Here is a 57,337-nt window from a genome sequence, read left to right on the forward strand (position 1 = left end):
GCAAGCTAGAGACGTTAATTACCAAGATAAATTCAACTGCCTTTACCATTAATAAGCTAACCTATGAAGATAGTGTCACTTCACAAAATCCACCGTCACTCACAATAAAACTTGAGACAAATGACTTTCATAAGAGTCAATTTGCCTGTTATGTGTCAAGCGTTGGTCAAGCTAATTTAAATTGGTTAGACGATAATACAGTTGAGGTAACATCGCCAAAACAGCTTAATAAAGGCCGGTCTCGCTTTAACTGCACGGCTCCATCAATAAAACAAACCGGCAGTTATTATTGGTTTTCACAGCCTTGGGTGATCAACTAAGTTTTACTTTTTATTACTTGATTTAATAACCGCTGGGTCATTTTCTCCAGCGGTACGACTTCATTTGCTGCCCCCATATCAATAGCAGCTTTGGGCATACCCCATACCACAGACGAATACTCATCTTGCGCAAGTGTGTATGCACCTTGTTGCTTTAATGCGAGCAATCCTTTTGCACCATCACTTCCCATACCGGTTAATAGTGTGGCAACAATATGCTTTGCACCTATTTCCAGTAATGAGTTAAATAAAACATCCACCGCGGGTTTATGTCTATTAACCGTCTCTCCATCATAAAGCTGACAATATAAAGCACTACCTTGTTTACAAATTCGTAAATGAAGTCCACCCGGAGCTATATAAGCGCAACCTGCGACCAGTTTATCGCCTTGCTGAGCTTCCTTTACGTTAATAGTACAAGTACGCTGCATCCGCTCTGCAAATGAGGTGCTAAATACGGGAGGGATATGCTGCGTTATTACAATAGGAGGGCAATTTTTGGGCATACGTATAAGCACTTCTTTTATCGCCTCGGTTCCCCCTGTTGATGCACCGATTGCAATCACTTTATTTACTAAAAATTCGGCATTGGTGGGTATAGGCTCTGCTACAGTACTAGTTTTTTTGTAGCCTCGAACCCGTGCACTAGCCGCTACCCTGACTTTTTGCTGAACAATATCAGCATATTGACTCATTTGTTGTTTAACGTTGACCGTAGGTTTTGCAATAAAATCAACCGCCCCCAGTTCAAGCGCTTCTAGAGTTATAGGTGAGCCTTTTTGAGTAAGAGTGGAAATCATTACTACGGGCATAGGGCGTAAGCGCATTAAGTTTTTTAAAAAGCTAATGCCGTCCATTCTTGGCATTTCAACATCTAGTGTTAGTACATCCGGATTATGCTTTTTGATCATCTCTCTGGCTTCGTATGGGTCTTGTGCACAGCCCACTACCACAATATCTTTTGCCTGTTGCAGTATCTCTGTCAGTAATTGCCTGATCAGTGCCGAATCATCAATTATTAATACTCTAATCATAGCCATCCTTAAAACAGTTCTATGTCAGTGGCTTTCGTTTGCTGTTCAAGATTATGCAAGTAACGCACTTCACGTTTTTCAATAGTGTTATTGTGTAAGTTTCTTAGCTTTTTAACCTGTACTTTTCCATTATGAGGATTAAAAAATATTTTACGCGGCCAGGGTCCGCCCATATCATGCGCCACTAAGTTTAGCGCTTCTTCTGCTATATATGCATTGGCAAAACTGATATTGCCAATACCAATATCTGTCATTGCGCTAATTATTTTGCCTCCCCCAAACAGTTTTACTTTTAAGTTTGCCCGGGAAGCGCCATTTTTAAGCACTTCATTAATTAAATATTCCATAGCCCAGTTACCATAACGACAACTTAAACTATGCGCTTGGTCAATTCGCTCACCTTTTTGAATAGGTAGCATAAAGTGATTAATCCCGCCAATACCTAGCTTATCGTCGTAAACACAAGCAGCAATGCACGACCCGAGCACTGTGGTGATCAGCTCATCGTTTTTAGAAACATAAAATTCACCTGGCAATACCTTAGCGACCACACGCTCTCGCGTGGCATCCCAATAGCGTTTAATATGCTCAAATCCCGCTAATACCGGCTTAAATTGTGTTTGCATGAGCTACTTTCTGATACATGGTTTTCCCTAAGTTTTTAAATAAGACATGCTCTTTTCCCATGGTTTCTGAATGCCCTAAAAATAAATAACCTTGGTTATTTAAAATATCGGCATAACGGTTAAAAAGCTGATCCTTTGTCTCTTTATCAAAGTAAATCACTACATTCCTACACAAGATCAAATCAAATGGGCCTTTCATCGGCCAATCTTGGAGTAAGTTTAAACGCTTAAATGAAATACATTGCTGTAGCTTAGGTTTCACCTTATAACTTTGCCCGTCTTTGCTGGTTAAAAACCAGCGCTTGAGCAATGCATCATCCAGTCCATTCACATTTGCCGCAGTATAAATACCGCTCTGGGCTTTAGCTAGTACATTAGAATCAAGATCAGTTGCTAAAATTTTCACATCCCAATCACTTGGAAAAGCCCCTTGTAAGGTCATAGCTAAACTGTAGGGCTCTTCGCCGGTAGAGCAACCTGCAGACCAAATACGAACGCGTTTATTATGCTTATTTGCTTTTAGCATCGCAGGAATAAACTGCTCTTTTATAAACTCAAAGTGATGGATTTCACGAAAAAAAGAGGTTAAATTGGTAGTAATGGCGTTAATAAATGCATCAAACTCCTGGTCCTTATGATTTTTTAAGTAATCAAGGTAACTAGAGAAGTTTGTTAATTTACGCTCACGAATTCGCCTTGCTAATCGTGAGTAAACCATTTCGCGCTTATGCTCCCCAAGCACAATACCACAGGCGTTATACACTAAATGAGCCACTTCCTTAAAATCGCTATCCGTTAATAAAAACTCTTTCATTATGTACTCTCAAATAAATATAAAGATAGATTCACACTACTTCTGTGTGAACCATCTAAAACAGGGTTAAAACTCCTCCCACTCTTCAGCTGAGTCTACAAAGTTTTCACCTTTGCTCTTATTATTAACGAAGCTATTTTGTTGCTTATGCGTTATTTCAGGGGTGCGAATAGTGGGCGATACCACCGCCATATCTTGCTGCCCTAGAGAAAAGAAGTGCAGTAAACGGCGCATTTCATTAGCCTGCTCTGCCATAGACTCACCTGCAGCCGATGCCTCTTCAACTAATGCCGCATTTTGCTGGGTCATTTCATCCATTTGCGATACAGCTTTATTTACTTGCTCAATTCCTGCGCTTTGCTCTTCAGAGGCCTGAGTTATATCAGCTATCATTTGTGTCACACGTTTCACCGATACCACAATCTCTTGTAACGTCACACCTGATTCATTTACAAGAGCGCTACCATCAGCAACTTTACCAACACTATCTCTAATTAACTCTTTAATTTCTTTAGCTGCACCAGCTGAGCGCTGAGCTAAGTTACGCACTTCACCTGCAACAACCGCAAAACCTCGACCTTGCTCACCTGCTCTTGCAGCTTCTACAGCAGCATTGAGCGCTAATAGGTTTGTTTGGAATGCTATTTCGTCTATAACACCAATAATGTCAGCAATTTTTTTACTCGATTCGTTAATAGCCGACATACTGGTTACGGCCTTATTAACAACCTCACCACCTTGAATTGCTTTATCACAGGTTTCTTCAGCTAAGTCATTAGCTACCTTGGCATTATCAGCATTTTGACGTACCGTACTGGTCATCTCTTCCATACTAGAAGCTGTTTCTTCTAATGATGATGCCTGCTCTTCTGTACGCTGGCTTAAATCAGCATTACCTTGTGAAATTTCTTCAGCTCCACTAGCCACCAAAGTGGCTGATGAGTTAATTCGATTAATAACCTCGGTTAGTTTATCTGCTGTTGCATTTGCATCTGTTTTCAGTTTTTCAAACGAGCCTTGGTATTCCTTTTCAATCCGTTTAGATAAATCACCAGTAGCCATGGCATCGAGCATATTGCCAGTATCAGTTACCGCATCGTCAACCACTTTAACTAAACTATTAAGACCCTGAGCTAAACGTAGGAAAAAGCCATCTTTTCCTTGCTCAACCAAACGGCTATTTAGCTCCCCTTTACTTGCGGCACTGACCAGCTGAGCAACCTCTTTTTCTATAGCTACTTCTGCTGTTCTGTCTTCCCATTCAACTACAGTTCCAATTCGCTCATCGTCTGGCGTAATAATTGGGTTAGCAACTAAGCCAAAGGTTCTGCCACCCACTTTAATTTCAGTGCTGTAGGTATCCGTTAACTTAGCCAACATATTTTGCTGATGGGCTGGATTTTTATGAAATATATCAATATTTTGATTCAGTAGATTTTTGCTATCAAAGTTAGGTAAATCAATGCGTATATCATTTTGAGCATTGCTCATCATATTTTTCACCGCGTCATTCATATAAACAATCACATTCGATGCATCTGCAATCATAGTGTTTGTTGCTACAGTGTCTAACGCTCGGCGAACACGTAAGTTCTCCTGTGCTCTGGCACGCTCTGCATCGGCCTTAAATACTTCATCAGTAATATCTTGCCACTCAACAATTGTTCCCAAGCGTTCTCCTTCTTCGTTAAACCATGGCGAAGCAATTAAATCAAAAATAAGACCAGCTAATTTAAGTGTCGCTTTATGGGGCGCATCTAATTTTTTTAATAGTTCGCGCTGATGCGCCGGATGTTGATGAAAATCATCAACACATGTGCCGATTAAGTCACTTACAGCAAAGTTAGGTAATACCGATTGCAAATCTCTTTCGCGTGCTTTTAGCATTTGCTTAACTTGTTCGTTGGCAAAAATAATGTTTAAGTCATTATCAGCCATCATCACATTGGCTTGGCATACTTTTAGGGCGTTGGCTAAGTCGGCAGTTTTTTTAGAAGTTCGTTCTAGCTCTTTCTGCTCAGTTATATCTGTGGCATATTTAATAATTTTTAATATTCGGCCATCCATATCATAAATAGGGTTATAAGAAGCACTAATCCAAATTTCTCTGCCTTGTTTATCGAAGCGTAAATACTCTCCTCGGTCGTATTCACCCCGCCCAAGTTTGGCCCAAAAAGTTTGATAATCCGGACTATTTGCATATTCAGGTGCAACAAATAAGCGATGATGCTTACCTTGTATTTCATTAAGTTGGTAGCCAAACGTGGCTAAAAAGTTATCGTTGGCATTAATCACTGTGCCATCTAAGTCAAACTCGATTACTGCTTGCGATTTATTTATAGCCGCAACTTGTCCAGCTGCTTCGGCTGCCTTTAATTTTTGCATTGTGATCTCTGTGGCAAATTTAACCACTTTAATCACTTGCCCCTGAGAGTCTAAAACTGGATTATAGGTGGCTTGTATCCATACTTCTTTACCATTTTTTCCAAACCGCTTAAATTCATCTGAAATAAACTCACCCGCGTTCAATCGCTGCCAAAACTGACGATATTCATCACTTTTCGCTTCGCTAGAGCTAATAAATAAAGAGTGGTGCTGACCTTGTATTTCAGCCAGAGAGTAGTCCATTACACGCAGGAAATTAACATTGGCAGTAATGATTCTTCCATTCGGCTCAAATTCAATTATTGCTAATGATTTATGCAATGCATTCATTATCAAATCATTGCTTGATTCAGACTGTTTTGAATTACTAAACCATCCCATGCTTATCACCACCTTTAAGTTATTTACTTTATTTAGTTACTGTTACCGCTAAATATCCATGGTTGCAGGCAAATCAATTAAGGCGACCATTTTTTCGCCTACATTGACTAACCCTGCTACATATTCACTTTCATTGGTCTGGGTTAAACTCGGCACAGCTTTAGCATCTTGCTCTGCAATACTATAAACATCTGCCACTGCATCTACCGTAATACCCATTACTTTACTTTCTTGTTCAAACTCTATTTTTACAATAATCACTACTGTTAACGGCCCATAGGCAATTGTGGGTAAACCAAAACGTAACCTCAAATCAATAATGGGTACTATCGTGCCGCGTAGATTAATAACGCCTTTTACGTACTCAGGGGCATTTGGCAGTGCGGTTATGTCTTCCCAGCTACGGATTTCTTGCACCGTTAATATATCTACTCCGTATTCTTCTTCAGCCATAATAAAGGTAAGAAACTGCTTAATACCCTCTTTGCGCTGTAGCTCAATATTGCTATTTAATGCTATTGATTCAGAGAACATGAATCCTCCAGAGTCGCTGATGGCTCAATACTCAATGCTTGGCTGCCAGGTTTTTTTAATCCTGAAAGCTTAATCAAACCGCTAATATCTAAAATTAACGAGACACGACCATCACCTAAAATAGTTGCCCCAGAGACTCCGTCCACTTTGTGGTAATTAGCCTCCAAGCTTTTTATAACCACCTGTTGCTGTGAAAGTAAATCGTCAACGAGCACCCCGACTTTTTGGTTATCGTTCTCCACCACAACCAATAAGGTCTTATCTAATGATTCAATCGCACCTTGATGGTTAAAAATCTCGTATAAGCGCAGAATAGGAATGTATTCATCACGTAACCTGAGTACATCTAGGTCTTTACCAACACGGCTTACTTTTGCAATATCAATTTGTAATGACTCTACAATTGAGATCAGTGGAATAATGTAAGTATGCTTGGCCACTTTTACCAATTGCCCATCTAAAATAGCTAAGGTGAGCGGTAGCCGAATAGTAAAGGTAGAACCAATTCCGGCAGCAGATGTCACCTCTACCGAGCCATTTAATGATTGGATATTGCGTTTAACCACGTCCATACCCACACCCCGGCCAGATAAGTCACTTACTTCATCAGCAGTAGAAAACCCTGGCATGAATATAAGTTCGTTAATTTCATCATCTGTTAACTCGCTATCGCCAGCAATTAGCTCGTTAGTAATCGCTTTTTCTTTAATCTTTTGAGTGTTAAGGCCTTGACCATCGTCCATGATTTCAATGACGATATTTCCTCCCTGATGAAAAGCATTTAATGTAACTTTGCCCACAGGATCTTTACCTGCCGCAATACGCTTTTCTACAGTTTCAATACCATGATCCAGTGAGTTTCTTACTAAATGCACCATAGGATCAGATATTTTTTCCATCACAGTTTTATCTAACTCGGTTTGCTCTCCGATCAGCTTTAACTCCACCTCTTTATTAAGCTTTTGAGCAATATCACGCACCAGACGTGGAAAACGACTAAATACAAAATTAATTGGCAGCATACGAATACGCATCACGTTTTCTTGTAAGTCTCGGGTATTATGCGCTAGTTGCGCCAATCCCTCTTGAAGCGAGGTTACCGCAGTGGCTGTCATTTCCTGTTCGCTAAGCTGATTTAACATTGCTTGGGTAATAACCAACTCACCCACCATATTAATCAATGAATCAACCTTATCTATACCAACCCGAATAGAGGTAGATTCTGGCGCGGCTTTTGCGCTGGGCGCATTGGCAGCTGCCTTTGCTTTATTTGCTTTGGGTTGCTCAGCAGTTTTGGGAGCTTCCTCCACAACAGCCGGTTCGTTAATTACTTCCTCTGATCCAGCTTTAGCATCATTAAATAAGCCACCGCATAGCTCGACTTTAATATCTGCATCATCTTCAACCCATTCAAAAATCTCTTTAATGGCTTGCTCATCGCGCTCAGTGTTTAAGAAAAACCGCCAATATAAAAAGCACTCATCGCTGGTTAATTCTTTAATATCAGGTATGGCATCGGTGAATGCCTGTACTTCTAACTCACCAAGCTCGGCTAACTCGCTGATCATAAACAAAGGTTCATTACCGGTTTTAAAAAGATGAAAATGTGGCTTAAAATCAATCTGATAAGTATTAACTATAACCTGCTCATGATGTGTTTCTTCCCCTTGCTCCTCACCAGCTGGCATACCTAGTAATTTTTCGAACTGCTCACGTAAAGTATCTGCTTGGGCTAAATCTGGTTCTTCCTGTACTTTTAGCGAACTTAACAAAGCCCTTAAGCAATCCACTGATTTAAGTAATAAATTAATATGCTCGCTAGTTATATTGCGCTCACCTTCACGAATTTGATCCAATAATGTTTCTAATACATGGGTAAAATTTGCAATTGAGTTAAATCCAAAAGTAGCACTGCCCCCTTTTATTGAATGAGCAGCTCTAAATATAGTATTAATGGTTTCTAAGTCTTCTTCGCCTGGCACTAAGTTGAGTAATTCAGTCTCCATGATATCGAGGCCTTCAAAACTCTCTTCAAAGAACACTTCAAAAAACTGGCTTAAATCAATACTCACAGTGCACTCCTAAGTTAACGGATTACTTTTTTTAGCACGGCTAATAGCTGATCTGGGTTAAAAGGTTTTACAATCCATCCTGTTGCCCCAGCAGCTTTACCTTCTACTTTTTTATCCATCCCCGACTCCGTAGTAAGCATAAGCAGCGGTGTAAACTTGTAATCTGGTAGCCCTCTTAGCTCTCTAATAAGTGTGATCCCATCCATAATTGGCATGTTTACATCAGAAATAACTGCATCAAAACCTTGTTGCTTGGCAATGGCTAATGCCTCGCTGCCATCTTTGGCTTCGGTAACATCAAACCCTGCTGTTTTTAACGTAAAGCTCACCATTTGGCGCATTGATGCAGAATCATCGACAGCTAAAATTCTTTTCATATAAACCTCTAGTTAGTACTTTCTGAAGCTAAATATTCACTTAAACCGAGTTGTTCAATGGCATTTTTTAATGCGTCACTGCTGCCAACCCAGGCAATTTTTTGATTGATAGTAAGAAGGTGTTTTTGTAGGGCACAAAGGAGTTGAACCGAGGCGGTATCAGCAGACATGACATCGCTAATATCCAGACAAATATCTCGGCTATTATTAAGCTCGCTTAATAAATCTTGATGTAAAACGTCAACCTGAACAATTGAAAGCTCATTTGGTAGTTTAAGCATTTTTAAGCTTTTCCTTATCAACTCAATCCATAACAAAAGCTTAGACCGAGATAAAGAAAACGCCATAAAAACGACTAAAAAATAACTAATTAATTAAAAACAGCTGTTAAAAAACGTAAAAAGGGGCACAAATCCCCTTTAAAATTGTTAAACCATTAAAAACTAGTTTTTGTAGTAATCTGCTATTTCAATAAATTCCGCTGTTAATTTTGTAGTATTCACCAAAGGCACATCTCCTTGTTTAAATTCGGGCTTAAAAATAGCTCTCAGGGCGCCACTACCATCAACAAGTGCAACCGATGCACTATGATCCACCGCATAGTCAGATTCATCACTATCACTAATTGCATAAATTAATCCCAGCTCTCGTACAAATGGAAATAAGTCTTTATGCTCCCCAGATACAGCTAAAAATTTAGGGTTAAAATAATCTATGTACTCTTTACGCTTTTGAGCAATATCTCGTTTAGGATCAACAGATATAAACCACACCTGCAGTGGATAGTCAGCTTGTAAGTTTTTATAGACATTGTTGAGCTTAGCAAGCGTCATTGGACAAATGTCAGGGCAGCTTGTGTAGCCTAAAAACACTAAGTTCCATTGATCTAAAAACTGCTTTTTGGTTACTAACTCCCCCTGTTGATCATTCAGCGCGAAATCGGATAACGGTTTTGCAGTTTCGTACACTAATGCATCAAGATCTTGTAAACTTTTTTTATCATCACATGCCGATAAAAAAAGCACCGAAAAAACAATTAACCCACACCATAACTGCTTCATATAACTAGCCATTTATCTATAAATAAGATAACAAAGAGTATCATTAAATGAACAATCGAAAAACGAAATAAATCCATTGCGGTGTCTTCTTTGGCGGCAAATTTTAAGTTAATTGCTTTGTATATAAAGAGTATATTGAGGATACAGGCCCCACTTAAATAAATAAGTCCCGACATACCTATCAAATAGGGTAATACACACACAATGGCTAATAGCACTGAGTACGCGAGCACACAGGTTTTACAAAAGTCGATTCCATGGGTGACAGGTAACATAGGGATTTTAGCGCGTTCGTAATCACTTTTACGCGCGATTGCTAACGCCCAGAAGTGCGGAGGAGTCCATGTGAATATAATCATAACCAACAACCAAGGAGCGGCTGCCATTTGATTGGTTTCAGACACCCAACCAAGTAAAGGTGGCATGGCGCCAGCCAAACCACCAATCACTATATTTTGTGGCGTGGCGCGTTTTAAAAACGACGTATAAATAAATGCGTAACCAACAAGTGCAAATAATGTAAGTATGGCAGTGAGTGTATTTGCCCACAACATCAACATAATAAACCCTGCCACGCCAATAACAGCAGCAAAACTCAATGCGTGTAATTTACTTAAGCGCCCTTTGGCGACTGGGCGGTGGCGTGTACGTGCCATTTTACTATCAATTTCACTATCAACCACATGATTGATAACGGCAGCTGCCGCAGAGAGTAAACCAATCCCTAATAAACTTATGAACTGAACCCCAATGCCTCTACCAACGTCAGGGGCGAGAGCCAAGCCCACCCATGCCGTTAACACCAACATAGCCACCACTTTAAATTTACTGATTGCTAAATAATCTTGGATTAAATGATAACTTTTAGTCAATAACGATGGGCTATAAACGGGCTGCATTGCTTTTTTGTTAATTGTAAGTGCCATAACGATTCCCCTTTAGGTACGGACTTTTAGGTAATAACATAACCTAACCATAGTTAATAACAGTATGGCAGCCATTAAGTTATGCGCCAGCGCAACACTGATCGGAAAGTGAAAATATACTACAGCTAACCCCAACGCTATCTGGCAAAATAACGCTACCAATACACTCACTGTGCAGCTTTTAATTTTTTGTGAATAGGCATGGCTGTATATTCGCCACATAACGAGTGCCAACACAATACAAGTGACCAATGCCCACATACGATGCAGTAAATGAATAGACATACGCGCTTGTTGTGACAACACGCCAAACTCATAATTGCTGTGCTCTAACGGTAGCTGAAAAACACTACTGAGCGAAAACGGCTGAGCATAGCTACATAGCGGTAAACCATTACAATGTGGCGCGGCATAATTAGCCGCTAACCAGCCACCTAAGGCGATTTGTAAAATAAGTACCGTGAGCGCCACCAAGCTTAGTTTAAAGTGAGGTTTTGCACCTGCGTCCCCCCCCGTAATTGGCTGGCTAGTCAGCCGTAAGTACAACAACGTTAATAACGCAAAAATACTAAACCCTCCGAGTAAATGCCCCATCACAATAAGCGGCTGCAGGTTCATAGTAACCGTCCACATACCTAGCGCGGCCTGAAAAATAACAAGCAAAAGCAGTAGCATCGGTAATTTTACGGGCGTAGTCGGATACTGACGTTTTACAAAAGCCAAAATAAACAACACTAAAATTAATACCCCCAGCGTGCCGGCAAAATAGCGATGAATCATTTCTTTCCATGCTTTTGCTGTTTCAAATATCATATCGGGGTAGCTTTGAATCGCATGCGCAATCTCGGCTTCATGTTTTGGTACGGTTAAAAAGCCATAACAACCAGGCCAATCGGGGCAACCAAGCCCTGCGTCACTTAACCGCGTATATGCGCCTAGAGCTACCACAATTAATGCGAATAAACTCGTTGCTAATACCAAATTTTTATAGTTTTTATACATAGCAGCCTCTACTTAGCTTGAACGAGAGTAATTAAGTAATTTTTTTAGATCTTTTAATAATCCCTTTTGTATCAAACGGTTTTCTTGTGGTTGAGGGTTAAATGGATATTCCAGCACAATCAGTCCCATATGGTCGATTAAATATAAACTCGCGGGTTTTAATTGTTGTTGTTCAGCAATCATATGCCAATGCGGCTTCGCAGCTTTGGGTCTCCCCATTATCGCCATATCTACTTTGTGTTGATTTTTGCCAAGGGCAACATATAAATTATCTAAAGCAGCGAGCTGCTCCGAGCAAGGCTCTTCGCATTGTGCTGAATAATTTAAAGCAATGGTCCATTGTTTTGGATTATGCTGCTGCCAATTGTCTAGCTTTATTTCACGTTCTAAAAACTCACCATGATTAGTAATTGCTGTAGGTAGCCAATCAAGTTTTAACGCGCTGTAAGCCAGCACTAAAGGGATAGCGCAGCATACAACAAACAGCAACAGGGGTTTATTTTTCATTATCTATCCTCTTCTTGCTTGCAAAAATAGCAACTACCACACAGGCAATCGCAATTAAAAACCACTGTACTGAGTAGGCATAATGTTTTTCTGGACTCATCACAACAGCTTCATAATGGGGGGCCGCAATCTCATCTTCGTCGCCTTGGCGATAGGCCATAAAATCCACTAAAGTTCGCTGGGATTGGCTACTGAGTGATTGCAGATCAATGATTTGAATTCGTTTAGCTAAATCTGACTGAGTATTGCTATTAGCTAAGGTAAAGCCACTTAAATTATCTTCTTTAATTTGTGCCGTTAACGTAAATTTACCACTAGGTATTGTCACGTTTGGTAGGATTTCTCTTGATCGGCCAGCTTTTACCCAACCTAAATTAACTAATAAAAAGCGCGACTCATCAGGTAATTTTAATAATGTCAGTAAGTCGTATCCAACCTGTCCATTATAAATTTGGTTATCGAGCAGCCAATAATTATTGGTATCAAAATAACCACTCAGCGAAACTAATACGCCGGTTTTATTCCACTCTTTTGGCAGTTGTTGCAACTGTGCCCAGCTCATAACTCCTTGCTGTTGAATATTTTCAATGGCATTAAGCTGTTGTTGCTTTTGATCTGCGCGCTGTAATTGCCAAAACCCTAAACGCATACAAACTAATACCACAATAACAACCAGGCAAACTGTGATTATTGAGCTAAGCTTTTGTTTGTTAAATACAACTAACTGCATAGGGTAAATCCAGTGATTATTAAAATTATTATTGTTCTACTGTTATTATTTATATTGTTTAATTTATTTCGTGCTTTATTTATTATGGTGTCGGGAAAAACCAATGGACGCCCCATGTCTCACTTTTTAGGGCGTCGAGTGTTATTTTCTGTTGTGGTATTAGTGATGGTAATTGCCGCACTAAAGCTCGGTTTAATTACGGCAAATCAATCACCTTTGCCCACTACAGTACATATACAAAAACAAACAAACATAGCCAAACAACATCAACAAAATGCCAGTACCACGCCGCAGCTTGAAACGCGAAGTGCTTATTTTTTGTAAAGTGGCCTTTTAAAATCCGTAGGAAAACGATTAATAAAATAATGGTACCTAAGGTGACATGCATACCGTGAAAACCGGTTAGCAAAAAGAAGGTATTACCGTAAATTCCCGCATCAAGGGTTAAATTAAGGTCATTATAAGCATAAATATATTCTTCTACTTGGAGCCCTAAAAAGCATACTCCCAGCAAAATAGTTACGCCTAAAAACACCTTAAGTGGAGTACGTTTGTTATTTTCCATCGCTACATGGGCAAAATGCAGAGTTACCGACGAAGCCAATAAAATAAGGGTATTTATCAGTGGTAACCCTTGCCAACCCATTGCTTGAGTAGAGGTGCCCCCTGGGGTATTTAACAATGGCCACACAGCCTCAAAAGTAGGCCATAACACTTCGTTAGTCATGGCGTTGTTATCGGCGCCTCCAAGCCAAGGCACAGAAAACATGCGAGCATAAAAAAGGGCCCCAAAAAAGGCCATAAAAAACATGACTTCTGAAAAAATAAACCAGCTCATACCTTGTCTAAATGAGCGATCCATTTGTGCAGAATATAAACCTTGATGCGACTCTTCAATCACATTTTTAAACCAGCTAAACAGCATATAAAGCAATACGGCAATACCCACATACAGTAAGTAAACACCACTGCCTCCCTCTTTACCCATATCCATAACTGTTAAGGCTGCCCCTACCGCAATAAAAAATAGCGCCACCGCGCCAACTATTGGCCATGGGCTTTGATCAGGTACGTAATAATGTTCATATTTTTGATTCATTTCATTTGCTCCTAGTTTTTCACTAGTTTTATAAGCTAGTTATTACTGGCTACTAACTTCTCGCTAATATCAAATACGGTATAAGACAGAGTTAACTCCTCCACATCACTAGGTAACTCAGTATCAACATAAAAAAGTAATTTAAACTCTAACTCCTCGCCAGCCTTCAAAGGTTGCTGGTCAAAGCAAAAACACGCTATTTTGTGTAAATACTTAGCCGCTTTACCCGGCGCTACCGAGGGTATCGCTTGCATCACTTTGTCTTCATTACTGTTGTTTTTAGCGCTAAACATAACCTCACGCATGGCCCCTGGTTTTACATCTACACTGTATTCTTTAGATTTAACCTCAAAAGGCGCACCACTTTGGGCATGGGTGGTAAAACTAACGCTAACTTCTCTATTCTCAGTAACCAAGGTACTTTGCTGTGCTTGTTCTAGCGAGGGCTTACCATTAAGCCCGGTTATATCGCAAAACACGTCATATATAGGTACCATGGCAAATGCAAAAGCAAACATTGCAATGCAAATAACCACCAGCTTTTTTAATAACGGCAAGTGAGTCATTATTTAATGTCCGGCGGCGTTGAGAACGTATGATATGGCGCTGGTGAATCAACTTCCCATTCAAGCCCTTCTGCCCCATCCCAAACTTTTGCAGGCACTTTATCGCCCCCTTTTGCACATTTATACACAACAACAACGAACAGTAATTGCGATAAACCAAAGGCAAACCCACCTATACTAATAATGGCGTTAAAGTCAGCAAACTGCAGTGCATAATCTGGAATTCGACGTGGCATACCAGCTAACCCCACAAAATGCATTGGGAAAAACAGCACATTTACACTTACCAAGGACAACCAAAAATGCCATTTTGCCAAAGTAATATTGAACATATTTCCGGTCCATTTTGGCAACCAATAATAAGCCCCCGCCATAATAGAAAATACCGCGCCCGTCACCAGCACATAATGGAAGTGTGCAACTACAAAGTAGGTGTCGTGGTATTGAAAATCAGCAGGTGTGATCGCCAACATCAATCCCGAAAAGCCACCTAAAGTAAACAGCACAATAAATGCGATACTAAACAGCATCGGCACTTCAAAGCTAATAGAGCCACGCCACATAGTTGCTACCCAGTTAAATACTTTTACGCCGGTAGGTACCGATATCAACATAGTCGCGTACATAAAAAACAACTCACCCGCCACGGGCATACCTGTGGTAAACATATGATGCGCCCACACAATAAAGCTCAACAAGGCAATCGAGGAAGTGGCGTACACCATAGAGGCATAACCAAATAGTTTTTTACGTGAAAAAGTAGGAACAATCGTAGAGATAATGCCAAAGGCAGGCAAAATCATAATATAAACTTCAGGATGACCAAAAAACCAAAATATATGCTGGAACATTACCGGATCGCCACCACCAGCGGCGTCAAAGAAGCTGGTCGCAAAGTATTTATCGGTGAGTACCATAGTAACTGCACCAGCAAGTACCGGCATTACTGCAATAAGTAAAAAAGCCGTGATCAGCCATGTCCACACAAATAACGGCAGTTTCATCCATGTCATACCCGGAGCACGCATATTCACTATGGTGACCACCACATTAATGGCACCCATAATCGAACTGATACCCATTATATGTACCGCAAATACAAACATTGCTGTGTTGTCGTTACTATAAGTGGTGGAAAGCGGAGCGTAAAAGGTCCACCCAAATGCAGGACCGCCACCAGGCATAAACAGTGACGCTAACAAAATCAAAAACGCAAATGGTAAAATCCAGAAGCTCCAGTTGTTCATTCTCGGTAATGCCATATCTGGCGCACCAATCATTAACGGAATCATCCAGTTTGCCAATCCAGTAAATGCAGGCATTACTGCACCAAACACCATGATTAAACCGTGTACTGTGGTCATTTGATTAAAAAAGTGAGGATCAACCAATTGTAAACCCGGCTGAAATAACTCAGCCCGAATAACCATAGCCATTGCTCCACCAATCAAAAACATGGTGAGAGAAAAAATTAAATATAAGCTTCCTATATCTTTATGGTTGGTTGTAAATAACCAGCGCTTAAAGCCTGTTGCAGGTTGATGGCCATGATGAGCCTCATTGGAATTAGGTTGTTCTGCAATGCTACTCATTATTTAGCCTCCCCATCAGCATCCAGTGCCGCTTGTATTTCGCTTGGTTGAATTACCTCTCCGGTGTCATTACCCCATGCGTTACGCTTATAAGTAATAACGGCTGCTATCTGCTTAATAGATAATTGCTTTGCGAAAGACTGCATCGCTGTACCTGGTTTACCATGAAGTAAGATATCGATATGACCTTTGATATCACCTATAACTATTGGGCTGCCTTTAAGTGCTGGAAAGACACCCGGCAAACCTAAACCTGTAGGTTGATGACACGCTGCACAGCTCGCCATATAAACTTGCTCACCAAGAGCCATCAGCTCCTCTTTTGGTACCACTTGATCTAATAACGCAGCGTCTGCTTCAGCCGCTTTTTGTTTAGCTTGTTTAGCTTCTGCCAACCACGTTTTGAAGTCTTCTTCTGTTTTTGCTTCTACCACAACAGGCATGAAGCCATGATCTTTACCACACAGCTCTGCACACTGCCCGCGGTAAGTACCTACTTCATTAATACTGGTCCATGTTTCGTTAATAAACCCAGGGTTTGCATCTTTTTTAACTGCAAAATCAGGTACCCACCATGAGTGAATTACATCATCTGAAGTCATTAAAAAACGTACTTTTTGATTAATCGGTAGCACCAGCGGCTTATCTACTTCGAGTAAATAATTCGGGTTTTTATCGGCAAGATTCGTTATTTCATTTTGAGGAGTCGCTAACATTGAATAAAACTCAACGTCCTCCCCCATATACTCGTAATGCCACTTCCACTGTGATCCAGTAATTTTTATGGTGATATCAGCTTTGCTGGTATCCTCCATGGCAATTAACGTTTTAGTCGCAGGAATGGCCATAACAATTAAGATGACAAAAGGAATGGCAGTCCAGAGTATTTCTACTTTGGTACTTTCATGAAACTGGGCAGGGACAGCCCCTTTAGACTTGCGATGATGGATGAGTGCCCAAAACATAATGGCAAACACGATCACCCCAATCACACAACATATTAAAAATATGGTCATGTGCAGTTGGTATACATTATTACTTATATCAGTTACGCCTTTACGCATATTATATTGGCTATTAGCAAGCACATTTTGCGAAAAAACTAACAATATAAGCCACAAGGAAGAACTCAGCTTACCCATGTGACGGCTCCTTTGATGCTATTGCTGACGCAAAGCGAAGAGGCATACGGCTTAAACGCCCATTCGTTATTTTTATTTTTTATAAGGGTGCTGGAGTTACTAAATGTGTGTGCTCAAAACGACAAGGCTGTGAGTTATTTTTATTCCAGCTCTTTAATAACTAGTTAAAAAATAAACAATAAGCAAGGTGAGTATGAAAAATAAACAAGGGGGTTACTTAAAAAAGTGCAGCAAAAAAATATTAACTAATGAGGTAATTAATCTAAGAGTCAGAGTTGGTAAGGGGTAGCTTGAATAACAGCGGAAAAAATATAAAGTTTTATGATTTAAAACAATTAGAATAAATTTGTTTATCTATAAAGTATTTAGTGATTTTTTGAAATAACAAAAAGCGATTCACAAGCAATATCGTACAAAAATAATTCATGTAAAAACAGCGCCTAATCAATATTAAGCGCTAAGTTATGTTTAAATATCACATCCAATCAGCGTTACGAATAACACCCACCGCTAAACCTTCAATATTGAAAGATTCATTCTCCAAGTCTACTTCAATAGCTGAAAACTCGTCATTTTCAGCATGCAGTAATACTTTTCTGCCGGCTTTTTCTAGACGTTTAACCGTAACATCATCATCCACTCGAGCAACAACAACCTGACCATTTTCAGCTACTTGAGTTTTATGTACAGCGAGTAAGTCGCCATCCATAATGCCAATATCTTTCATACTCATGCCGTTAACACGCAGTAAAAAATCGGCCGCAGGTTTAAACATTAAAGGGTCAATTTTACAGTGGCTTTCTACATGCTGTTGCGCCAATATTGGCTCACCCGCAGCAACTCGACCAATTAAAGGTAAGCCCAGTTGCTCTGGCTCTTCTTCTTCAACAAGCTGAATACCCCGACTCGCGCCCGGCTTCATTTTAATCACACCTTTTTTAGCCAGTGCTTTTAAATGTTCTTCTGCAGCATTTGCACTTTTAAAACCCAGTGTTTGTGCAATCTCGGCACGTGTAGGAGGCATACCAGTGTCTTTAATAAACACTTTGATAAGTTCGAGTATTTGCGCTTGGCGTTTCGTTAATGGTCGCATACAACTGGTTTTCCATACAGTACAATTAACTGTGAGTATATACAGTTATTTTAAGATCGCAAATATAAATTAAGTTAGTTCCACTGATAATAATTAGCTTATCGCATTAGGATATAACCCGCTCTTAACTACTAAAAATTATTTTTGCACTGATTAAAGCAACCCATCAACAGTAAAAATAAAAAATGTATCTTAAAATTTACAACAATAGTTAATTTTAATAGGTGGCAATGTTAATTAATTGAAATAAAAATATTAGCGTGTACACTTTATGTGGACAAAACAAACCAAAAAGGACTATGAAATGAAAAAATACTCACCTTTATTTATCGGACTCCTATTCAGCGGCTATACACAAGCTCAAGTTCCGCTTTTTGAAGTGCAATATATTAATGAGTCACAAAGCGTGGCCACACAAACAAGTAATCAATTACAGTTTGGCCAGCCTCTTTTTGAGCTCACAAATAGCACAAATACCTTTCTTTTACCTGTTAAAGGTAACGACATTGAATTTATAAAAAGTTCAACAAGTTTGTCAGCAACGGGAAGCTTAATTTGGATTGGTAAAAGTTTAGAAGATGACGAAATAACACTTATTAAATCTGCAAAAGGCATTTCGGGTACTGTAAAAGTAGGTGAACAGATATATAAATTACAACCAAATAAGCACTCTGGTCATAATTTCATTGAATTAGATCCCCAAAAGCAGCCAGCTGAACATGCTCCCGACTATAAACAGTCTAATCACCTGGAGTTTATGAGTGAACAAATTTTAATAGCTCAAAACACTCAATCGGTAATGGCTAACGAAACGCAAAGTAATATTAGTTTATTAGTTTTATATACCCCAGCAGCAGCTCAAAAATCAGGGGATATAAATAGCTTAATTGATCTTGCGGTTGTTGAAACCAACCAAGGTTATCAAAACTCAGGCGTCAACGCAGTTGTTAGCATAGCCCACATGAGCCAAATTAATTATACTGAAGCTGCAAACTCAAGTACTGATTTAAATCGTTTAGCAGCTAAGAACGATGGTTATATGGATGAAGCACATACATTACGCGATCAATTCGGTGCAGATGTAGTTATATTAGTAAATGATGTCAATGGTTACTGTGGCCAGGCCAAAGCCATTGGCGCTAATGCTCAAAGCGCTTTTGCTATGGTCGATTATAATTGTGCAACGGGCTACTATTCCTTTGGTCATGAGATTGGGCACTTACAAGGCGCTCGCCATAATCCAGAAAACGATCCTTCAACAACTCCTTATTCATTTGGACATGGTTACCAACAGCCTCAATCACAATGGCGTTCAGTGATGGCATATAATTGTCCAGGTAATTGTACACGTATTAATTACTGGTCGAACCCTAATAAATCATACAATGGAGATGTAATGGGGACTTCGGCAGAACATGACAATGCCAGAGTGTTAAACTTAACTAACCCTATTATTGCAAACTTTAGATCTTCAACCCCCCCAATTCCTGGTGACAATGTACTCCAAAATAACCAAGCAATTATGGTTAATGGCGCAAAGAATAGCGAAAAATTATTTACATTTGCAGTACCAAGTGAAGCAACACAAGTTACTTTTAGAACATCAGGTGGTAGTGGTGATGCTGATATATATGTAAAATTTAACGAAACGGCATCCACAAATAATTTTGATTGTCGCCCATATAGAAATGGCAATAATGAGAGCTGCAGTGATACTCGCAGTGGAAATTACTCTGTCATGCTCAAAGGCTTTGATGCTTATAATAATGTAGAACTGGTCGCTAGTTACCAATAATAAGCAAGCTACATAAGCAGGCGTCGTAGTATGGCTACCTGCTTAAATTAAGCTAAAAAAATTTTATTTGCTATCACTCACGACAAGATTTAAATTTCACCTTAATATGAGCTCAATTTTATATTTTTAAACATTCTTTTAGGAGCGAGTATGAGCATTTGGCACCAACCAATTACATTAGAGTTTTGTAAGCAATTAGATCAAGGGATCACTGGCCAAGGCACGCTCATGAAGACCATGGGAATTGAAATCAGTGAAATTGGAGATGACTACTTAGTCGCCACTATGCCGGCAATTCCAGAGCATCATAACCCTATGGGTATAGTGCATGGTGGTGCCAATGTGGTCCTTGCTGAAACCGTAGCAAGTTATGCCGCTAACTTTGTAGTTGATTTCAGTCGATTTTATTGTGTTGGGCAAGAGATCAGCGCAAGCCACTTAAAAGCGTCACGCAACGGCACATTAACGGCTACCGCAAGGGCTTATCATATTGGTAAACGCAGCTCAGTTTGGGACATTAAAATAACCAATAGTCGCAATGAGCTTTGCTGCGTATCAAGAATGACCGCAGCCGTAGTCGAACGAAAAGGTTAAATTACTTTTCCAGAGGGTAAATAGTAACTTCTATGCCTGCGCCAATTGCAGATATGCGTAACAAGGTATCTGCATGCAAGGCCTGATTAAAACATTTTGGCGACGTACCCGACTCAAATCCCATATCAAAGGTTCTACGAGAACAACTTAACCATTGCTTTAATGCATTGCGTGAACACGACTCAATTAGTTCACATAAGTGATTAATTGCTTTATCAGGTGTGGTTATTTCACCAGCTACTTCGATGCGTGCCAGTTGGCGGTATTCGTCTTTATCATAATGTAAAATGGTTGCGACCTTTTTTAAATCAGCAACTAATACGCTAATATCTTGCTTTGACTCGAGCTCTAGATCTACATTTAAAAATTGAATTTCCGACATACAGTTGTGTTACCCCACTTAAATTTCACCGCAAACTTTAACCTAATTTTGCATTTATACCAAATCAACAGCTTATAATTTATTTAATTCCTTTATTAAGCTGCAAGTATTAAAGTAACGGTTAATACAGCTATTAACCTAATGGTAGCTAACTCCATTAGGTGCCTTGCAAAAAATAATAATAAGAGAAAGCGAATGAACAAACGCATTTTTAAAACAGCCCGTAAGCTGCATAAATGGCTAGGCTACTTTTTGGTAATACAAATTTTTGCATGGCTGCTTGGCGGTTTATTTATGAGCGCCATGCCACTTGAAAAAGTACACGGTAAACACCTTGCAAACCGCCAACTAGAAAACCCTTTCAGCCAAGCCGATTACACAGCCTCACTTGATAAAATTATTGCGAATACACCACAACCCCAGCAAATTAATTATAGTCACTTTTTAAATACCCCAGTAATTACAGTAACTACAGCGAGTAAAACCTATAGTTTTAATGGTACAACTGGCGACCCACTTTCACCACCAAGCAAGGCACAAATAATCACTAATGCCCACGCTCACCTTTTAATTAATGCAAACGTTATAAGCACTAAAAAGCTGGCAACCAGTTTTAGAGAAGCCGGGTTTAAAGAAAATATTTGGCAAGTTAATTTTAACGATATGCTTAGTACCAGCTTATATTTTAATGCTGATAACGGCGAGTTCATTACAGTTCGCAGTAATATCTGGCGAGTGTTTGACTTCTTTTGGATGCTACACATTATGGATTACGATGAGCGCGAGGATTTTAACAACCCGTTACTCATTAGCTTTGCTGCCAGCAGTGTGTTTTTTAGTTTTACTGGTTTTATTTTATTACTGCAAAACATCCGATTAAGAACAAGAAAACGTAAGCTATCCTGAGTTTTTAAGCAGGTTGTACAGAAAACTGATTTACCATTTAGGTTATTCTCTTTAAAATCGCGGCTCCTGTAGTTCACTAAAGTGATAGGATATGCCGCATTTTATTTTTGCGTTATTGCTTTGCGTTATCAGCTTTACTATTAATGCTGAGCAATTTACTCGTTTTTCCAGTGCTAAAAAACACTTAATTAAAACCTTACCAACGGATGCAAAAAGTATCTATTGTGGTTGCGACATAAAACGTAAAGGCAAAAAGTTAGTACCCGATGCAACCCATTGTGGTTATGTGCCACGCAACACATTTACCCGCTCAGGTAACGTGAACCAACGCGCTCTGCGAATAGAATGGGAACATATTGTACCCGCTTGGGAGTTCGGTCATCAGTTACAATGCTGGCAAGATGGTGGACGTAAAAATTGCCGTAAAGTAAGTGCAAAGTTTCGCATGATGGAAGCTGATATTAACAATTTAGCTCCCGCAATCGGTGAAATCAACGCTGATCGTTCAAACTATCGCTTTGGCATGTTAGCCCAAAATGCTAATCAATATGGTCGCTGTGAGGTTAAGGTTAATTTTAAACAACGCGTTATAGAGCCTCCGGTTTATGCACGTAAACGTATTGCCGATGCATACGCTTACATGCAAAAAACTTATGGTTTAAAAATATCAAATCAACAACAAAAGCTGTTTAATGCGTGGCAACAACAAGCTTATGCCGCAAACACCGACAGTAAAAAGCTGTAACTTATGTTTATAATGCTTGGTGTGGTCCAAATATTTCGTAATGAATATTCGAGCTCTGTACACCTAAGTCAAGTAGTTGGCCTTTTACATAAGCCATAAATGAAGCTGGTCCACACAAATAAAATGCCCCTTCGCTAATAGGCAGTGATGCTTCAAGCACAGATAAATCCATAAGACCTGTGTAATCACATCCCCCACCACCTTGATTAAACCAGGTTAAGGTTTTTAGTTGTGGATGCATAGCCGTTTGCTGAGCTAGGTAGTCTTTAAATGAATACTCAAAGCTATTTTCACACGCGTGTAAGTAACTAATCGCTTGATTAGTATTGTCGCTCAATAGCGTTTGCAGCATAGCCATCATTGGGGTTTGGCCAACACCTGCAGAAATAAGCACAACGGGGCTTGTTGCATCTTTCAAAAAGAAATCACCTGCTGGTGGGTATAGCTCTACTCGTGCGCCCTGCTCTAGTGAGTGTAAATAGTTAGACACCACGCCAGGCTGTGGTTGGCACTCTTTTTTAACGCTAATACGATAGTTTTTAGCATTGCTCTTTTGCGAAATAGAATACTGGCGGATCTCTTCATATTCTGCCCCCTCAGGCTTAACTTTAATGCCAAGATATTGTCCTGGCTTGTGGGAAATAACAGCTTTGCCGTCTAAAGGTGTGAGGATAAAGCTGGTTACAAATTCAGACTCAACATGTTTATGAGTAATTTCAAACTTCCGTGTACCTACCCAGCCACCATGATTATTTTTACTGTGTGCATACAACGCTGCTTCTTCGGTAATACAAATATAAGCCAGTAGGTTATAAGCTTCTCGCCATGCGTATTCAACATCAGCTGTAAACTGATCAGGAATAAGCTCTTTAAGTGTGCCGATCAAATGCGCCCCTACAATAGGGTAGTGTTCGGGTAAAATATTCAAGCTGGTATGCTTATGGTTAATTCTAGCTAATGCCTCTTTTAACACGGCTAAATTATCAATATTTTGCGCATACGCAGCCAAGGCATTAAATAATGCAAATTGCTGACGACCCGTTTCTTGGTTGGTCATATTAAAAATATGTTTAAGTTCCGGGTTATGGCTAAACATGCGCTTATAAAAATGATCGGTGACGGCTGTACCCGCTTCTGCAAGTAATGGAGCTGTACTTTTTACAATCTCAATAGTTTTTTCAGATAACATTTTGGTTTCCTATGGGTGAACTAACCACGACGCCCATCAACACGACGCCGCGTTAATATAGGAGTGCAGTGAATTAAAAATAATAAAAAGGCCAGTAACCAAAGCACAGCACTGATCTGCCAAGCTAGGTGTGGCCCAATAAAAGACGGGAGAAAAGCACGAATAATTGCGGCACTAAACACCAATGCAAATGCAAGATTCATAAAACCAGGAATACTAAGTGAGCGACCGGTATGTCCTAGTGATACCCGTGTCATCATGGCTAAAATCATCATGCCGATACTACCAATAGTGATAAAATGCAGAGCATCTTTAAACAGTATTGCACTGCTATAAAAACTTATTGCCACTAACATTAAACCTATACCTAAAGCTAAATACGCAAAGTGTAACGACCATAATAATGGGACTTTTAGGACTTGCTTGTTCCACCAGCAAACACCGCGAACTAAATGCAAAAACGCTGCACTCATCACAACTAGTGCCGGGTTAATTACAGTGAAAAATAATTTACTAATAAAAAATAATGCTATCGCCAATACCGATAAGTATAAAATAGCTTTATCTATGTTTGGTGTGCGTACCTGCTTAGATAAGCCCAGCCCTTTGGCAGTAAAAAAGGGTAATACACGCCCAGCTACAACTCCTACCAACAAGCTTATAACCAGTACTGCGGTATCAACCATTGCAAGCGCTAGCTGCGTTTGGTTTTTTAGCACTAGTATTAAATACAACATATTGAGCGTACATAAAAATGAAAGAATAAATAAAAACAAGTAGTTGCGTTTACTGCTCGCTTTTATCAACATGCTGGCTAACACTATAATTACCGAGAGCCACCAAACAACTTGTAAAATCAGTACCGCATAAACATTAAACTGAGCAATGCTAGGCACAACTACAAAAAAACTAAGCCGTGCACTAAGCCATATTAGGCTAAGCCACATCAATGGTTTACCGTTAATACTTGCAACACCGGTCCATGTTTGTGCTGCAGTAAGTAAAAAGCCAGCCACAACCACGCCCGCAAAACCAAATAACATTTCATGTGCATGCCACAAATTAGCAGGCATAACTAAATACCACTGTGCATCGCCACTTAAAATAAGTAACCAATAACCCACAGACAAACACGCTAGTGATCCACCAGCTAAAAAAAAGGGTCTAAATGCCAACATCCATAATGACCATTGTGATACCTGATGAAATGCGACCTGCGCTGGCATAGGTTCGGCTAAGTTTATGGGCTTCATTAGCGCACCTCCTGTCCCAGCCCATGCTGTGCCACACAGCGCAGTACGTAACTCACTTTGAGAATAGCCGCGAGAACAATCGTGCTAATGTGTGCAAAAATTTGTACCGGTATAGAAAAGTAGCCCGCATAGGGATAACTTATTAACAGCGTAATCAACACCCCCAATACGCTAATACATAGCATCTTATTTGCATGAGATAGCACACGGTAATACAAAGAATTAGACTTCACTGAATAATTAACCTGTCCTAAAAAAATACTGCTCATAACAACTCCAATAACTGCTTTCGTTATTTTGTTATTACACAGACCATGCCAATTAAATAAAACCCTTAAATTCAACGCGTTATTTAATTTCACTTTACAAAAAGAGTCTTTATGACCTACTATAAAAACCAATTAAATACACTAACAGGTCATTTTGACATGAACCAGCAATTCAACCTGACTCAAGTTGCCTTGGAGCTTGCACAAAGCACCTTACATGCCCACAGTTTTGAGCAGCTCTTAGCCACGGTTGAACGTGTTATTCCAAGTGATGCAAGCGCCTTGTTAATTCGCCAAGGCGAGCAATTAAAGCCTTTAGCGATTAAAGGTTTAATGCCTGATAGCTTAGGCAGGCGCTTTAACATTGCAGAGCATCCTCGCCTTGATGCTATTTGTAATCACCGCTTGGCACTGCAATTTGCACATGACTGCCCGCTCCCAGACCCATATGACGGCTTACTACTAGCTAAAACGGGTGATATTCCAGTGCATGCCTGCTTAGGGTTACCGCTTTATGATAAAGATTCGCTGCTTGGTATTTTGACCTTTGATAGCCTAAACGCTGATGCGTTTGACGGCATTACCGCTGATACGCTTAATACCTTACAAACCTTGTGCAGTGCGCACTTTAAAACAGCCCTAGAGCTTGCCCATTACAAACAACATGCCCAGCACTCAAGTGAATTAGTACAAGCGTTAAACCGTGAGGCGCTCAAGCGAGATGGTGGTGAAATTATTGGCCAAAGCCCAGTAATACAAACCCTTAAAAACGAAATAAAGCTGGTTGCAGCCTCTAATTTTAGTGTATTAATTTTAGGTGATACTGGGGTCGGCAAAGAGTTGGTGGCGCGTAATATTCACTTGCATTCAGCACGCAAAGATCAGCCATTGATCCATTTAAATTGTGCATCACTGCCTGAAAACCTCGCCGAAAGTGAATTTTTTGGCCATGCAAAAGGCGCCTTTACGGGGGCACAAAATGCTCGTCAAGGTAAGTTTCAATTAGCCGATGGCGGTACCTTATTTTTGGATGAAATAGGCGAGCTACCACTGGCAATGCAAAGTAAATTATTACGGGTACTGCAAAGTGGTGAAGTACAAACCGTTGGTGAAGATGAACTTAAATATGTTGATGTTAGAGTGATTGCAGCCACTAACCGTGATTTGAAACACGAAGTAGAACAGGGGCGATTTCGCGCCGACTTATATCACCGCCTAAGTGTGTACCCGTTAAGCGTGGCGCCGTTAAAAGCCCGTGATGAAGATGTTATTTTATTAGCCGGTTATTTTTTGGAAAAAACAGCTCGTAAGCTTGCGATTAAACAGCTAAAACTCAGCATTGAAACGCAATTACTGCTAAAAAAATATGACTGGCCTGGCAATGTAAGAGAGCTGGAACATGTTATTAATCGAGCCGCATTAAAAGCTAAACAGCATCAATGGCAGCAACCAATTATTACTATTGAGCCAGAGCATTGCGAGCTAAATTTAAGCGCTGTTAACACCTTAGCTCTTGAACACTCAAACCAGCTTGCAACCACACCTTTAACAAACAACATTTCGTTAAAACAAGCCACCGATACTTACACTCAACAGCTTATTATACAGCAACTTAAACAACATAATTATAACTGGGCAAGCACAGCGCGTAGTTTACAGGTCGACCGCGCTAACTTAACGCGGCTAGCTAAGCGCTTGGGTATTTCTATAAAAAAATCGTTGTAGCTTTTTTAACTTAATTTACGCTGCTTAAAATAGGTTTTTAATAACTGACTAAACGCTTGCACTTTCGCAGTACGATGCACTAAATGATGCGTCACTAACCATAAGTCAGTAGGCCAACTAAGTTCGTTAGGTAATACAGGCACTAAATCAGAGTATTGCGCTGCAACATCATGTTGTAATCCGCCAATCCCTAGCCCCTTAACGATGGCGCGAGTAGCCTCTGAGGTTTCTGATACTCTAAGTTTAACTTGCGACGAGGGAATATTTTCATCAACCCACGAAAAATATGGCACTTTGCCATTATACCCAGCCACACCCGATACAAAATTATGCACCGATAGTTGTGCTAACGTTTGTGGCAAGCCATAACGACTAATGTAATGTTTTGAGGCATAAAATCCTGACGAGAGTGCCGCCAAGTGCTGCGCAATATAATCACCTTCATCCGGTCTAGGGCCTGCTCTTACAGCGATATGTGCTTGGCCATGGTCTAAACGCAAACGCTTTTGATCCATAATCACTTGTAATTGCACTTGCGGATGCAAGGTTTGAAACTGCTCGCATACCTCACTTAATACATCTATAAAACCACTCACAGTGGTGAGTAACAAACTACCTTGTAAGGTACTATCTGCTGCAATTATGTCACTGTGTAAACGCTCTAGCTCACCGTTAATTGCTTGTGCTGTGGTAAATAACTTAGCGCCAATCTCTGTGACTTTGTAGCCACGAGCATGGCGGTGGAATAATCGCGCATTTAAGCTTTTTTCTAAGTTATTAATTCGTCTGAGCACCGTACTGTGATGAACATCTAGCGCTTCGGCTGCTGCAGTTAAAGTACCTAACCGCGCCACCTCAAAAGCAACCTTAAGATCTTGCCAATCATCAAATTGAATTGCCATGGTAACCACTCTTCAAGCTGTGCATATATGCACACAAGTTTTGCGTTTATTTGGCTTTTCTGCAAGTAATTATTTGTTAAAGTCACACCTATAGATAATCAGCATCAGGATCAACTCATGACTACACCAAAAATTATTGCCCTAGCAGGTAGCTTACGTACAGACAGCTTCCATCAAAAACTTATTAATGAAGCTGCACGTTTTGCACTAGAAAGTGGCGCTGAAGTGGAAGTGATTAAACTTGCAGACTTAGCCATACCAATGTTTGATGAAGATTTAGAAGCACAAGGCACACCAGCCGGCGTACAACAATTAAAGGACAAACTGCGCACAGCCGATGGTATTTTACTGGCCAGCCCAGAATATAATGGTTCTATTACCGCGGTGTTAAAAAATGCCATTGATTGGGCATCGCGCACCGAACAAGGCGCAGAGCCTGCATTTGCAAATAAAGTAACCGCATTATATGCAGCATCACCAGGTGGACTTGGCGGCTTACGTGGCTTAAATCACGTGCGTGATATTTTATCTGGCATTGGCAGTTTAGTATTAGCCAATCAATTAGCTGTACCGGCTATTCATACTTTGTTAGACGAAAACGGCCGTATTAACGACCCTGCTACCGCTGAAAAAGTAGCCGGCCTTGCGCAGCAGTTGGTTAGCGTAGCAAGTAAACTAAAATAAACATTCGCTACAACTTTGTTGCTGCAAGCTTTGCAGCAATAAAGTCTTCATGGGTAACGTACAATAGGTTTGCAACACGACGAATAACGTATTCTTCTTGTGGATCAAGTTCACCATCTGAGTATGCTAATCGCCAGAGTAGTTCAACTATTTCAATGCGCTGCTGTGCACTACATTGATTATTAATTTGCTTTGAAAATTGAAAATAATCAATGGCGTCATCTAAGCTCGAACTTGCTTGTTCGGTTAACTCATCTACTGCTTCATCAGTTAAATCAAAATACTTTTTTAATGTCAGACTTAGCGTTTGTTGCTCATCTGCCTGTAAATCGTTATCCGCTCGCATTACCTCAATTAATAACGCGGCAACCGCTGTTTTTAAATCATGTTGTTCAATATCATAATCTTGCTGATCAATACTCGAAAAAAGCTGTTTAATTTGCTTGAACATCACATTTCCCCTTTTTGGGTGTTAGACTTATATCATAACGGGTGTAATAGATATGCTGATCACACTACCCAAAATCAAGATGGAGTTAAAGGTTTATGAGCAGAAAAGCAAATCATTATATATATGGAAGTATTAGCTGGGTATTTTTAACAGCGTGTTCGAATGTGTCGGCAGAACAAACTGAAATGCAGCGACTCTATGACTTTGATGAAAAGGTGCATTACAAGCAAACTCAAATAGACACTAACAATTACCACTTAGAAATACAGTCTGATGACTACCCACATTTTAGAAACCAAAGTGTGTTTTTATTGCGCCACGCAAACCGTTTATGTCGCGATAACCCTTTCATGTTAAAGGTAACTGAAGGCGTGCAAGAGTATGAGCGCTTTCCAACTAAACCACGCGCTTATCAGCCACCACTGAGTGTATTTGTGCAGTGTGAAATGCCTGCAGAAAAAACCTCAAAGAAATAACACCTCGTTATGCTTCCATAAAACCACTGAGCGTTAAAACAGCCAGTGGTTTTAATATAAAAAAAGATTAGTTAACACCATATCCCCATGGTGCAGCCGGTGGTGTGATAGGCTTAGTTAAATCAAAGTCAACGCGGAATTCGCGACCTTGGCGAATGAGTCGGTAAGTGAACTTTTCAGGGTAAATATACATTTGCCATGTATTGCCAACCGATTGTGGTATACCTTGGCTAACAAATAACTCTTTTGAATACTGATCAGCAGGGAATGACTGCATGTTAGCAAAACCCGCATCAAGCGTATGGCCACCATACATAGTTGATACATCATCAGTACCATCTTTATGGCGGTGATCGTGCTTTAGGCTCAACCCACTGCCTGTTTTTGTGATGATCCACGTACGTGAGGCATCATCACCCACATGAAACGGCACTTGTAGCTCACGTTCATTACACTTACGCACATGCATAACTAATTTTTTATCGGCAAATGAACTCGGCCCTGTGGCATTATCAACCGTTACTTTACCTTCAAAAGCTTTACCACAATGGGCAGCAATATTATCAAAAAAGCCATCATGGCTTGGAATTGATACTAAAGGCGCTGGGCGTGCTATTGCAGCGGTTGATGCAAGCATTAGTGCTGCAGCTGTTAATAATTTCATAATGTATCCCTAAACATGTAAAAAATTAGCTTAGCGTTTAAACAAACACAAAGACAGTAATCACGATGAACAGCATCTGACAGCAATAAAAAACGCGGCTTATGCCGCGTTTCATTATTTAATAACTTTTAAGCTACTATTGCCAAGGACGCTCAGCGGCAAGTTTTGCTTCAAACGCATCAATTTGCGGATTTAGGGTCTCGGTTACACCGATAAAGTCTAAGCCACTTAATAAACGCTCTTTCACGTCTTTGCGAATATCAAAGCTGATTGGCGCAAATTTATTGCTGCGCAATTGCTGGTTTTCTAAATCCACATCAATGTGAATATTGTCATGCTGCTCACTTAACACAAATAAGTCTTCTAATATTTGCGCTGGCAATGCAATAGCAAGCATTTGGTTATTACCACAGTTATTAAAGAAAATATCAGCAAAGCTTTCAGCCAAAATCACTTCAAAACCATATTGTTTAAGCGCCCATGGTGCGTGCTCGCGTGATGAGCCACAGCCAAAATTATCGCGCGTTAATAATATTTGCGCACCTTGGTAACAAGGACGATTTAAAATAAATTCAGGGTTTGGCTCGCCATTATCTAAATAACGCCAATCGTAAAATAGCGCAGCATCAAATCCATCACGGCTGGTTGAAGTTAAAAACTGCTTAGGAATAATTTGGTCGGTATCGACATTGTTTTTATCAAGTGGGGCCATTAAGCCGCTAAAATAAATGCTCATTAGGCTTCTCCTCTAATATCAACAAAGTGGCCATGTATTGCTGCTGCTGCCGCCATTGCAGGACTCACTAAGTGTGTACGCCCGCCTCGCCCTTGGCGTCCTTCAAAATTACGGTTAGATGTAGATGCACAGCGTTTACCTGCGCCTAAACGGTCGTCATTCATTGCTAAACACATAGAACAACCCGGCTCACGCCATTCAAACCCTGCAGCTTTAAATATGTCGGCAAGGCCTTCATCTTCTGCTTGCTGTTTAACCAAACCTGAGCCCGGAACAATTAATGCCTCAACGCCAGCAACCACTTGCTTGCCTTCAACAATTTTTGCTGCGGCGCGTAAATCTTCAATGCGGCTGTTGGTACATGAGCCAATAAATACTGTATCTACTTTGGCAGTTGATAACTTATCGCCCGCTTTTAAACCCATGTATTTAAGTGCACTACGAATAGCATCAGCTTTAATTAAATCGGTTTCTTTTTCTGGATCTGGAATACATTCGTCAACGCCAATCACTTGCTCTGGGTTAGTCCCCCAGGTGATCTGTGGTTGAATATTAACGGCATCTAACTCTACCTCTAAGTCAAAGGTTGCGCCATCATCAGTTTTTAAGGTTTCCCAGTAGGCAACTGCAGCGTCAAAGTCAGCGCCTTTTGGTGCAAATGGGCGCCCTTTTAAGTACTCGTAAGTGATTTTATCTGGGGCAATTAAACCTGCCTTGGCACCCATTTCAATACTCATGTTACACAACGTCATGCGCGCTTCCATCGAAAGCGCCTCTATGCCTTCGCCACAAAATTCAGCCACATAACCCGTACCACCAGCAGTGCCTAGTTTACCTATAACCGCCATAATTAAATCTTTAGCAGTTACTGTTGGGCGTAACACACCGTTAATTTGAATTTTTAACGACTTAGCCTTTTTTTGCTGTAGCGTTTGCGTAGCTAATACGTGCTCAACTTCTGAAGTTCCAATACCATGGGCAAGCGCTCCAAACGCGCCATGGGTTGAGGTATGGCTATCGCCGCATACTATGGTGGTGCCTGGCAAAGTAATCCCTTGCTCTGGGCCAATCACATGCACTATACCTTGGTTTACTGAATTTAAGTCGTACAGCAAAATGCCAAACTCTTTGCAGTTTGCATCCAGTGCCATTAGTTGATTTTTAGAGACTTCGCTGGCTGCATCTAATGAACGGCTTTTAGTTGAAACATTATGATCCATGGTGGCAATAGTTTTTTCTGGACAGCGCACTTTACGATTTTTTTCACGTAAACCTGCAAATGCTTGTGGCGACGTCACTTCATGTACTAAATGACGGTCAATATAAAGTAAATCGGTTTGCTCGTTGATGCTGGCAACCGTGTGTGCTTGCCAAATTTTATTGTATAAAGTTTGAGCCACTTGCTAACTCCCTGATCTGATTGAGCCACAGCCTAACGGTGCTGTGGCTTTAATAATTAAATGCGTGAAACGATAGCCGCTGCAACATCGGTGGTGGTATAGCCGCCCTGCGGATAAATATCAGGCGTCCCTACACCCGCTTCAACCGCCTCTGCAACTGCTTTTTCAATGGTGCGAGCCGCTTCATCTTGTCCTAATGAATAACGTAACATTAATGCGGCACTTAAAATTTGTGCAATAGGGTTAGCGACCCCTTTTCCGGCGATATCGGGCGCTGAGCCACCCGCGGGTTCATACAAGCCAAAGCCTGATTGATTTAAGCTAGCCGAAGGTAATAGACCCATTGAACCGGTGATCATCGCGCACTCGTCCGATAAAATATCACCAAATAAATTATCGCAAAGTAATACATCAAATTGGCTAGGTTGCTTAACCAGCTGCATTGCTGCGTTATCTACATAAATGTAATCTAAGCTCACTTCTGGAAAGTCTTTACTCACTTCGGTTACCACTTCGCGCCATAAAACGCTTGATGCTAAAACATTGGCTTTATCAACCGAGGTCACATGATTGCTGCGCAACTTAGCGGCCTCAAAAGCAAAACGTGCAATACGCTCTATCTCTTTACGTGAATAAGTTTGCGTATCAAATGCAGTTTCTTCTGCCCCTTCGCCACTGCGGCCTTTCTCACCAAAATAAATACCACCCGTTAGCTCGCGCACACATAAAATATCAAAGCCTTTTTCGCTAATATCAGCACGTAGTGGTGATGCAGCGCTTAATGCGGGTAATAACTGAGCAGGGCGTAAGTTACAAAACAAACCAAAGTGCTTGCGCAGTGGTAACAGTGACGCGCGCTCCGGTTGGTCATTAGGTGGTAAATGTTCCCACTTAGGACCACCCACGGAGCCAAATAAAATAGCATCGGCGTTTTCACACGCTTTTAAAGTGGTATCAGGAAGGGCTTTGCCAAACTCTTCAATCGCTGCTCCGCCAATCGCGTGGTGTTCACGGTTCAGAGTAAAACCAAACTTATCACTTACTGCATCAAGCACTTGCTCTGCAGCTGCCATAACTTCTGGGCCAATACCGTCGCCCGCTAATACGGCAACGCTGTAATGTGTTTTACTCATCCTGCTTTCCTTTGTTGTTTTAAATCAGACACTTTTTGTGCTCGATAAATTAAGTTATAAACCCGAACCATAGCGCGTACTGAGGCTTCGACCACATCGGCCGCAATACCGGCACCGTGATAAGGACGGCCATCATATTTAGCAATAATATTCACTTGTCCTAATGAGCTTGCACCTTGGCCGGTGGCCTCTAAATTGTATTCAATCATTTCAACGCTCATACCTGTTAAGCGCTCAATAGCAGCAAACGAAGCTTCAACTGGACCATTACCTGTTGCGGCTTCTTGTTTTGCTTCGCCATCAATCAGCAAGCCTATGGTTGAGCTGGCCACCGATTGTGAATTAGACGCAGAGTTAACAAACTCTAACTGGTACTTTTCGTCTTTGTCGTTAATTTGATTAAAGTAAATCATGGCCTCTAGGTCGTAGTCGTATACTGTGCCTTTTTGATCAGCCAGCGCAACGAAACTTTGGTATAAGCTATCCATGTCGTAATCTGATTTTTGATAGCCTAATTCTTCTAAGCGGTGTTCTATAACATGACGGCCTGAACGTGAGGTCATATTTAATTGATTACTTGGTACGCCAACACTTTCTGGTGACATAATTTCATAAGTGTTTTGCGCTTTTAATACACCGTCTTGATGAATACCTGAGCTGTGAGCAAAGGCATTTTCGCCAACAATCGCTTTATTTGGCTGTACCGGCATATTACAAATTTTGGCTACCTGGCGAGAAGCGCGATAAATTTCTTCGCTTTTTATGTCGGTATATACGTTTAAGTGGTCTTTACGCATTTTCATGATCATTGCCACTTCTTCAAGTGAGCAGTTCCCCGCACGCTCACCAATACCATTAATGGTGCATTCGATTTGACGTGCACCAGCTTGTACTGCAGCAACCGAGTTGGCAACGGCTAAACCTAAATCGTTGTGGCAATGCACACTTAAACGCGCTTTATCTATATTTGGCACGTTATTCATTAAATGACGGATCATTGCTGCGTATTCATCTGGAGTTACAAAACCGACTGTATCTGGCAAATTAATTGTTGATGCACCGGCGTTAATTGCTTGCTCAACAATTTTGCATAAATCCCAATGCGGTGTACGCCCAGCATCTTCACACGAAAACTCAACATCATCGGTATAGTTACGCGCTAATTTAATAGATTTAACAGCCATTGCAGTGGCATCATCAAGACTCATACGCAACTTGTGTTCAAGATGAAGCGGGCTGGTGGCAATAAAAGTATGAATACGGCTTTGCTGTGCAGCGCGCAGCGCATCGCCACAGGCCTCGATATCTTTGGCAACCGAGCGAGCTAAGCCACAAATAATAGGGCCTTTAACCTCGGTGGCAATACGTTGCACTGAGCGAAAGTCAGCTGGGCTCGACACCGGAAACCCCACTTCCATTACATCCACATTTAAGCGGCTAATGGTATGCGCCAGTTGAACTTTATCGTCTTCTGTTAGGCTTGCTTTTAGTGCCTGCTCACCATCACGTAAGGTGGTATCAAAAATCCATACTTTATCTTGCTGTTGCATAACTGCCCCTCAATTCCTGTATTACCCAAATTTCGATTTATCCCTGCAGCGAGATAAAAAAAACCCCGCGGTTGCGGGGTTTTTAATGTTTAACTCAATGCAAACACACTAATCCCCGCTCACTTGCCACAGCAGTAAGAGGTTTAGGTTTAGTGTAATTAAGCGAATAGTTTGCATCTGTTTTCTTGTGTGTGTGTCCAATGAGGCTTATTTTTATCATTGCAACGCAGTTGGCGCAAGCATAAAAATACCAAACAAATAATTAAAGGGGACTTTCTGGGGATTTAAAATTCAAACAAAATTGGATAGCAGAATAAAATATCCAACTTAAACCTAGAGCAGGTTTAAATTAATAAGCGCTGTAAAATACAGCGCTTATTTTAACTTTTTTAATATTTATTCTTTATTTTCAGCACGTACGTAATTTGACGCGCCGCGCGTAATATAACGTAACTGCCATATAACTCGCTCAATCAGTTCATCGCGTTGCTGACCTTCAATATCGAGCGCTTCAGCGCCTGCATTAAATACCAAAGTAACCATGGCTTCTGCCTGAATATACGCATGAATAGCATCGCAGGGGGTTTCACTTTCTAAATAATGTGCGAGTTCTAAAATAAAGTGTTTTACTTCACGTGCCACTGCTGCTCTAAATGCTTTTGAGGTACCTGAGCGTTCACGCAACAAAAGTCTAAACTGATTGCTTGAGTTATCAATAAACTCCATAAAAGTAACCACAGAGGTGTTGATTACACTGCCACCACTGGCTATTCGTCTGCGTGCTTGGCGCATCAGCTGGCGCAGGGTTAAACCCGCTTCATCAACCATGGTTAAGCCCAACTCGTTCATATCTTTAAAGTGACGATAAAAAGAGGTAGGCGCAATACCAGCTTCGCGTGCTACTTCACGCAAGCTTAAATTAGAAAAGCTATGATCAGCACTAAGTTGATTAAATGCAGCTTCAATTAATGCTTGTCGTGTTTTTTGTTTCTGTTGTGCTCTAACACCCGACATCAACAGCTCCCTGAGTGAATTTGTAATAAATTTTTAATTAAAAAAATAGCTAATAGTACAGTCTAATACTTGACGGCAGCAGATTGAAATATTATTTTAGCGTACAGTTGTACGCTGAGAAATGAGAAACATGAAAAAACCACCGATTATATGGACCAACGTCCTTTTCTTTAGCCTGACGTTTTTGGCTGCTATTACACTTGTACCTTGGTATGGGTTTAACTATGGCTTTACAGGCACGCAGTGGGTTGCTTTTGTAGCTTGCATGTTTTTTGCAGGATTATCGATCACCGCGGGCTACCATCGTTTATGGGCGCACAAAACTTACAACGCTCACCCTGTGGTTGAATTTATTTTTGCCCTTGGTGGTGCCTTTGCGCTACAAAACAGTGCGCTGCATTGGAGTAGCGATCATCGAATTCACCATGGTCAAGTTGATGACCCAGTTAAAGACCCTTATGCCGCCACTAATGGCTTTTGGTACAGTCACATTGGCTGGATGCTTCGCGACTACCAAGGCGACAGCTACGATGATTACAGCAACTGTCGTGATTTACAGCGAAATAAAATTGTTATGTGGCAGCACAAGCATTACTTAAAATTGGTAATTGCCATGAATGTTGGTTTACCGCTAGTACTCGGCTTAATGCTTGGTGATGTATGGGGCATGTTACTGTTAGCAGGCTTATTGCGTTTAGTGCTGAGTCAGCACTTTACCTTTTTTATTAACTCAGTAGCACACATTTGGGGTTCACGTCCTTACACTGAAAAAAATACCGCGAGAGACAATGGCTTTTTAGCACTATTTACCTACGGTGAGGGTTATCATAACTTCCATCATATTTTTGCCAGCGATTACCGTAATGGCATTAAATGGTTTCATTACGACCCAACAAAATGGATGATCCGCTCACTCGCTGCCATTGGTTTAGCGAGTAAATTAAAGCGTACACCGGTTGAGCGCATTGAAAAAGCTAAAGCAGAAACCTTAATGAGCAAAACACAAGGTCGCCTTGCAAAATTGCCTTTAGCGCAAGATAAGCTTACATTATTACAACAAGAGTACGATTTGTTGCTTAAAAAGCTGCAAAATTATTGCTCATTACAAAAACAAGTGTTGGAAGCTAAAAAAAATAATATGGCAAAGCAGTGTGAATGCTCGGCATTAATGGCACAATATCACGAGCTTGAAGCCGCCTGGGAAACACAAAAACAGGCATGGCTAGCACTTAATGCGAGGTTATTAAAAGCCTCTTTTAGTTAAAATAGGAGTGGCTGTGGCCAAACAACCAGAAAAGAAAAAAGTACCCGTGAGCTACCAATATGATGCAATCATTATTGGCACGGGTCCTGGCGGTGAAGGGACCGCTATGAACCTCTCTAAAAGTAACAAAAAAGTAGCGGTTATTGAACGCCAAACTGCTGTTGGTGGTGGTTGTGTTCACTGGGGAACCATTCCTTCAAAGGCACTTCGCCATTCGGTTAGTCGCTATATCGAATACAAAGCAAACCCTTTGTTTAACGTAGGTGAGCGCCCAGTAAGACTTACTTTTCCAGATATTTTACGCCATGCCAGCTCGGTAATTTCAAAGCAATCAAACTTACGCAGCAGCTTTTACGATCGTAACCGCATTCATATGTTTCAAGGCGATGCTAGCTTTGTTGATAAGCACACTATTGAAATTAGACGTAATGACGGTTCAACTGAACGCCTAACTGCACAAACTATTGTTATTGCTACCGGCTCACGCCCTTATCGCCCACCAGGTGTTGATTTCACCCATTCGCGTATTTATGAAAGTGACACAATTTTAGGCCTTGAACACGATCCTCATCGCGTACTTATATACGGCGCGGGTGTAATTGGCTGTGAATACGCATCTATCTTTAAAGGGCTAGGTGCAAAGGTTGATTTAGTAAATACTCGCGATCGCCTACTTGCGTTTATGGATGCTGAAATATCTGATGCGCTTAGCTATCACTTTTGGAATAGTGGCATTGTTATTCGTCATAACGAAGAATTTGATCGCATTGAAACCCGCGATGACTGTGTTGTTATGCATTTAAAATCAGGTAAACGTGTAAAGGCTGACTGTATTTTATTTGCCAATGGCCGTACTGGTAATACCGATACACTGAATTTAGAAGCGATTGGCTTAAAAGCAGATAGCCGCGGACAAGTAAAAGTAAACGAAACCTACCAAACAGAAATAGACAATGTATACGCAGTAGGCGATGTTATTGGCTACCCAAGCCTTGCTAGTGCTGCATTTGACCAAGGTCGAATTGCCGCAGATGCCATTGCTTCTGGTAACTGCGATGAAAAGCTGATTATTGATATTCCAGCCGGTATTTATACTATTCCTGAAATGAGTTCTGTTGGTAAAACAGAGCAGCAATTAACTGCCGCAAAAGTACCGTATGAAGTGGGGCGTGCGCAATTTAAACACTTAGCCCGTGCGCAAATTGCAGGTACCGATGTGGGTAGTTTAAAAATATTGTTCCATACAGAAACCAAAGAAGTACTTGGCGTGCATTGCTTTGGTGAGCGTGCTTCTGAGATTGTTCACATTGGCCAAGCTATAATGGAACAAAAAAATGGTGGCAATACCATCGACTACTTTGTAAATACTACGTTTAACTACCCAACAATGGCAGAAGCTTATCGAGTTGCGGCATTAAATGGCTTAAACCGCTTGTTTAAGTAAAAACTTAAGTAAAACAGTTTGCAAAAAAAAGCCCGCTAATTAGCGGGCTTTTTATTGTGAGTTCATAACTTACTTATGATATTGCGCACTTAGCTCATGCACGGCGTTAATAAATACACCGGCATTTTCTGGGTCAACATCTGGTGTAATACCATGACCTAAGTTAAATACATGACCATTGCCTGTACCAAAGTCTTCTAAAATAGTACCCACTTCTTGGCGAATACGATCTGGCGTGCCGTGAAGCATTGATGGGTCCATATTGCCTTGTAGCGCCACTTTATCGCCAACACGACGTTTAGCATCACCAATATTAATAGTCCAATCTAGGCCTACTGCATCACAACCTGTTGCTGCAATCGCTTCAATCCATTGGCCACCATTTTTAGTGAATAAAGTAACGGGTACTTTACGGCCGTCATTTTCGCGAATTAAGCCATCAACGATTTTATGCATATACTGCAGTGAAAACTCATTGTAGTCACGTGGGCTCAATACCCCGCCCCATGAGTCAAATATCATTAGCGATTGCGCACCCGCTTTAACTTGCGCGTTTAAGTAATCAATCACTGAATCAGCTAGCTTATCAAGCAATAAATGCAGTGTTTGTGGCTCAGCAAAGGCCATTTTTTTGATTTTACCAAAAACTTTACTGCTTCCACCTTCAACCATGTAAGTTGCAAGTGTCCAAGGCGAACCCGAGAAACCAATTAATGGCACTTCACCTTTAAGTTCACGACGAATGGTGCTCACGGCGTTCATTACATAGCCAAGCTCATCGGTAGGATCGAGTTTAGGAATTTTTTTAACATCAGCTAAAGATGAAATTGGGCGTTCAAACTTAGGGCCTTCACCCGTTTCAAAGTACAAGCCTAATCCCATTGCATCGGGAATAGTTAAAATATCACTAAATAAAATAGCGGCATCTAATGGGTAACGGCGCAGAGGCTGTAATGTTACTTCACAGGCTAACTCTGCATTTCTACACAGGCTCATAAAATCGCCCGCTTGTGCACGTGTAGCACGGTATTCAGGTAAATAACGCCCTGCTTGACGCATCATCCATACTGGCGTGACATCAACAGGTTGCTTGGCAAGGGCACGTAAATAACGGTCGTTTTTTAATTCGCTCATAGCGTATAGAGTCCTAGGGCTTTTAGAAATTGTGCAAGATTGTACCACCATATTTGCGCCCCCTCTATCGCTAAGCGATTAAATCGCCTTAGAGTAGCGCTAGATCAAGTAATTTTTAGTTTTCATTTCGTTTTGTATATAAAACAACCAAACAAACGTTAATAATAAAAACTTTTCATTAAACTATTTGCAACATTTAAAAAAGCTTGGTATTGTTACTCCCGCGTTAACAAAACAATAACAAAAATTGTTAATACAAAAATAATAAAAATCTCTAATAAAAATAAGAATGCTTGTTTAAACAAGTCTAATAAAGAAATTAAACCACCGTAACAGGTGGTTTTTTCTTGCCTGAAATAAATTACTTACAACTTATACCTTAAACAAAACCCTCTGTGGTACTACATCTATTTTACTTGTTGATATACACGCCAATTAAATATATCTTGGATGATAGAAACTTTATTACCAATTAAAAATCCAACCCAGCTTAGGAGAAGAATTATGCTGAAGCGTGTAGAAAAAGCTCAACAAAAGTGGGGGGGTAGCCATACGGTCATCGACAATTGGTTGAACGAACGCCAAGAGCTGATTGTACTTTATTGTAAAATTGCAGGCTTTTCACCTTACGAGAAAAAAGATCAATCTTTGCCTGAACCATCACAAATTCAAGCATTTTGCCAAATCTTAATGGATTACCTATCGGCCGGCCACTTTGAAGTGTACGACGATATTGCTAAAGCTTGCGAAAAGAAAGGCTTAGAAAGCCAACAACTAGCAAATACTATATACCCACGTATTTCTGATACCACTGACATTGCTCTAGATTTCAATGACAAATACGCTGAAGTAGACGCAGAAGATTTGTTAGTAGGATTTGATAATGACCTATCGGTTATTGGTGAAGCACTCGAAGCGCGCTTTGCACTCGAAGATGAGTTAATTGATAACTTATATTCTAACCACACTGACTAATTAGTTATTCAGTGCAATAAAAAAGGGACCTAAGGTCCCTTTTTTGTTTTATATAAATACTTATTCTGCAGCGGCAGCTTCTGCATCATTTTGAATTTCTAATAATTCAACTTCAAAAATAAGTGTTGAATTAGCAGGAATTTTACCTAAATCACGATCACCGTAAGCAAGATCTGAAGGAATGGTAAATTTGTACTTAGAACCAACAGTCATAAGTTGTAAACCTTCAGTCCAACCAGGAATAACACGGTTTAGTGGGAAAGTTGTTGGCTCGTTGCGTGAGTAAGAGCTATCAAATTCAGTACCGTCTAAAAGAGTACCTTTATAATGCACTTTAACTACGTCAGTCGCTACTGGCTTAGCGCCTTCGCCTTCGCTCATTACTTCGTACTGTAAACCAGACTCAGTAACCATTACGCCTTCTTTTTTAGCATTCTCAGTTAGGTATTTTTCACCCTCAACTTTGCTTTTTTCAGACTCTACTTTTGCTTTTTCTTCTTGTTTAGTACGCACTGACTCATCTAATGCTGTTAATACTTCACGAATTTTCTCTTCGTCAATTTTAGCATTACCAGCAAGTGCATCTTCAAAGCCACGCATTAATAATGCTTGATCTAATTCGATACCAATCTCTTTTTTATCTGCTAGGTCTTTATTTAAAAAGTTACCTACAGATGCACCAATACCGTATGCTTGTTGTTGCGCTACAGTATCTAGCTTAACGTCTGCTTGCTCTTTTTTTGCTTCTTGATTACAAGCTGTAAGCGCTAAAACTGACGCTGCAATCAATGACAATTTAATCGTCTTTCTCATTTTAAATCTCCGACACACTTTGCAGTTGTCATTTATTGTAATATTACTAGTTAAAGATTAACGGCCTACATGGTAGGCTGCTTGTTTAATAGCTAAACTAAAAACATATCCAGTGATTAGACAAACAACCTAGGCGTTTTTCGCAACCTAGTCTAACCTCTCAGTCACGAAGAGTTAAGAGGAAATACCTGTAATATGTCGTTATTTCGTACTTTTTTAGTTGCTACCTGCTGTTTATTAACAATTGCATGTAGTGATGAAAAACAACAAGCAGTGGCTAGTTTTGAGCACACAGCACAAGGTGCTTTCTCATCCGCACTATCGCATGATGGTCAATACAGCTTAGTGTCTTCTATCAATCATGGGGTCGCCCTTTGGGATAATCAACAGCAAGCGCTTAAATGCCAATGGTTTCAACAACAGGCTGAAGATAGCTTAGTTTATGCCGTAGCCATTGCTTTTGATAATAGCGTGGCTGTTACCGCCGAAAAAACCACCTTTGCCGTTTGGGATATAGCCTCAGGCAAAAATAAAGGCTTTTACAAAATACAAAAAGCCAGCATCCGCGATATTGCCATTAGTAACCAAGGCAACAGTGTTATTTACGGGCGCAGCGATGGCGTTGTGGTATTTATAAACCTTAACACTGGCAGACGCATTGAATTTTTAGGCCACCAAGATAAAGTAAACACCGTAGACCTATCACCTAATGGGCGCTATGCATTGAGCGGCTCAAACGATTATGTGGCCTACTTATGGGATACCCAAAGTGGACAAGTTATCCATCGCTTTAATCACCCAACCCGAGTAACCCAAGTCGCTTTAGATCCTCAAGGACGTTATGCTTTTACCGCCGACAGTATGGCACAAGCAAATGTATGGAAGCTGACTACAGGTGACCTTGTTAGTAAACTAAAGTATATTGCGCGTCAGAAAATTTTTACTGCGGTGCGCTTTAACGACCAAGGCACTTTATTAGCAACCGGTTCACCCAACAAACGAGTGGATTTATGGCAGCTAAACAGTGGTGAAAAAATTCAAACATGGCAAGTGACCCCAAGAGAAGGCAGTAAGCCAAAATCGGCAGTGGTACTTGATGTGACATTTACAGATAACGGTAAATCATTGTTAACTGAAAGCTCAAGCGGAATCGCTGAGCGCTTTATTATACGAGAACCAAATGAACACAATTGAACATCGGTTAATGGAGCTTGAGGCTAAAGTGGCTTTTCAAGACGAAACGATTGAAATTTTAAATGATGAAATAAAAGTTCACCAGCAACAGATGGCAAAAATAAAGCGCCAAACCGAGTTGCTGGCTGAAAAACTTAAAGAGTCGCAGTCATCACAGCCTATGATGTCGAATATGCCAGAGCCACCGCCGCCGCATTATTAAGCAGCACTAACAAGGCACTAGTCGCCTGGATTAAACACGCCAATGATCTGTTCAAATTGGCGTGTTGATGCCTGTACTGCTTGCTCTGGTTGAGCCATTTTATGACCACATTGCATACATTCAACTTTTTCTACGTCGTGCTCTTTGTAAAGCATTAACATATCCATAGTTTTACACTCAGGACACGTTGCTCCAGCAATAAATCGTTTTTTATGTTTCACTTCGCTTTTCCTACCATTTTGACTGACGTTATTTTATCGCAATATTTGCCTACTTGATACGATTGATATGGCTAATAAGATCCGTGTTATAATGGCGGCAATTCAATCAAGGCACAGTAAAGTAACGTATTTATGATCCAAATCTCAGAAATAGAACTGCTTCGCGGTGGCAAAGCTTTATTAAAAAATGCATCGGCTACATTATTTCCAGAGCACAAAGTAGGCCTTGTTGGTGCCAATGGCTGTGGTAAGTCAACGCTATTTAGTTTATTAAAGTCTGAGCTTTCGTTAGATGGCGGTAATTGCAGTATTCCTAAAGATTGGTCACTGGCCTCAGTAAAGCAAGAAACCCCCGCCCTTGAAATAAGCGCCATAGATTACGTACTGCAAGGCCACCCTGAATACTACGCACTAAGAATTGCGTTGCGTGAAGCCGAGCAAAATCACGATGGCGACACTCAAGCTAAAGTGCATATTCAGCTTGAAAACATTAAAGGCTATAGCATAGAAGCCAAGGCAGGTGAGCTGTTACATGGTTTAGGCTTTGCTAATAATCAAATAGAAAACCCGGTAAGTGCATTTTCGGGTGGTTGGCGCATGCGCTTAAACTTAGCCCAAGCGCTTATTCGCGATGCCGACTTACTGTTACTGGATGAGCCAACAAACCACCTTGATTTAGATGCCGTGTATTGGCTCGAGCGTTTTTTACGTGCCTACACCGGCACGCTAGTACTTATTTCTCATGACCGTGAGTTTTTAGACGCTGTGGTCGATCAAATTTGGCATATAGATAAACAACTTATTAATGTGTACAAAGGTAACTACTCGCAGTTTGAACGCCAAAAAGCTGAGCGCCTATTGCAGCAGCAAGCCATGTTTGAAAAACAACAAGAACAAATAGCGCATCTTGAGCAGTTCATTACCCGCTTTAAAGCCAAAGCCAGTAAAGCCAAACAGGCACAAAGCCGTGTTAAAGCGCTAGAGCGCATGGAAAAACTTGCCCCAGCACATGCTGACTCGCCATTTGATTTTGAATTTGCTGAGCCAACCGCCCTGCCCAATCCGCTAATGACACTCGACAAAGCCAAAGCCGGTTATGGCGATGTCACCATTTTAAACAGCATTAAGCTGAACTTAGTACCAGGCAGCCGTATTGCACTACTGGGTAGAAATGGCGCAGGTAAATCAACACTGATTAAATTACTATCAGGTGACTTACAACCTCAAGCAGGTGAAGTGTTTCAGCATCAAGGCTTAAACATTGGCTACTTTGCGCAGCATCAACTGGAGTCTCTAGATTTAAAAGCCAGTGCCGTCACTCACCTGCAACGCTTAAACCCTAAAGCCAGCGAACAATCATTGCGTGACTTTTTAGGCGGTTTTGCCTTTGTAGGCGATAAAGCACTCGATCCTGTAGCTCCCTTTTCTGGCGGTGAAAAAGCCCGTTTAGTACTGGCTATGTTGGTTTATCAAAAACCAAATTTACTACTACTCGATGAGCCAACCAACCACCTTGATTTAGAAATGCGCCACGCTTTAGTTATGGCATTACAAGGCTTTGAAGGCGCTATGGTCACGGTATCGCATGATCGCCATATGCTTAAAAATACCGCCGATGAATTTTATTTAGTTGATAATGGCGAGGTCACCCAATTTGGCTACGACCTAGATGCATATTATCAGTGGCTGCTTAATGCTAATAAAGAAGCCGCTAAAAACGACACCGACGAAGAGCCAAAAGCCCATTCACAAGTTAACCGTAAAGAGCAAAAGCGCTTAGAAGCCGAGTTTAGAAAAGCGATTCAGCCGCTGAAAAAGCAAATTGAAAAACTTGAAAAGCAATTAGATAAATTTGCTGCAGAACTAGCTGACGTTGAAGAGGCGCTAGGCGATAACACTCTCTATAACGACGAAAATAAAGGCAAGCTTAAAGAGTTAATTACTAAACAAGCCACACTTACGCCTAAGCTTAACGATGTTGAAGAAGAGCTACTTATGGCCCTTGAAGAAATGGAACAAAAAGAGCAGGCATTCGCCGATGAACTTGCTTAAAAGCAACGATTTTTGGCAGTTTGCATGTAACCTTTATAGCAAAGGTGACATGCAAACGCGCCTGTTGGATTATCAAAACCAGCTAGGTAAAAACGTCAACCTATGCTTGTTGCTGTATTACTTAGATTCTCTCAATCTAGCTATTAACCAAACACAGCTAAACAAGCTTGAACAATCAATTAGTGAGTTTGATAAGCTGGCATTGAAGCCTCTACGAGCCACACGTGCCTACTTAAAAGCCAATCAAGCCGAGATTACAGATTACGCCGCAATTCGAAAAGCACTTCTCGGTGCCGAGCTAAAATTAGAAAAGCAGCAACAAATAATATTGATTGATGAAGTTAATAGTATGAATTTAACACCTTGTGCAACGCCCAATAACAGCGATAAATATTTGTCATAATTTTTCACTATTAATTTCATCAGATCATAAAGCCATTTATATTATGAATATTAGCTCTTATATACATGGTTACTTTGGTTTACTTTTATACACCAAGCTATATATCTTTAGTTTTGTATTGAAATACCTCTTCTAAAGGTAAGTTAAAAACTAAAGAAATTTTAAAAGCCACCTCTAAAGTGGGTGAATATTTATTTGCCTCAATTGCCATTACCGTTTGCCGCGTTACGCCAATAGCATCTGCTAACTGCTTTTGCGTCATTTCATCGCGTAAAAAGCGTAATGTTCGAATAGAGTTAGTTATTGCATACTCACTCATAGATATCACCCGTTCTGCCTTTATAAAGCTGCGCTATGTAATTGACTATTTCGGCAATCAAAAAAGCGCCTACCATGATATGCATTGGTAAATATGGAATATTATATTCGATAGCTGGGCCCCAGTTATTAGCTTCAATTTGATATTGAAAAATAGCAACACAAATTCCCGCCTGTAAGATTATGGCCTTGTATTTATAACCCACTAAATTTATTTGCTTTTCTCTCACATCAGGTGGCTGATTTAATTCATTATCACTGATAAATGTAAGTAATAAATAGCTCAATACTATAAGTATCACAGAATAAATTAACACCTGTAGCAATAAGCCAGATAACCAAGAAACAGAACTAAGCTGCTGCGTACTCGCATTCATTAGGCTGTTTACATAAAAGTAAGATATGTACACGCTTACTAGTAAATCGATACTCAGCGTCAGTTCTCTAAAACTTATGCTTTGTAAAAGTTCTTTAAAGTGCTCTGAACGAGTCATATAAAGCTAACTCCAAGTAAAATATTTTTGACTTTTAAACTATAAGTTCACTTTTTATCCATGTCAAATATATTTAACACCAGGTTTATTTTATTTAACCTAAAACAAAGCAACGGTTATTCAAAGCTGAACTTTGCTGACCATCTTTATTATAAAAGTGATTAAAAAATCGCAGATAATTTACTAAAAAGTGCAAAATCGACTTAACTTTATTGATCAAAATCAACATCTGCATTGCCCATTTTATAATCTGTAAAATAGCTTGATCTGGATCATATCAAGTACCACTGAGCCAGCCTATGATTACCTAATAGACATCAGGAGGCAATTATGGACGTATTCTTTAGAGATTTTTTTAGCGACCCAGTACTATTTTTATCATTTGGATTTTTAGGCGTCGTTATTAGTTTATGCCTTTTCTTTGTGTATTTTTTCATGAAAAAAGTACACGATGCAGATATTAAAGAACAGCATTAAGCACGACGCACAAAGCGCCTTATTAGTTTACTGATTAGGCGCTTTTTATTTTTAAATATAAAAAATTTGCTACACTAGCGCTTCGTTAATTGCAAAGTGCGTAGTACAGACATGATCCCTAAGTTCAAACCCGCATGGTGGATGACCAACCGACACGTTCAAACCATAATACCGCGTTTTTTCCGCCCTTTTCATCATACTCGCTACGAACTTGCGCAACTTGATACGCCCGACGGAGACTTTATTGAGCTTGCTTGGTCACTCCCGCATAACGAAAAAGCACCACTCGCAGTGGTACTTCATGGACTTGAAGGCAATATCAACAGTTTTTATGCCAAAGGCATGATGAAGGCATTAAAAAAGCAAGGCTTTGCTGTCGTATTGATGCACTTTAGAAACTGCTCAACCGAAGTAAACCGCTTACCAAGAGCCTACCATAGTGGCGACACCGCCGATTTAGCTTTTTTTATAAATCATTTAAAACAACAGTTTCCAAATCGCCCTATTGTAGCGGTGGGTTTTTCATTGGGTGGTAATGTACTGGCTAAGTATTTAGGCGAAGAAAACATTCACTGCCCGCTTAACGCAGCTGCCGTGATATCTGCGCCCTATGATTTATCATCATCTAGTGATGTTATTCGTAAAAGCTTAGGTAAAATTTATCAAAAATATTTGCTCGATCGAATGAAAAAGTCGATGCAACGTAAATTACCGCAAATTAAACAACAGATACCGATCACCACTGATCAATTAATGGAAATTGACGATTTATTAGAGTTCGATAACCAGCTTACAGCACCGTTGCATGGCTTTGAGAATGCACACGATTACTACAAAAAAGCCAGTGCGATGCCCTACTTAAAAGATATTGCGACACCTACACTAATTATTCATGCCAAAGACGACCCTATGCTGTCGATTAAAGCGGTTCCAAGTAGTCAGGATGTAAGTGAGCATGTTACGCTGCGTATCTCTGAAAAAGGCGGCCACGTTGGCTTTATTAGCGGTAACAATCCACTCAAGCCCGTGTATTGGCTAGAGCAAGTAGTGCCTGACTATTTTAAGCAATGTGTATTTAATAACACTGATAATGAGTGACTATGATTATTCCTTTTGAACAACTTGATAAAGACACACTGTACAACCTAATTGAAAGCTATGTACTGCGTGAAGGCACAGATTATGGCGAACAAGAATTCAGTATTGAAAGTAAAGTGGCGCAAGTAAATCAGCAATTAAAAAGCGGCGAAGCTATGGTGTTTTTCTCTGAACTGCACGAATCGGTCACCATAATCTCGAAAAACGAATTCAAAGCTATGCAAAGTGAAGAGCAACATTTGCAACAATAGCTATAGATTAAAGCTTAATTGTTGCTTTAACTTACTTGCTTGACGACGAGATATTTCAACTTGTGCACCATTACGGAGCTTTGCCAAAAGCCCATAATTTATAGTTTCTTCAAGTTCCATTATCGCGTCTAGTCGTATTATGTCACTGCGGCTTGCTCGTAAAAAGTAATCTGGATTTAAGCGAGCTTCAATTTTAGTTAAAGAGCTATGAATATAGGCCTTCCCGAAAGCAGTATAAATCGCTGCATGATTACCAATACTTTCAAACCTTAAAATGTCTGCCAATTGGATAATTTTCATGTTCTCAGAAAATTTAACCATCAATTTAAAGTTATCTTCTAAGTAACTAATAGGGCGCTGTGTCAGTTGCCCTTCCAACTTTTCTAAGGTGCCTTCTAAACGCTCTTTTACAATAGGCTTTAGTAAATAATCAACGGCATTAAGGCTAAAGGCATCTACAGCAAACTCGTTATACGCTGTGCAAAATATTATATTAGTCTCACCTGCTAGCTGCTCCGCAAGTTCAATACCTGTGCCGCCCGGCATTTCAATATCAAGAAAAACAACATCAGGCTTATGCTTTTTTATTAATTCATAAGCATGGCAAATATTTTCAGCCTCATCAATTATATCTATGTGCTTATAAGGCTTTAATAACCGAGCTAACTCATTTCGAGCAAGTAGCTCATCATCGACTATTAATGCTGTTATGGTCGGCTTATTATGTTGCATAGGGCACCTCCAAAGTTGCATTAAACTGTCCGCTCTGTTTTTTAATGAGCAACTTACCATGTTGTGCAAACATCAGCTCAAGTCTTGATTGAATATTCTGTAACCCCAATTTGGTGCCGGACTTAAGTTTCGTTTCATCAAAAGGGTTATTCACTGTAATCGTGACTGTTTCCCCTGTTCTTACTACATCTACTTTTATTTCTCCACCCTCTACTAAATGGGCAATGCCGTGCTTTGTCGCGTTTTCGATTAAAGTTAATAAAGCCATACTCGGTAATACGACTTTTTTTAACGCGTCATCACACTGCATTGTGACTAAAAGCCGTTTACCAAACCGTACTTTTTCAATCGCCAAATAATGTTCGCATACCGTCCACTCTTGTTCAAAATTGACGTGGGTTTGTAAATCTGTGGTGAGGTTATATCTAAATAGCTCAGAAAGCTGGGTAACAATATCAGCGGCTTTATCTTGATCTTGGTAAATCATGCCACGAATTGAGTTTAAGGTATTGAATAAAAAATGAGGATTGATTTGGCTTTTAAGGTTTTCAAGTTGCTGCTCTTTCAGCTGACTCATAATAAGTTTTTTTTCTCTTCGCGATACTACCGCTAAGTAACAACCACTCCATATTAAACTCATTACTAACGCATTAAAAAAGCTTGAGAACACTCCGGTAAACTGTTGCTCATTTAAATCTACCGTTGCTTCTCCATATATTTGTATGCTCATACTCGAAGCGCTCTCAGGTAAAATGAAAGGCGTAAAATAACCTACATTCAGAGTCTGTATTAATGCTAACGGAATAGATAACACACTTAGCAAAAAAATATTGAGTCGTGCTATTTTTAACTTACCACACAACCGGTTACCTAAGGTGTAAAGGATAAAATGGGTCAATAACACAAATACAGATGCATGTGAGACAGTTCTTAAAAGCAAATTAGCATGGTGCTCTGATGCTGTATTTAATATCGCAACTCCTAAGCTATAGTTTATAAGCACAATACAAGTAAAAACCAACAACTGGCAATACCAATAACTTCGCATGGGTACACTCCTTTGATAATACAGAGCATTGTACCCAAGACCGATTAAGTTACTACTCAAAATTTTGATACCACAGTAAAAAACAGTGATTGATTATTGCCAACACTTAGGTAACCTGCGCTAAATAAGGCATATTTGGCTTTCGTTGTTTCCAGTGCGAACTTATAACCAGTCTCACTTTTTAACGCATCGCGATGCTCTAGTGCTGTATTCAGCACAAAATCCTTATAAAAATTATATTTGCCACCCACACGAGTTATATCAAATGTTTGAGAACCTACGTGATTATTAATATCGAGTTGCTGCTTCATTAATGCACTTTCAATATAAAAATGTGCTTTGTCTGAATATGCCCAATTAACCCCTAGAGTGATTTCGGTTTGAGTTAAATTAGCTTTATCACCATCCTTATTTATTTGATGCTGTAAGCGCCCATAAAGATCAACCTTACCATTGAGCTGATCTTTTGAAAGTTTGCCTAATGAAGCTTGGTAATTAATGCCAACACCTTTCCCATCAAACACGTCTTTAATTTTGGCTGTTTGAAAGTCAACAGAAAAACCCTCATGGAATTGAAGCACTGAATCGGTTTCATCTATTTCATCTGCGTAACTGATTGATGAAAAAACCAATAATAATGTTGCTAAAATTGGTTTAAAAGATAGTTTGCCTGGCTGATTTTTTATAGTAATTTGCATAGTTATGTCCCTTAAATTGCAGTACGCCTTAGACGCATACTGAGTCTTTGTTGACTAGGACTATAACGATTACATTTGATACCGAAGGGTAATAAGTGATTAATGGCTAAAAAAGAGGATAAACGGATAGTAGGCAGGACGAATCAATTGTTGTTACAATCATTAGCATTATTATAATAAAATAGGTAAGAACATGAAATTACGTTTAGCACTTAGCGCCATTGCACTAACCGTTGCTGGAGCACAAGCAACGACGGCCCCCCCTTCAGATAAAGCAATCAAGCTTGCTCACGATACCATTTTAATCGACACCCACATTGATGTGCCTTACCGCATTCATGATAAATGGGCGGATGTAACTAAAGCCACTGATGGCGGCGATTTTGATTACCCTCGTGCAGTAAAAGGCGGTTTAAACGCGCCATTTATGTCGATTTATATTCCTGCTCATTTAGAGTTTGAAGGCAAAGGAAAAAGCTTTCAATTAGCGAATCAATTAATTGATGGTATGGAAGCGATTGCGTTTCGTGCTCCAGATAAGTTTGCCATTGCCAGCTCAACAAGCGATATAGAAGCACAATTTACGCAAGGTAAAATGTCGATTGCCATGGGTATGGAAAACGGATCGCCTATCGAGGGCGAAATGAAAAACCTACAACACTTTTTTGATCGTGGCGTGCGTTACATCACCCTAGCTCACTCGCAAAGCAATCATATTTCTGACTCATCATACGATATTCGTCGCAAGTGGAAAGGCTTAAGCCCATTCGGTAAAGAGCTAGTAAAAGAGATGAATAACATCGGCATGCTGATTGATGTATCGCATATTTCGGATGATGCATTTTATCAAGTAATGGAGTTGTCTAACACACCCGTTATTGCATCACACTCTTCACTACGTAAATATACGCCTGGTTTTGAGCGTAATATGAATGACGACATGCTGTTAGCCCTTAAGAAGAACGGTGGTGTGATTCAAATTAACTTTGGCTCAAGTTTTGTTACTTCAAAAGCCGGAAGTTGGTACGATCAATTCAAAAGTAAAAAGCAAACAATTACTGAAGAAGGCAAAAAAGTAGCTAAAGATTTTGATGCTATGTACCGCGCTAAAAATCCATTTCCATTTGCTAGCCTTGAGCAAGTGCTTGATCATATTGATCACGTTGTGAAGCTAATTGGTATCGATCATGTTGGTATTGGCTCTGATTACGACGGTGTAGGTGACTCACTGCCTATCGGCTTAAAGGATGTATCTAGCTACCCTAACCTAGTTCAAGGTTTGATAGACAGAGGTTACAGTGATACCGATATTAAAAAGATTTTAAGCGGCAATACACTAAGAGTGTGGAAGCAAGCTGAGCAATACGCAAAATCGCATTAAGCTTTACGCGCTAGGCTTAGGTCTAGCGCTTATAGCCAATTTAAACACCGTATTTCGCCACTCACGCCCCGCCTTCTTAATTAACTTGTATATTTCATCCTCATTTAACACTTTTTTTAACAGACTTATATTTCGAAAACAGATAAATTACCCATTTTAGAGGCAGATTATTTTATGACTATAAACAAAGGAACTATTGCGATTACTATAGCAACACTTGCCTTGGTAATTTCATGCTACGGGACATTTTTTAAAGATCAGCCCAGTTCGCTTAATAAACCCAAGCAGCAACAGCTAAGCCCCACAGTTTCTATTAGTACTCCTGCAGAATATCAGCAATCAAATGAAGCCTTAATTGACGAACTAAGCAAGAAAGTAAGTTCGCTACAACGCAAAGTAGCAAACTTAACACTGCACGCTAATGGCTCTTATCAAGAACAAAATACCGACGAATTTAAGGAACTTGTTCTTGACGTACTAGAGGAAAAACAGCAGCAAGAAGATGAAAAACGACGTGAGCAAAATCCTCTTTATAGCTTTTATGCAGACTTACCAGAAGACTATGATTTAAGGATCAAATCAGAACCTGATTATGCAAAACAAATAAACTCTCAATTAAGAGAGCAAACTTTAGATCCAAGCATCTCTGATTTAAATAGGTTAGCTGCACTGAGCCAACTGCAAATGAATATGTATATTCTAAATAAATCTACTATGCCTGAGTATGACTATGAAGTAGTAGGTAACATTTTAAATTTAGCGAACAACAGTAGTGATGAAAAATTTAAAATTCAAGCTATTGAGTTATCAACTCAAACACCGGTACTTGATTACCGCCTTGCAGAGCAATTTACAAAATTGTTAGAGCAAGACTCGAATGATTATATCCGTCGCTTAGCTGCACAAGGGTTGATGGCGCAATACTACCAAGCTCAAAATAAACAAGATGGTTATACGAAGCAAATGGCGCAGCATCTACTATCAGTTTATAACAACAGCTCTGGCAATGCAGTCAGGGCAACGCTTGACGAAATGATGGGTAACCAAAATATGCTTGATGAATTACGTAAGAATGCTGGTTACTAACTGATTAAGTTCATGCTCCCACTCTGTTACAGCGATAACATTAATACTTAAACTTTACTTCAGACATTAAAAACTCGAGACTAAGCTCGGGTTTTTTTAATGCTTAATGCATTACAACAGTTGATGACTCAACGATAATTGCTACAAAGCATCGATGCCTAAGGTAAAAGAGCCACCTTCACATTACATAAATTACAAGCATTAAAAAACCCGAGGCTAAGCTCGGGTTTTTTTAATGCTTAATGCATTACAACAGTTGATGACTCAACGATAATTGCTACAAAGCATCGATGCCTAAGGTAAAAGAGCCACCTTCACATTACATAAATTACAAGCATTAAAAAACCCGAGGCTAAGCTCGGGTTTTTTTAATGCTTAATGCATTACAACAGTTGATGACTCAACGATAATTGCTACAAAGCATCGATGCCTAAGGTAAAAGAGCCACCTTCACATTACATAAATTACAAGCATTAAAAAACCCGAGGCTAAGCTCGGGTTTTTTTAATGCTTAATGCATTACAACAGTTGATGACTCAACGATAATTGCTACAAAGCATCGATGCCTAAGGTAAAAGAGCCACCTTCACATTACATAAATTACAAGCATTAAAAAACCCGAGGCTAAGCTCGGGTTTTTTTAATGCTTAATGCATTACAACAGTTGATTACTCAACGATAGTTGCAACAACACCAGCACCAACAGTACGGCCACCTTCACGGATAGCGAAACGAAGACCTTCGTCCATCGCGATTGGCGCGATTAGAGTTACTGTCATCTTAACGTTATCACCAGGCATTACCATTTCTACGCCTTCTGGTAACTGTACGTCACCTGTTACGTCAGTTGTACGGAAGTAGAACTGTGGACGGTAACCTTTGAAGAATGGAGTATGACGACCACCTTCATCTTTAGAAAGTACGTATACTTCTGAAGTGAATGTTGTGTGTGGGTTGATTGAACCAGGCTTAGCTAGTACTTGACCACGTTCAACGTCTTCACGCTTAGTACCACGTAGAAGTGCACCAATGTTCTCACCAGCACGACCTTCGTCAAGAAGCTTACGGAACATCTCAACACCAGTACAAGTAGACTTAGTCGTCTCTTTGATACCAACGATTTCAACTTCGTCATTCACGTTGATGATACCAGCTTCAACACGGCCAGTTACAACAGTACCACGACCTTGGATTGAGAAAACGTCTTCGATAGGCATGATGAATGGCTTATCGATGTCACGCTCTGGCTCTGGAATGTAAGAATCTAGTGCTTCTGCAAGCTCTACGATTTTAGCTTCCCATTGCTCTTCGCCTTCAAGTGCTTTAAGTGCAGAACCTTGAATTAGTGGTAAGTCATCACCTGGGAAGTCGTATTCAGAAAGAAGTTCACGAACTTCCATTTCTACTAGCTCAAGTAGCTCTTCATCATCAACCATGTCACATTTGTTCATGAACACAACGATGTAAGGAACGCCAACTTGGCGAGAAAGTAGGATGTGCTCACGAGTTTGTGGCATAGGACCGTCAGTCGCAGCAACTACTAAGATAGCGCCGTCCATTTGAGCAGCACCAGTGATCATGTTTTTAACATAATCGGCGTGTCCAGGACAATCTACGTGTGCGTAGTGACGAGTAGGCGTATCGTACTCAACGTGTGAAGTTGAGATTGTGATACCACGCTCGCGCTCTTCTGGAGCGTTATCGATTGATGCGAAATCTTTAGCAACACCGCCGTATACTTTTGCAAGTACGTTAGTGATTGCTGCAGTTAGTGTAGTTTTACCGTGGTCAACGTGGCCGATTGTACCAACGTTTACGTGCGGTTTTACGCGTTCAAACTTTTCTTTTGCCATGACGGAACCTATCAGTTTTGTGTATCTAGATTACATATGAAAATAATCCACCATAGGTAGATTAAGTTAATTTTTTCAAATTTCAAATAGTTTTTTCTGACAGATAAAGGAAGTGTTTAAGGAGATTCGATTGACTGGTGCTGATAGGCAGATTTGAACTGCCGACCTCACCCTTACCAAGGGTGCGCTCTACCAACTGAGCTATATCAGCATCATCAAATTGGAGCGGGCAGCGGGAATCGAACCCGCATCATCAGCTTGGAAGGCTGAGGTAATAGCCATTATACGATGCCCGCTTTAAGGAACCTGTTCTTAAACTACCTCTAACCGTCTAGAATAAAGTGGTGGAGGGAGCTGGATTCGCCATTATACGATGCCCGCTTTAAGGAACCTGTTCTTAAACTACCTCTAACCGTCTAGAATAAAGTGGTGGAGGGAGCTGGATTCGAACCAGCGAAGGCTGAGCCGTCAGATTTACAGTCTGATCCCTTTGGCCGCTCGGGAACCCCTCCACGATAATTCTTTATACTAAGCACTTCCGGTAAAAGGAAAGTGGTGCCGACTAACCGAGTCGAACGGTTGACCTACTGATTACAAGTCAGTTGCTCTACCAGCTGAGCTAAGTCGGCACTGCTTTAGTACGGGGCGAGATTCTAGAGTAAGGTTTATTGGGATGCAACCAAAAAATTAAAAAAAATGTGATTTTATGCTTCAAACGCTCACTATTCGCGCAAAAAGCGGTTTTTTTGTTGTTTTTAACTCTTTTTAGCTAACTCATACCAGTAATTTAAGCCTTTCATCACTAGCATTGGGTCGAAAATACTGTCTGAAAAATACCCTTGTAATAGCTGACCATAACCACCAGCAAAAATTAAAAGGCTATTTTTTGTATTTAAATGCAGCTTTGCTTGTTCAATTGCGCCAATAGTTGCCACTAAAGCACCATTTTTTAATCCGTTAGGAGTGTTTTTGCCAAGCTCATTAGCAAATGGCGTGTTTTCATCATCAAATACGCGTTGAGTATTTTGAGTGAGTGAGGCAGTCATTAAATCAAGCCCTGGTAATATCCAACCACCTAAGTGCTGTCCATCATTATTAAGGACGTCTATAGTCGTTGCCGTGCCAGCATCAACAACAATTGCGGCCGTATTAGGGTAAAGCGTATAACCACTAATGAGCGCCAACCATCTATCTATACCCAAATTACCCACTTGTTGATACGCGCAATGCAACGTACCGAGCTCATGACTAACCGTAGCCTCAAAGCAATCGATATTTTGTGCTTGGGCTTTTTCTAATAGCTGCTTGAGTAATTCACTACGACCCACACAAGCGTATACAACAACCGTAATTTGCAGCCATGGAATATTATTAGTATCGCATGGCTGTATTTGCCCATCTTGCCACAATACAGCTTTGAGCGAGGTATTACCTACATCAATGAGTAATCTCATGCTTGCGCCTTTCTTAATGAAATCTCACCGCCATAATAACTTTTCACTTCACCGTCTTGGCGAATACGTACACCACCGTGCGCATCTATACCTTCACAAATGCCACACCAGCTACGATGCCCGGTATTAAGCTCTACCTGCTGACCAGCAAATGCATTTAATGCATTCCATTGTTGATACATAGTTTGTAAGCCATTCTCACGATATTGCGCTAAGCGTTGCTCTAAACAATAAGTTAATGAAGCTACTAGTTGATTTTTATCTAGCTGCTGGGTGTGCTGACTTAAATCGGTCCACGCTTGGTCAATGTACTGACTGGCACTTTGTGGCATATTTAAATTAATACCAATCCCTATTACCAACTGACATGGCCCTTGTGGCTGCCCATCTAATTCTACCAAGACACCTGCGAGTTTTTGTTTGTTTATATAAATGTCGTTTGGCCATTTAAGCTCTACTTCAATACCATAAAGTGCTTTTATCGCATCATACACCGCTAAACCAACAGCAATTGATACGCCCATCGCGGCTTGTAAGCCATCGTCTAAGCGCCAAAAATAACTGTAGTATAAGTTTGCACCAAAGGGTGATTGCCATACTCGGCCTCGACGCCCCC

Annotated in this window: 61 protein-coding genes and 4 tRNA genes (2 of these 65 cut by a window edge); 21 read left to right on the plus strand and 44 right to left on the minus strand. The window is 40.3% G+C overall.

Annotation, left to right across the window (positions count from 1 at the left end; genetic code table 11):
• Window positions 1-320, plus strand: the 3' end of a protein-coding gene (locus PUND_RS14215) for a polysaccharide deacetylase family protein (RefSeq protein WP_041709588.1). 706 nt of this gene lie to the left of the window's left edge; the window shows 320 of its 1,026 coding nt (coding positions 707-1,026); the start codon falls outside the window, past its left edge; the stop codon is at window positions 318-320.
• Here PUND_RS14215 and PUND_RS14220 read toward each other — a convergent pair.
• The 13 genes from PUND_RS14220 to PUND_RS14280 form a co-directional block, all read right to left on the minus strand.
• Window positions 317-1,354: a protein-glutamate methylesterase/protein-glutamine glutaminase gene (locus PUND_RS14220; protein WP_010392406.1), complete on the minus strand. Its 1,038-nt coding sequence runs from the start codon at window positions 1,352-1,354 to the stop codon at window positions 317-319. The genes PUND_RS14215 and PUND_RS14220 overlap by 4 nt on opposite strands.
• An 8-nt stretch (window positions 1,355-1,362) precedes the next feature.
• A complete protein-coding gene (gene cheD, locus PUND_RS14225; protein WP_008112899.1) occupies window positions 1,363-1,980 on the minus strand; it encodes a chemoreceptor glutamine deamidase CheD in 618 nt (205 codons plus the stop codon).
• Window positions 1,964-2,794 carry a CheR family methyltransferase gene (locus PUND_RS14230; protein WP_010392403.1) on the minus strand — a complete coding sequence of 277 codons (831 nt, stop codon included), beginning with the start codon at window positions 2,792-2,794 and terminating at the stop codon, window positions 1,964-1,966. Before PUND_RS14230 ends, cheD begins: the two co-directional genes overlap by 17 nt.
• Window positions 2,795-2,860: 66 nt before the next feature.
• On the minus strand, window positions 2,861-5,560 hold the full coding sequence (locus tag PUND_RS14235; protein ID WP_010392401.1) for a methyl-accepting chemotaxis protein: 2,700 nt from the start codon (window positions 5,558-5,560) through the stop codon (window positions 2,861-2,863).
• 48 nt (window positions 5,561-5,608) lie between these two features.
• Complete coding sequence (locus PUND_RS14240; protein ID WP_008465584.1) at window positions 5,609-6,094, minus strand: chemotaxis protein CheW; 486 nt, start codon at window positions 6,092-6,094, stop codon at window positions 5,609-5,611.
• Window positions 6,076-8,166 carry a chemotaxis protein CheA gene (locus PUND_RS14245; protein ID WP_010392398.1) on the minus strand — a complete coding sequence of 697 codons (2,091 nt, stop codon included), beginning with the start codon at window positions 8,164-8,166 and terminating at the stop codon, window positions 6,076-6,078. The genes PUND_RS14240 and PUND_RS14245 overlap by 19 nt, the downstream gene beginning before the upstream one ends.
• Window positions 8,167-8,180: 14 nt before the next feature.
• Complete coding sequence (locus PUND_RS14250) at window positions 8,181-8,543, minus strand: response regulator (RefSeq protein ID WP_008115349.1); 363 nt, start codon at window positions 8,541-8,543, stop codon at window positions 8,181-8,183.
• A gap of 8 nt (window positions 8,544-8,551) precedes the next feature.
• Window positions 8,552-8,824, minus strand: a complete 273-nt coding sequence (locus PUND_RS14255; protein WP_008465590.1) for an STAS domain-containing protein — start codon at window positions 8,822-8,824, stop codon at window positions 8,552-8,554.
• Window positions 8,825-8,986: 162 nt separating this feature from the next.
• Entirely contained in the window at window positions 8,987-9,604 is a 618-nt protein-coding gene (locus PUND_RS14260; RefSeq protein WP_010392395.1) for an SCO family protein, read from the minus strand.
• Window positions 9,601-10,530 carry a heme o synthase gene (cyoE, locus tag PUND_RS14265; protein ID WP_010392393.1) on the minus strand — a complete coding sequence of 310 codons (930 nt, stop codon included), beginning with the start codon at window positions 10,528-10,530 and terminating at the stop codon, window positions 9,601-9,603. The genes PUND_RS14260 and cyoE overlap by 4 nt, the downstream gene beginning before the upstream one ends.
• 12 nt (window positions 10,531-10,542) lie before the next feature.
• Window positions 10,543-11,532, minus strand: a complete 990-nt coding sequence (locus tag PUND_RS14270) for a COX15/CtaA family protein (protein ID WP_010392392.1) — start codon at window positions 11,530-11,532, stop codon at window positions 10,543-10,545.
• Window positions 11,533-11,544: 12 nt separating this feature from the next.
• Window positions 11,545-12,039: a hypothetical protein gene (locus PUND_RS14275; RefSeq protein ID WP_010392391.1), complete on the minus strand. Its 495-nt coding sequence runs from the start codon at window positions 12,037-12,039 to the stop codon at window positions 11,545-11,547.
• Window positions 12,029-12,769: an SURF1 family protein gene (locus PUND_RS14280; RefSeq protein ID WP_010392389.1), complete on the minus strand. Its 741-nt coding sequence runs from the start codon at window positions 12,767-12,769 to the stop codon at window positions 12,029-12,031. Before PUND_RS14280 ends, PUND_RS14275 begins: the two co-directional genes overlap by 11 nt.
• A gap of 12 nt (window positions 12,770-12,781) precedes the next feature.
• Here PUND_RS14280 and PUND_RS18455 point away from each other — a divergent pair, with 12 nt between their 5' ends.
• Window positions 12,782-13,093 carry a DUF2909 domain-containing protein gene (locus PUND_RS18455; RefSeq protein ID WP_024602178.1) on the plus strand — a complete coding sequence of 104 codons (312 nt, stop codon included), beginning with the start codon at window positions 12,782-12,784 and terminating at the stop codon, window positions 13,091-13,093.
• Here the strand turns inward: PUND_RS18455 and PUND_RS14290 are convergent.
• From PUND_RS14290 to lexA, 5 genes are all read right to left on the minus strand, one after another.
• Window positions 12,993-13,868, minus strand: coding sequence for a cytochrome c oxidase subunit 3 (locus PUND_RS14290; RefSeq protein WP_010392387.1), 876 nt, complete (start codon window positions 13,866-13,868; stop codon window positions 12,993-12,995). The two genes, PUND_RS18455 and PUND_RS14290, sit on opposite strands and share 101 nt — an antisense overlap.
• A 35-nt stretch (window positions 13,869-13,903) precedes the next feature.
• The gene (locus tag PUND_RS14295) at window positions 13,904-14,434 is read right to left on the minus strand and encodes a cytochrome c oxidase assembly protein (protein ID WP_010392384.1); all 531 of its coding nucleotides are present in this window, start codon (window positions 14,432-14,434) and stop codon (window positions 13,904-13,906) included.
• Window positions 14,434-16,026, minus strand: coding sequence for a cytochrome c oxidase subunit I (ctaD, locus tag PUND_RS14300; RefSeq protein ID WP_010392382.1), 1,593 nt, complete (start codon window positions 16,024-16,026; stop codon window positions 14,434-14,436). Before ctaD ends, PUND_RS14295 begins: the two co-directional genes overlap by 1 nt.
• The gene (gene coxB / locus PUND_RS14305; protein ID WP_010392380.1) at window positions 16,026-17,168 is read right to left on the minus strand and encodes a cytochrome c oxidase subunit II; all 1,143 of its coding nucleotides are present in this window, start codon (window positions 17,166-17,168) and stop codon (window positions 16,026-16,028) included. Before coxB ends, ctaD begins: the two co-directional genes overlap by 1 nt.
• Window positions 17,169-17,643: 475 nt before the next feature.
• Window positions 17,644-18,261: a transcriptional repressor LexA gene (gene lexA / locus PUND_RS14310; protein WP_010392379.1), complete on the minus strand. Its 618-nt coding sequence runs from the start codon at window positions 18,259-18,261 to the stop codon at window positions 17,644-17,646.
• A 304-nt stretch (window positions 18,262-18,565) separates the two neighbouring features.
• Between lexA and PUND_RS14315 the strand changes: the two genes are divergently transcribed.
• Both PUND_RS14315 and PUND_RS14320 read left to right on the plus strand, forming a co-directional pair.
• Entirely contained in the window at window positions 18,566-20,056 is a 1,491-nt protein-coding gene (locus PUND_RS14315) for a M12 family metallo-peptidase (RefSeq protein WP_010392377.1), read from the plus strand.
• 150 nt (window positions 20,057-20,206) lie between these two features.
• A complete protein-coding gene (locus PUND_RS14320; RefSeq protein WP_008114168.1) occupies window positions 20,207-20,650 on the plus strand; it encodes a PaaI family thioesterase in 444 nt (147 codons plus the stop codon).
• 1 nt (window position 20,651) lies between these two features.
• On the opposite strand, the gene PUND_RS14325 is transcribed toward PUND_RS14320, so the two are convergent.
• Window positions 20,652-21,032 (minus strand): hypothetical protein, encoded by a 381-nt coding sequence (locus tag PUND_RS14325; protein ID WP_008114170.1) that lies wholly within the window; start codon window positions 21,030-21,032, stop codon window positions 20,652-20,654.
• 195 nt (window positions 21,033-21,227) lie between these two features.
• On the opposite strand from PUND_RS14325, the gene PUND_RS14330 reads away from it, so the two are divergent.
• Together PUND_RS14330 and PUND_RS14335 are read left to right on the plus strand one after the other, a co-directional pair.
• Window positions 21,228-21,938, plus strand: coding sequence for a hypothetical protein (locus PUND_RS14330; protein WP_010392374.1), 711 nt, complete (start codon window positions 21,228-21,230; stop codon window positions 21,936-21,938).
• Between the two features lie 91 nt (window positions 21,939-22,029).
• The gene (locus PUND_RS14335; RefSeq protein ID WP_010392372.1) at window positions 22,030-22,683 is read left to right on the plus strand and encodes an endonuclease; all 654 of its coding nucleotides are present in this window, start codon (window positions 22,030-22,032) and stop codon (window positions 22,681-22,683) included.
• 7 nt (window positions 22,684-22,690) lie between these two features.
• Here PUND_RS14335 and hmpA read toward each other — a convergent pair whose 3' ends face one another.
• The gene (gene hmpA / locus PUND_RS14340) at window positions 22,691-23,872 is read right to left on the minus strand and encodes an NO-inducible flavohemoprotein (protein ID WP_010392370.1); all 1,182 of its coding nucleotides are present in this window, start codon (window positions 23,870-23,872) and stop codon (window positions 22,691-22,693) included.
• 20 nt (window positions 23,873-23,892) lie between these two features.
• Complete coding sequence (locus PUND_RS14345; protein WP_010392369.1) at window positions 23,893-25,125, minus strand: NnrS family protein; 1,233 nt, start codon at window positions 25,123-25,125, stop codon at window positions 23,893-23,895.
• A 428-nt stretch (window positions 25,126-25,553) separates the two neighbouring features.
• Between PUND_RS14345 and norR the strand changes: the two genes are divergently transcribed.
• On the plus strand, window positions 25,554-27,119 hold the full coding sequence (norR, locus tag PUND_RS14350) for a nitric oxide reductase transcriptional regulator NorR (RefSeq protein WP_041709591.1): 1,566 nt from the start codon (window positions 25,554-25,556) through the stop codon (window positions 27,117-27,119).
• Window positions 27,120-27,124: 5 nt separating this feature from the next.
• Here norR and PUND_RS14355 read toward each other — a convergent pair whose 3' ends face one another.
• Window positions 27,125-28,021 (minus strand): LysR family transcriptional regulator, encoded by an 897-nt coding sequence (locus PUND_RS14355; protein WP_010392364.1) that lies wholly within the window; start codon window positions 28,019-28,021, stop codon window positions 27,125-27,127.
• A gap of 117 nt (window positions 28,022-28,138) precedes the next feature.
• Between PUND_RS14355 and PUND_RS14360 the strand changes: the two genes are divergently transcribed.
• Window positions 28,139-28,705 carry an NADPH-dependent FMN reductase gene (locus PUND_RS14360; protein WP_010392362.1) on the plus strand — a complete coding sequence of 189 codons (567 nt, stop codon included), beginning with the start codon at window positions 28,139-28,141 and terminating at the stop codon, window positions 28,703-28,705.
• Window positions 28,706-28,712: 7 nt separating this feature from the next.
• Here PUND_RS14360 and PUND_RS14365 read toward each other — a convergent pair whose 3' ends face one another.
• A complete protein-coding gene (locus PUND_RS14365; protein WP_010392360.1) occupies window positions 28,713-29,156 on the minus strand; it encodes a tellurite resistance TerB family protein in 444 nt (147 codons plus the stop codon).
• Window positions 29,157-29,251: 95 nt separating this feature from the next.
• Between PUND_RS14365 and PUND_RS14370 the strand changes: the two genes are divergently transcribed.
• Entirely contained in the window at window positions 29,252-29,632 is a 381-nt protein-coding gene (locus tag PUND_RS14370) for a hypothetical protein (RefSeq protein WP_010392359.1), read from the plus strand.
• Window positions 29,633-29,699: 67 nt separating this feature from the next.
• On the opposite strand, the gene PUND_RS14375 is transcribed toward PUND_RS14370, so the two are convergent.
• The 6 genes from PUND_RS14375 to fabR all read right to left on the minus strand — a co-directional run bounded on the left by PUND_RS14375 (window position 29,700) and on the right by fabR (window position 36,129).
• Window positions 29,700-30,296, minus strand: coding sequence for a hypothetical protein (locus PUND_RS14375; RefSeq protein WP_008114191.1), 597 nt, complete (start codon window positions 30,294-30,296; stop codon window positions 29,700-29,702).
• A gap of 136 nt (window positions 30,297-30,432) precedes the next feature.
• The gene (leuD, locus tag PUND_RS14380; RefSeq protein ID WP_010392357.1) at window positions 30,433-31,032 is read right to left on the minus strand and encodes a 3-isopropylmalate dehydratase small subunit; all 600 of its coding nucleotides are present in this window, start codon (window positions 31,030-31,032) and stop codon (window positions 30,433-30,435) included.
• Window positions 31,032-32,432: a 3-isopropylmalate dehydratase large subunit gene (gene leuC / locus PUND_RS14385; protein WP_010392355.1), complete on the minus strand. Its 1,401-nt coding sequence runs from the start codon at window positions 32,430-32,432 to the stop codon at window positions 31,032-31,034. The genes leuD and leuC overlap by 1 nt, the downstream gene beginning before the upstream one ends.
• 56 nt (window positions 32,433-32,488) lie before the next feature.
• Window positions 32,489-33,565, minus strand: coding sequence for a 3-isopropylmalate dehydrogenase (leuB, locus tag PUND_RS14390; protein WP_010392353.1), 1,077 nt, complete (start codon window positions 33,563-33,565; stop codon window positions 32,489-32,491).
• The gene (gene leuA, locus PUND_RS14395) at window positions 33,562-35,115 is read right to left on the minus strand and encodes a 2-isopropylmalate synthase (protein WP_010392352.1); all 1,554 of its coding nucleotides are present in this window, start codon (window positions 35,113-35,115) and stop codon (window positions 33,562-33,564) included. Before leuA ends, leuB begins: the two co-directional genes overlap by 4 nt.
• A gap of 396 nt (window positions 35,116-35,511) precedes the next feature.
• Complete coding sequence (gene fabR, locus PUND_RS14400; protein ID WP_008114202.1) at window positions 35,512-36,129, minus strand: HTH-type transcriptional repressor FabR; 618 nt, start codon at window positions 36,127-36,129, stop codon at window positions 35,512-35,514.
• A gap of 130 nt (window positions 36,130-36,259) precedes the next feature.
• On the opposite strand from fabR, the gene PUND_RS14405 reads away from it, so the two are divergent.
• Together PUND_RS14405 and sthA are read left to right on the plus strand one after the other, a co-directional pair.
• Complete coding sequence (locus tag PUND_RS14405) at window positions 36,260-37,393, plus strand: acyl-CoA desaturase (RefSeq protein WP_010392348.1); 1,134 nt, start codon at window positions 36,260-36,262, stop codon at window positions 37,391-37,393.
• Between the two features lie 13 nt (window positions 37,394-37,406).
• On the plus strand, window positions 37,407-38,837 hold the full coding sequence (sthA, locus tag PUND_RS14410) for a Si-specific NAD(P)(+) transhydrogenase (protein WP_041709585.1): 1,431 nt from the start codon (window positions 37,407-37,409) through the stop codon (window positions 38,835-38,837).
• Window positions 38,838-38,906: 69 nt separating this feature from the next.
• Here sthA and hemE read toward each other — a convergent pair whose 3' ends face one another.
• Window positions 38,907-39,971, minus strand: coding sequence for a uroporphyrinogen decarboxylase (hemE, locus tag PUND_RS14415; protein ID WP_008114207.1), 1,065 nt, complete (start codon window positions 39,969-39,971; stop codon window positions 38,907-38,909).
• A 504-nt stretch (window positions 39,972-40,475) separates the two neighbouring features.
• Here hemE and PUND_RS14420 point away from each other — a divergent pair.
• Window positions 40,476-40,946: an Rsd/AlgQ family anti-sigma factor gene (locus PUND_RS14420; protein ID WP_010392345.1), complete on the plus strand. Its 471-nt coding sequence runs from the start codon at window positions 40,476-40,478 to the stop codon at window positions 40,944-40,946.
• A 60-nt stretch (window positions 40,947-41,006) separates the two neighbouring features.
• Here the strand turns inward: PUND_RS14420 and fkpA are convergent, their stop codons facing one another.
• Entirely contained in the window at window positions 41,007-41,759 is a 753-nt protein-coding gene (gene fkpA, locus PUND_RS14425; RefSeq protein WP_021033142.1) for an FKBP-type peptidyl-prolyl cis-trans isomerase, read from the minus strand.
• A 195-nt stretch (window positions 41,760-41,954) separates the two neighbouring features.
• Here fkpA and PUND_RS14430 point away from each other — a divergent pair, with 195 nt between their 5' ends.
• Window positions 41,955-42,953, plus strand: coding sequence for a WD40 repeat domain-containing protein (locus PUND_RS14430; RefSeq protein ID WP_010392341.1), 999 nt, complete (start codon window positions 41,955-41,957; stop codon window positions 42,951-42,953).
• A complete protein-coding gene (locus PUND_RS14435) occupies window positions 42,940-43,155 on the plus strand; it encodes a SlyX family protein (RefSeq protein ID WP_010392339.1) in 216 nt (71 codons plus the stop codon). The genes PUND_RS14430 and PUND_RS14435 overlap by 14 nt, the downstream gene beginning before the upstream one ends.
• 17 nt (window positions 43,156-43,172) lie before the next feature.
• On the opposite strand, the gene PUND_RS14440 is transcribed toward PUND_RS14435, so the two are convergent.
• Window positions 43,173-43,376, minus strand: coding sequence for a YheV family putative zinc ribbon protein (locus tag PUND_RS14440; protein WP_008114218.1), 204 nt, complete (start codon window positions 43,374-43,376; stop codon window positions 43,173-43,175).
• Window positions 43,377-43,508: 132 nt separating this feature from the next.
• Here PUND_RS14440 and PUND_RS14445 point away from each other — a divergent pair, with 132 nt between their 5' ends.
• Window positions 43,509-45,428 carry an ATP-binding cassette domain-containing protein gene (locus tag PUND_RS14445; protein ID WP_010392334.1) on the plus strand — a complete coding sequence of 640 codons (1,920 nt, stop codon included), beginning with the start codon at window positions 43,509-43,511 and terminating at the stop codon, window positions 45,426-45,428.
• A complete protein-coding gene (locus tag PUND_RS14450) occupies window positions 45,415-45,831 on the plus strand; it encodes a TIGR02444 family protein (RefSeq protein WP_010392333.1) in 417 nt (138 codons plus the stop codon). Before PUND_RS14445 ends, PUND_RS14450 begins: the two co-directional genes overlap by 14 nt.
• Before the next feature lie 97 nt (window positions 45,832-45,928).
• On the opposite strand, the gene PUND_RS14455 is transcribed toward PUND_RS14450, so the two are convergent.
• Both PUND_RS14455 and PUND_RS14460 read right to left on the minus strand, forming a co-directional pair.
• The gene (locus PUND_RS14455) at window positions 45,929-46,150 is read right to left on the minus strand and encodes a helix-turn-helix transcriptional regulator (RefSeq protein WP_010392331.1); all 222 of its coding nucleotides are present in this window, start codon (window positions 46,148-46,150) and stop codon (window positions 45,929-45,931) included.
• Complete coding sequence (locus tag PUND_RS14460) at window positions 46,143-46,643, minus strand: hypothetical protein (RefSeq protein WP_010392329.1); 501 nt, start codon at window positions 46,641-46,643, stop codon at window positions 46,143-46,145. Before PUND_RS14460 ends, PUND_RS14455 begins: the two co-directional genes overlap by 8 nt.
• 330 nt (window positions 46,644-46,973) lie before the next feature.
• Between PUND_RS14460 and PUND_RS14465 the strand changes: the two genes are divergently transcribed.
• The 3 genes from PUND_RS14465 (at window position 46,974) to PUND_RS14475 (ending at window position 48,469) form a co-directional block, all read left to right on the plus strand.
• On the plus strand, window positions 46,974-47,120 hold the full coding sequence (locus PUND_RS14465; protein ID WP_008114223.1) for a hypothetical protein: 147 nt from the start codon (window positions 46,974-46,976) through the stop codon (window positions 47,118-47,120).
• Between the two features lie 111 nt (window positions 47,121-47,231).
• Complete coding sequence (locus PUND_RS14470; RefSeq protein ID WP_041709582.1) at window positions 47,232-48,218, plus strand: hydrolase; 987 nt, start codon at window positions 47,232-47,234, stop codon at window positions 48,216-48,218.
• A 2-nt stretch (window positions 48,219-48,220) separates the two neighbouring features.
• Window positions 48,221-48,469: a YheU family protein gene (locus PUND_RS14475; protein ID WP_010392322.1), complete on the plus strand. Its 249-nt coding sequence runs from the start codon at window positions 48,221-48,223 to the stop codon at window positions 48,467-48,469.
• Here the strand turns inward: PUND_RS14475 and PUND_RS14480 are convergent, their stop codons facing one another.
• The 3 genes from PUND_RS14480 to PUND_RS14490 all read right to left on the minus strand — a co-directional run bounded on the left by PUND_RS14480 (window position 48,470) and on the right by PUND_RS14490 (window position 50,947).
• Complete coding sequence (locus tag PUND_RS14480; RefSeq protein ID WP_010392320.1) at window positions 48,470-49,201, minus strand: LytR/AlgR family response regulator transcription factor; 732 nt, start codon at window positions 49,199-49,201, stop codon at window positions 48,470-48,472.
• A complete protein-coding gene (locus tag PUND_RS14485) occupies window positions 49,191-49,931 on the minus strand; it encodes a sensor histidine kinase (protein ID WP_198501066.1) in 741 nt (246 codons plus the stop codon). Before PUND_RS14485 ends, PUND_RS14480 begins: the two co-directional genes overlap by 11 nt.
• 374 nt (window positions 49,932-50,305) lie before the next feature.
• A complete protein-coding gene (locus PUND_RS14490; RefSeq protein WP_010392316.1) occupies window positions 50,306-50,947 on the minus strand; it encodes a hypothetical protein in 642 nt (213 codons plus the stop codon).
• Window positions 50,948-51,140: 193 nt separating this feature from the next.
• On the opposite strand from PUND_RS14490, the gene PUND_RS14495 reads away from it, so the two are divergent.
• Both PUND_RS14495 and PUND_RS14500 read left to right on the plus strand, forming a co-directional pair.
• Entirely contained in the window at window positions 51,141-52,328 is a 1,188-nt protein-coding gene (locus PUND_RS14495) for a dipeptidase (RefSeq protein ID WP_010392314.1), read from the plus strand.
• A gap of 174 nt (window positions 52,329-52,502) precedes the next feature.
• Window positions 52,503-53,414, plus strand: coding sequence for a hypothetical protein (locus PUND_RS14500; RefSeq protein ID WP_010392312.1), 912 nt, complete (start codon window positions 52,503-52,505; stop codon window positions 53,412-53,414).
• Between the two features lie 668 nt (window positions 53,415-54,082).
• Here PUND_RS14500 and tuf read toward each other — a convergent pair.
• The 7 genes from tuf to birA all read right to left on the minus strand — a co-directional run.
• Window positions 54,083-55,267, minus strand: coding sequence for an elongation factor Tu (gene tuf, locus PUND_RS14505; protein WP_109875886.1), 1,185 nt, complete (start codon window positions 55,265-55,267; stop codon window positions 54,083-54,085).
• 135 nt (window positions 55,268-55,402) lie between these two features.
• Window positions 55,403-55,478, minus strand: a tRNA-Thr gene (locus PUND_RS14510).
• Window positions 55,479-55,488: 10 nt separating this feature from the next.
• Window positions 55,489-55,563, minus strand: a tRNA-Gly gene (locus PUND_RS14515).
• 131 nt (window positions 55,564-55,694) lie between these two features.
• Window positions 55,695-55,779, minus strand: a tRNA-Tyr gene (locus PUND_RS14520).
• A 41-nt stretch (window positions 55,780-55,820) separates the two neighbouring features.
• Window positions 55,821-55,896 (minus strand) — tRNA-Thr (locus tag PUND_RS14525).
• A 126-nt stretch (window positions 55,897-56,022) separates the two neighbouring features.
• A complete protein-coding gene (locus PUND_RS14530) occupies window positions 56,023-56,721 on the minus strand; it encodes a type III pantothenate kinase (RefSeq protein ID WP_010392297.1) in 699 nt (232 codons plus the stop codon).
• Window positions 56,718-57,337 carry the 3' portion of a bifunctional biotin--[acetyl-CoA-carboxylase] ligase/biotin operon repressor BirA gene (gene birA / locus PUND_RS14535; protein WP_010392296.1) on the minus strand. Its footprint extends 373 nt past the window's final position, so the window shows 620 of its 993 coding nt (coding positions 374-993); its start codon lies beyond the right edge, outside the window; it ends in the stop codon at window positions 56,718-56,720. The genes PUND_RS14530 and birA overlap by 4 nt, the downstream gene beginning before the upstream one ends.

The sequence above is a fragment of the Pseudoalteromonas undina genome (assembly GCF_000238275.3).
Classification (GTDB): domain Bacteria; phylum Pseudomonadota; class Gammaproteobacteria; order Enterobacterales; family Alteromonadaceae; genus Pseudoalteromonas; species Pseudoalteromonas undina.

Bases quoted from the DNA above. Each gene is read 5' to 3' on its own strand.
- PUND_RS14250 (WP_008115349.1), bottom strand. From the start codon at position 8,543: ATGAAAAGAATTTTAGCTGTCGATGATTCTGCATCAATGCGCCAAATG.
- PUND_RS14355 (WP_010392364.1), bottom strand. From the start codon at position 28,021: ATGGCAATTCAATTTGATGATTGGCAAGATCTTAAGGTTGCTTTTGAG.
- leuD (WP_010392357.1), bottom strand. From the start codon at position 31,032: ATGAGCATTTATTTTAGCGGCTTAATGGCCCCACTTGATAAAAACAAT.
- fabR (WP_008114202.1), bottom strand. From the start codon at position 36,129: ATGTCGGGTGTTAGAGCACAACAGAAACAAAAAACACGACAAGCATTA.
- tuf (WP_109875886.1), bottom strand. From the start codon at position 55,267: ATGGCAAAAGAAAAGTTTGAACGCGTAAAACCGCACGTAAACGTTGGT.
- hmpA (WP_010392370.1), bottom strand. From the start codon at position 23,872: ATGTTATCTGAAAAAACTATTGAGATTGTAAAAAGTACAGCTCCATTA.
- PUND_RS14430 (WP_010392341.1), top strand. From the start codon at position 41,955: ATGTCGTTATTTCGTACTTTTTTAGTTGCTACCTGCTGTTTATTAACA.
- leuA (WP_010392352.1), bottom strand. From the start codon at position 35,115: ATGCAACAGCAAGATAAAGTATGGATTTTTGATACCACCTTACGTGAT.
- PUND_RS14370 (WP_010392359.1), top strand. From the start codon at position 29,252: ATGAGCAGAAAAGCAAATCATTATATATATGGAAGTATTAGCTGGGTA.
- PUND_RS14360 (WP_010392362.1), top strand. From the start codon at position 28,139: ATGACTACACCAAAAATTATTGCCCTAGCAGGTAGCTTACGTACAGAC.
- PUND_RS14220 (WP_010392406.1), bottom strand. From the start codon at position 1,354: ATGATTAGAGTATTAATAATTGATGATTCGGCACTGATCAGGCAATTA.
- PUND_RS14260 (WP_010392395.1), bottom strand. From the start codon at position 9,604: ATGAAGCAGTTATGGTGTGGGTTAATTGTTTTTTCGGTGCTTTTTTTA.
- ctaD (WP_010392382.1), bottom strand. From the start codon at position 16,026: ATGAGTAGCATTGCAGAACAACCTAATTCCAATGAGGCTCATCATGGC.
- PUND_RS14455 (WP_010392331.1), bottom strand. From the start codon at position 46,150: ATGAGTGAGTATGCAATAACTAACTCTATTCGAACATTACGCTTTTTA.
- PUND_RS14485 (WP_198501066.1), bottom strand. From the start codon at position 49,931: ATGAGCATACAAATATATGGAGAAGCAACGGTAGATTTAAATGAGCAA.
- PUND_RS14445 (WP_010392334.1), top strand. From the start codon at position 43,509: ATGATCCAAATCTCAGAAATAGAACTGCTTCGCGGTGGCAAAGCTTTA.
- PUND_RS14325 (WP_008114170.1), bottom strand. From the start codon at position 21,032: ATGTCGGAAATTCAATTTTTAAATGTAGATCTAGAGCTCGAGTCAAAG.
- PUND_RS14500 (WP_010392312.1), top strand. From the start codon at position 52,503: ATGACTATAAACAAAGGAACTATTGCGATTACTATAGCAACACTTGCC.
- PUND_RS14330 (WP_010392374.1), top strand. From the start codon at position 21,228: ATGAACAAACGCATTTTTAAAACAGCCCGTAAGCTGCATAAATGGCTA.
- PUND_RS14365 (WP_010392360.1), bottom strand. From the start codon at position 29,156: ATGTTCAAGCAAATTAAACAGCTTTTTTCGAGTATTGATCAGCAAGAT.
- PUND_RS14235 (WP_010392401.1), bottom strand. From the start codon at position 5,560: ATGGGATGGTTTAGTAATTCAAAACAGTCTGAATCAAGCAATGATTTG.
- fkpA (WP_021033142.1), bottom strand. From the start codon at position 41,759: ATGAGAAAGACGATTAAATTGTCATTGATTGCAGCGTCAGTTTTAGCG.
- PUND_RS14450 (WP_010392333.1), top strand. From the start codon at position 45,415: ATGAACTTGCTTAAAAGCAACGATTTTTGGCAGTTTGCATGTAACCTT.
- PUND_RS14230 (WP_010392403.1), bottom strand. From the start codon at position 2,794: ATGAAAGAGTTTTTATTAACGGATAGCGATTTTAAGGAAGTGGCTCAT.
- PUND_RS14405 (WP_010392348.1), top strand. From the start codon at position 36,260: ATGAAAAAACCACCGATTATATGGACCAACGTCCTTTTCTTTAGCCTG.
- PUND_RS14315 (WP_010392377.1), top strand. From the start codon at position 18,566: ATGAAAAAATACTCACCTTTATTTATCGGACTCCTATTCAGCGGCTAT.
- PUND_RS14465 (WP_008114223.1), top strand. From the start codon at position 46,974: ATGGACGTATTCTTTAGAGATTTTTTTAGCGACCCAGTACTATTTTTA.
- PUND_RS14270 (WP_010392392.1), bottom strand. From the start codon at position 11,532: ATGTATAAAAACTATAAAAATTTGGTATTAGCAACGAGTTTATTCGCA.
- PUND_RS14320 (WP_008114168.1), top strand. From the start codon at position 20,207: ATGAGCATTTGGCACCAACCAATTACATTAGAGTTTTGTAAGCAATTA.
- PUND_RS14475 (WP_010392322.1), top strand. From the start codon at position 48,221: ATGATTATTCCTTTTGAACAACTTGATAAAGACACACTGTACAACCTA.
- hemE (WP_008114207.1), bottom strand. From the start codon at position 39,971: ATGAGCGAATTAAAAAACGACCGTTATTTACGTGCCCTTGCCAAGCAA.
- PUND_RS14290 (WP_010392387.1), bottom strand. From the start codon at position 13,868: ATGAATCAAAAATATGAACATTATTACGTACCTGATCAAAGCCCATGG.
- PUND_RS14255 (WP_008465590.1), bottom strand. From the start codon at position 8,824: ATGCTTAAACTACCAAATGAGCTTTCAATTGTTCAGGTTGACGTTTTA.
- PUND_RS14530 (WP_010392297.1), bottom strand. From the start codon at position 56,721: ATGAGATTACTCATTGATGTAGGTAATACCTCGCTCAAAGCTGTATTG.
- PUND_RS14435 (WP_010392339.1), top strand. From the start codon at position 42,940: ATGAACACAATTGAACATCGGTTAATGGAGCTTGAGGCTAAAGTGGCT.
- PUND_RS14420 (WP_010392345.1), top strand. From the start codon at position 40,476: ATGCTGAAGCGTGTAGAAAAAGCTCAACAAAAGTGGGGGGGTAGCCAT.
- coxB (WP_010392380.1), bottom strand. From the start codon at position 17,168: ATGGGTAAGCTGAGTTCTTCCTTGTGGCTTATATTGTTAGTTTTTTCG.
- PUND_RS14295 (WP_010392384.1), bottom strand. From the start codon at position 14,434: ATGACTCACTTGCCGTTATTAAAAAAGCTGGTGGTTATTTGCATTGCA.
- PUND_RS14470 (WP_041709582.1), top strand. From the start codon at position 47,232: ATGATCCCTAAGTTCAAACCCGCATGGTGGATGACCAACCGACACGTT.
- PUND_RS14335 (WP_010392372.1), top strand. From the start codon at position 22,030: ATGCCGCATTTTATTTTTGCGTTATTGCTTTGCGTTATCAGCTTTACT.
- leuB (WP_010392353.1), bottom strand. From the start codon at position 33,565: ATGAGTAAAACACATTACAGCGTTGCCGTATTAGCGGGCGACGGTATT.
- cyoE (WP_010392393.1), bottom strand. From the start codon at position 10,530: ATGGCACTTACAATTAACAAAAAAGCAATGCAGCCCGTTTATAGCCCA.
- PUND_RS14280 (WP_010392389.1), bottom strand. From the start codon at position 12,769: ATGCAGTTAGTTGTATTTAACAAACAAAAGCTTAGCTCAATAATCACA.
- cheD (WP_008112899.1), bottom strand. From the start codon at position 1,980: ATGCAAACACAATTTAAGCCGGTATTAGCGGGATTTGAGCATATTAAA.
- norR (WP_041709591.1), top strand. From the start codon at position 25,554: ATGAACCAGCAATTCAACCTGACTCAAGTTGCCTTGGAGCTTGCACAA.
- PUND_RS14375 (WP_008114191.1), bottom strand. From the start codon at position 30,296: ATGAAATTATTAACAGCTGCAGCACTAATGCTTGCATCAACCGCTGCA.
- PUND_RS14345 (WP_010392369.1), bottom strand. From the start codon at position 25,125: ATGAAGCCCATAAACTTAGCCGAACCTATGCCAGCGCAGGTCGCATTT.
- PUND_RS14495 (WP_010392314.1), top strand. From the start codon at position 51,141: ATGAAATTACGTTTAGCACTTAGCGCCATTGCACTAACCGTTGCTGGA.
- PUND_RS14275 (WP_010392391.1), bottom strand. From the start codon at position 12,039: ATGAAAAATAAACCCCTGTTGCTGTTTGTTGTATGCTGCGCTATCCCT.
- PUND_RS14480 (WP_010392320.1), bottom strand. From the start codon at position 49,201: ATGCAACATAATAAGCCGACCATAACAGCATTAATAGTCGATGATGAG.
- PUND_RS14490 (WP_010392316.1), bottom strand. From the start codon at position 50,947: ATGCAAATTACTATAAAAAATCAGCCAGGCAAACTATCTTTTAAACCA.
- lexA (WP_010392379.1), bottom strand. From the start codon at position 18,261: ATGCGACCATTAACGAAACGCCAAGCGCAAATACTCGAACTTATCAAA.
- PUND_RS14460 (WP_010392329.1), bottom strand. From the start codon at position 46,643: ATGACTCGTTCAGAGCACTTTAAAGAACTTTTACAAAGCATAAGTTTT.
- PUND_RS14240 (WP_008465584.1), bottom strand. From the start codon at position 6,094: ATGTTCTCTGAATCAATAGCATTAAATAGCAATATTGAGCTACAGCGC.